General features: G+C 33.3%; 57 protein-coding genes, 1 tRNA gene, 1 pseudogene and 1 riboswitch (1 of these 60 running past the window's edge). Of the genes and pseudogenes, 41 read left to right on the forward strand and 18 right to left on the reverse strand.

The features are described from left to right. From uvrC to C7Y47_RS11170, 3 genes and pseudogenes are all read left to right on the forward strand, one after another. On the forward strand, nucleotides 1–1,299 hold the 3' portion of the coding sequence (uvrC, locus tag C7Y47_RS11160) for an excinuclease ABC subunit UvrC (protein ID WP_142508861.1). Its footprint begins 492 nt before the window's first position; the window shows 1,299 of its 1,791 coding nt (coding positions 493–1,791); its start codon lies off the left edge, out of view; its stop codon occupies nucleotides 1,297–1,299. A gap of 328 nt (nucleotides 1,300–1,627) precedes the next feature. Then, nucleotides 1,628–1,806, forward strand: a riboswitch (Lysine riboswitch). A 199-nt stretch (nucleotides 1,807–2,005) separates the two neighbouring features. Beyond that, nucleotides 2,006–3,240: pseudogene (locus C7Y47_RS11165) on the forward strand (aspartate kinase). 271 nt (nucleotides 3,241–3,511) lie between these two features. Next, on the forward strand, nucleotides 3,512–4,777 hold the full coding sequence (locus tag C7Y47_RS11170; protein ID WP_142508862.1) for a methyl-accepting chemotaxis protein: 1,266 nt from the start codon (nucleotides 3,512–3,514) through the stop codon (nucleotides 4,775–4,777). A gap of 197 nt (nucleotides 4,778–4,974) precedes the next feature. On the opposite strand, the gene C7Y47_RS11175 is transcribed toward C7Y47_RS11170, so the two are convergent. After that, a complete protein-coding gene (locus tag C7Y47_RS11175; protein ID WP_132357132.1) occupies nucleotides 4,975–5,409 on the reverse strand; it encodes a YslB family protein in 435 nt (144 codons plus the stop codon). A 272-nt stretch (nucleotides 5,410–5,681) separates the two neighbouring features. Here C7Y47_RS11175 and C7Y47_RS11180 point away from each other — a divergent pair, with 272 nt between their 5' ends. The 13 genes from C7Y47_RS11180 (at nucleotide 5,682) to C7Y47_RS11240 (ending at nucleotide 17,065) form a co-directional block, all read left to right on the forward strand. Continuing rightward, on the forward strand, nucleotides 5,682–6,290 hold the full coding sequence (locus tag C7Y47_RS11180) for a succinate dehydrogenase cytochrome b558 subunit (protein ID WP_132357131.1): 609 nt from the start codon (nucleotides 5,682–5,684) through the stop codon (nucleotides 6,288–6,290). Nucleotides 6,291–6,357: 67 nt separating this feature from the next. Continuing rightward, complete coding sequence (gene sdhA / locus C7Y47_RS11185; protein WP_142508863.1) at nucleotides 6,358–8,112, forward strand: succinate dehydrogenase flavoprotein subunit; 1,755 nt, start codon at nucleotides 6,358–6,360, stop codon at nucleotides 8,110–8,112. Nucleotides 8,113–8,117: 5 nt separating this feature from the next. Continuing rightward, nucleotides 8,118–8,897 (forward strand): succinate dehydrogenase iron-sulfur subunit, encoded by a 780-nt coding sequence (gene sdhB, locus C7Y47_RS11190; protein ID WP_142508864.1) that lies wholly within the window; start codon nucleotides 8,118–8,120, stop codon nucleotides 8,895–8,897. Nucleotides 8,898–9,260: 363 nt separating this feature from the next. Beyond that, complete coding sequence (locus C7Y47_RS11195; protein ID WP_142508865.1) at nucleotides 9,261–9,719, forward strand: acyl-CoA thioesterase; 459 nt, start codon at nucleotides 9,261–9,263, stop codon at nucleotides 9,717–9,719. Nucleotides 9,720–10,110: 391 nt separating this feature from the next. Beyond that, nucleotides 10,111–10,332, forward strand: coding sequence for a helix-turn-helix domain-containing protein (locus tag C7Y47_RS11200; protein ID WP_004226437.1), 222 nt, complete (start codon nucleotides 10,111–10,113; stop codon nucleotides 10,330–10,332). A gap of 75 nt (nucleotides 10,333–10,407) precedes the next feature. Then, nucleotides 10,408–10,860, forward strand: a complete 453-nt coding sequence (locus tag C7Y47_RS11205; RefSeq protein ID WP_142508866.1) for a MarR family winged helix-turn-helix transcriptional regulator — start codon at nucleotides 10,408–10,410, stop codon at nucleotides 10,858–10,860. A 10-nt stretch (nucleotides 10,861–10,870) separates the two neighbouring features. Next, a complete protein-coding gene (gene racE / locus C7Y47_RS11210) occupies nucleotides 10,871–11,668 on the forward strand; it encodes a glutamate racemase (protein WP_142508867.1) in 798 nt (265 codons plus the stop codon). Nucleotides 11,669–11,800: 132 nt separating this feature from the next. Next, nucleotides 11,801–12,550: a ribonuclease PH gene (gene rph / locus C7Y47_RS11215; protein ID WP_132357125.1), complete on the forward strand. Its 750-nt coding sequence runs from the start codon at nucleotides 11,801–11,803 to the stop codon at nucleotides 12,548–12,550. Between the two features lies 1 nt (nucleotide 12,551). Continuing rightward, nucleotides 12,552–13,145, forward strand: coding sequence for an XTP/dITP diphosphatase (locus tag C7Y47_RS11220; protein WP_142508868.1), 594 nt, complete (start codon nucleotides 12,552–12,554; stop codon nucleotides 13,143–13,145). A gap of 12 nt (nucleotides 13,146–13,157) precedes the next feature. Continuing rightward, nucleotides 13,158–13,661 (forward strand): metallophosphoesterase, encoded by a 504-nt coding sequence (locus tag C7Y47_RS11225; protein WP_142508869.1) that lies wholly within the window; start codon nucleotides 13,158–13,160, stop codon nucleotides 13,659–13,661. Between the two features lie 541 nt (nucleotides 13,662–14,202). After that, the gene (locus tag C7Y47_RS11230) at nucleotides 14,203–15,663 is read left to right on the forward strand and encodes a protein adenylyltransferase SelO (RefSeq protein WP_142508870.1); all 1,461 of its coding nucleotides are present in this window, start codon (nucleotides 14,203–14,205) and stop codon (nucleotides 15,661–15,663) included. A gap of 468 nt (nucleotides 15,664–16,131) precedes the next feature. Next, on the forward strand, nucleotides 16,132–16,305 hold the full coding sequence (locus C7Y47_RS11235) for a DUF2639 domain-containing protein (RefSeq protein ID WP_185903461.1): 174 nt from the start codon (nucleotides 16,132–16,134) through the stop codon (nucleotides 16,303–16,305). Between the two features lie 61 nt (nucleotides 16,306–16,366). Continuing rightward, a complete protein-coding gene (locus C7Y47_RS11240; protein WP_142508871.1) occupies nucleotides 16,367–17,065 on the forward strand; it encodes a YqjF family protein in 699 nt (232 codons plus the stop codon). Nucleotides 17,066–17,067: 2 nt separating this feature from the next. On the opposite strand, the gene C7Y47_RS25605 is transcribed toward C7Y47_RS11240, so the two are convergent. Next, a complete protein-coding gene (locus tag C7Y47_RS25605; RefSeq protein ID WP_255505132.1) occupies nucleotides 17,068–17,190 on the reverse strand; it encodes a hypothetical protein in 123 nt (40 codons plus the stop codon). 26 nt (nucleotides 17,191–17,216) lie between these two features. Then, nucleotides 17,217–17,537: a hypothetical protein gene (locus tag C7Y47_RS25610; RefSeq protein WP_255505133.1), complete on the reverse strand. Its 321-nt coding sequence runs from the start codon at nucleotides 17,535–17,537 to the stop codon at nucleotides 17,217–17,219. Between the two features lie 894 nt (nucleotides 17,538–18,431). Between C7Y47_RS25610 and C7Y47_RS11255 the strand changes: the two genes are divergently transcribed. From C7Y47_RS11255 to C7Y47_RS25615, 5 genes are all read left to right on the forward strand, one after another. Then, nucleotides 18,432–18,505, forward strand: a tRNA-Arg gene (locus C7Y47_RS11255). 164 nt (nucleotides 18,506–18,669) lie between these two features. Further along, the gene (locus C7Y47_RS11260; RefSeq protein ID WP_142508872.1) at nucleotides 18,670–19,659 is read left to right on the forward strand and encodes a tyrosine-type recombinase/integrase; all 990 of its coding nucleotides are present in this window, start codon (nucleotides 18,670–18,672) and stop codon (nucleotides 19,657–19,659) included. 103 nt (nucleotides 19,660–19,762) lie between these two features. Then, entirely contained in the window at nucleotides 19,763–21,031 is a 1,269-nt protein-coding gene (locus tag C7Y47_RS11265) for a hypothetical protein (RefSeq protein WP_142508873.1), read from the forward strand. Nucleotides 21,032–21,298: 267 nt separating this feature from the next. Continuing rightward, the gene (locus C7Y47_RS11270) at nucleotides 21,299–21,817 is read left to right on the forward strand and encodes a hypothetical protein (protein ID WP_142508874.1); all 519 of its coding nucleotides are present in this window, start codon (nucleotides 21,299–21,301) and stop codon (nucleotides 21,815–21,817) included. 295 nt (nucleotides 21,818–22,112) lie between these two features. Further along, nucleotides 22,113–22,253 carry a hypothetical protein gene (locus C7Y47_RS25615; RefSeq protein WP_255505138.1) on the forward strand — a complete coding sequence of 47 codons (141 nt, stop codon included), beginning with the start codon at nucleotides 22,113–22,115 and terminating at the stop codon, nucleotides 22,251–22,253. Between the two features lie 188 nt (nucleotides 22,254–22,441). On the opposite strand, the gene C7Y47_RS11280 is transcribed toward C7Y47_RS25615, so the two are convergent. Beyond that, nucleotides 22,442–23,284: a hypothetical protein gene (locus tag C7Y47_RS11280; RefSeq protein WP_142508875.1), complete on the reverse strand. Its 843-nt coding sequence runs from the start codon at nucleotides 23,282–23,284 to the stop codon at nucleotides 22,442–22,444. 303 nt (nucleotides 23,285–23,587) lie between these two features. Here C7Y47_RS11280 and C7Y47_RS11285 point away from each other — a divergent pair, with 303 nt between their 5' ends. From C7Y47_RS11285 to C7Y47_RS11310, 6 genes are all read left to right on the forward strand, one after another. After that, a complete protein-coding gene (locus tag C7Y47_RS11285) occupies nucleotides 23,588–24,553 on the forward strand; it encodes a hypothetical protein (RefSeq protein ID WP_142508876.1) in 966 nt (321 codons plus the stop codon). Further along, on the forward strand, nucleotides 24,543–25,445 hold the full coding sequence (locus C7Y47_RS11290) for an SMODS domain-containing nucleotidyltransferase (RefSeq protein ID WP_142508877.1): 903 nt from the start codon (nucleotides 24,543–24,545) through the stop codon (nucleotides 25,443–25,445). The genes C7Y47_RS11285 and C7Y47_RS11290 overlap by 11 nt, the downstream gene beginning before the upstream one ends. Further along, complete coding sequence (locus tag C7Y47_RS11295) at nucleotides 25,432–27,057, forward strand: ThiF family adenylyltransferase (RefSeq protein ID WP_142508878.1); 1,626 nt, start codon at nucleotides 25,432–25,434, stop codon at nucleotides 27,055–27,057. The genes C7Y47_RS11290 and C7Y47_RS11295 overlap by 14 nt, the downstream gene beginning before the upstream one ends. Beyond that, the gene (locus C7Y47_RS11300; RefSeq protein ID WP_142508879.1) at nucleotides 27,044–27,544 is read left to right on the forward strand and encodes a Mov34/MPN/PAD-1 family protein; all 501 of its coding nucleotides are present in this window, start codon (nucleotides 27,044–27,046) and stop codon (nucleotides 27,542–27,544) included. The genes C7Y47_RS11295 and C7Y47_RS11300 overlap by 14 nt, the downstream gene beginning before the upstream one ends. 229 nt (nucleotides 27,545–27,773) lie before the next feature. Continuing rightward, entirely contained in the window at nucleotides 27,774–27,956 is a 183-nt protein-coding gene (locus C7Y47_RS11305; protein ID WP_142508880.1) for a hypothetical protein, read from the forward strand. 217 nt (nucleotides 27,957–28,173) lie between these two features. Continuing rightward, nucleotides 28,174–28,632: a helix-turn-helix domain-containing protein gene (locus C7Y47_RS11310; RefSeq protein ID WP_185903462.1), complete on the forward strand. Its 459-nt coding sequence runs from the start codon at nucleotides 28,174–28,176 to the stop codon at nucleotides 28,630–28,632. A gap of 1,148 nt (nucleotides 28,633–29,780) precedes the next feature. Here the strand turns inward: C7Y47_RS11310 and C7Y47_RS11315 are convergent. Continuing rightward, nucleotides 29,781–30,263, reverse strand: coding sequence for a DUF4365 domain-containing protein (locus C7Y47_RS11315; protein WP_142508882.1), 483 nt, complete (start codon nucleotides 30,261–30,263; stop codon nucleotides 29,781–29,783). Between the two features lie 125 nt (nucleotides 30,264–30,388). Between C7Y47_RS11315 and C7Y47_RS11320 the strand changes: the two genes are divergently transcribed. The 4 genes from C7Y47_RS11320 (at nucleotide 30,389) to C7Y47_RS11335 (ending at nucleotide 33,662) form a co-directional block, all read left to right on the forward strand. Continuing rightward, the gene (locus tag C7Y47_RS11320) at nucleotides 30,389–31,000 is read left to right on the forward strand and encodes a hypothetical protein (protein WP_142508883.1); all 612 of its coding nucleotides are present in this window, start codon (nucleotides 30,389–30,391) and stop codon (nucleotides 30,998–31,000) included. A 127-nt stretch (nucleotides 31,001–31,127) separates the two neighbouring features. Further along, entirely contained in the window at nucleotides 31,128–31,964 is an 837-nt protein-coding gene (locus C7Y47_RS11325) for a hypothetical protein (protein WP_366151265.1), read from the forward strand. A 57-nt stretch (nucleotides 31,965–32,021) separates the two neighbouring features. After that, nucleotides 32,022–32,516, forward strand: coding sequence for a hypothetical protein (locus tag C7Y47_RS11330; protein ID WP_142508884.1), 495 nt, complete (start codon nucleotides 32,022–32,024; stop codon nucleotides 32,514–32,516). 918 nt (nucleotides 32,517–33,434) lie between these two features. Next, nucleotides 33,435–33,662: a hypothetical protein gene (locus tag C7Y47_RS11335; protein ID WP_142508885.1), complete on the forward strand. Its 228-nt coding sequence runs from the start codon at nucleotides 33,435–33,437 to the stop codon at nucleotides 33,660–33,662. Nucleotides 33,663–33,723: 61 nt separating this feature from the next. Here the strand turns inward: C7Y47_RS11335 and C7Y47_RS11340 are convergent, their stop codons facing one another. After that, nucleotides 33,724–34,005: a hypothetical protein gene (locus tag C7Y47_RS11340; protein ID WP_142508886.1), complete on the reverse strand. Its 282-nt coding sequence runs from the start codon at nucleotides 34,003–34,005 to the stop codon at nucleotides 33,724–33,726. A gap of 324 nt (nucleotides 34,006–34,329) precedes the next feature. Between C7Y47_RS11340 and C7Y47_RS11345 the strand changes: the two genes are divergently transcribed. From C7Y47_RS11345 to C7Y47_RS25620, 4 genes are all read left to right on the forward strand, one after another. Further along, nucleotides 34,330–34,824 carry a Holliday junction resolvase RecU gene (locus C7Y47_RS11345; protein WP_185903463.1) on the forward strand — a complete coding sequence of 165 codons (495 nt, stop codon included), beginning with the start codon at nucleotides 34,330–34,332 and terminating at the stop codon, nucleotides 34,822–34,824. A gap of 147 nt (nucleotides 34,825–34,971) precedes the next feature. Continuing rightward, complete coding sequence (locus C7Y47_RS11350) at nucleotides 34,972–35,226, forward strand: DUF2442 domain-containing protein (protein ID WP_142508888.1); 255 nt, start codon at nucleotides 34,972–34,974, stop codon at nucleotides 35,224–35,226. Nucleotides 35,227–35,483: 257 nt separating this feature from the next. Next, nucleotides 35,484–35,657 (forward strand): hypothetical protein, encoded by a 174-nt coding sequence (locus tag C7Y47_RS24915; RefSeq protein WP_185903464.1) that lies wholly within the window; start codon nucleotides 35,484–35,486, stop codon nucleotides 35,655–35,657. A gap of 449 nt (nucleotides 35,658–36,106) precedes the next feature. Then, nucleotides 36,107–36,463, forward strand: a complete 357-nt coding sequence (locus tag C7Y47_RS25620; RefSeq protein WP_255505134.1) for a hypothetical protein — start codon at nucleotides 36,107–36,109, stop codon at nucleotides 36,461–36,463. A 105-nt stretch (nucleotides 36,464–36,568) separates the two neighbouring features. Here C7Y47_RS25620 and C7Y47_RS11360 read toward each other — a convergent pair whose 3' ends face one another. Then, entirely contained in the window at nucleotides 36,569–36,895 is a 327-nt protein-coding gene (locus C7Y47_RS11360; RefSeq protein WP_142508889.1) for a hypothetical protein, read from the reverse strand. Between the two features lie 317 nt (nucleotides 36,896–37,212). Between C7Y47_RS11360 and C7Y47_RS11365 the strand changes: the two genes are divergently transcribed. Then, nucleotides 37,213–38,304: an S-layer homology domain-containing protein gene (locus tag C7Y47_RS11365; RefSeq protein WP_142508890.1), complete on the forward strand. Its 1,092-nt coding sequence runs from the start codon at nucleotides 37,213–37,215 to the stop codon at nucleotides 38,302–38,304. Nucleotides 38,305–38,502: 198 nt separating this feature from the next. On the opposite strand, the gene C7Y47_RS11370 is transcribed toward C7Y47_RS11365, so the two are convergent. From C7Y47_RS11370 to C7Y47_RS11385, 5 genes are all read right to left on the reverse strand, one after another. Then, entirely contained in the window at nucleotides 38,503–38,727 is a 225-nt protein-coding gene (locus C7Y47_RS11370) for a DUF2188 domain-containing protein (protein WP_142508891.1), read from the reverse strand. 139 nt (nucleotides 38,728–38,866) lie between these two features. Further along, on the reverse strand, nucleotides 38,867–38,995 hold the full coding sequence (locus C7Y47_RS25625) for a hypothetical protein (RefSeq protein WP_255505135.1): 129 nt from the start codon (nucleotides 38,993–38,995) through the stop codon (nucleotides 38,867–38,869). 639 nt (nucleotides 38,996–39,634) lie between these two features. Then, nucleotides 39,635–39,913 carry a hypothetical protein gene (locus C7Y47_RS11375; RefSeq protein WP_142508892.1) on the reverse strand — a complete coding sequence of 93 codons (279 nt, stop codon included), beginning with the start codon at nucleotides 39,911–39,913 and terminating at the stop codon, nucleotides 39,635–39,637. Beyond that, on the reverse strand, nucleotides 39,906–40,301 hold the full coding sequence (locus C7Y47_RS11380; protein ID WP_142508893.1) for a hypothetical protein: 396 nt from the start codon (nucleotides 40,299–40,301) through the stop codon (nucleotides 39,906–39,908). The genes C7Y47_RS11375 and C7Y47_RS11380 overlap by 8 nt, the downstream gene beginning before the upstream one ends. Nucleotides 40,302–40,336: 35 nt before the next feature. After that, nucleotides 40,337–40,885, reverse strand: a complete 549-nt coding sequence (locus tag C7Y47_RS11385; RefSeq protein WP_142508894.1) for a hypothetical protein — start codon at nucleotides 40,883–40,885, stop codon at nucleotides 40,337–40,339. Nucleotides 40,886–41,126: 241 nt separating this feature from the next. Here C7Y47_RS11385 and C7Y47_RS11390 point away from each other — a divergent pair, with 241 nt between their 5' ends. The 4 genes from C7Y47_RS11390 to C7Y47_RS11405 all read left to right on the forward strand — a co-directional run bounded on the left by C7Y47_RS11390 (nucleotide 41,127) and on the right by C7Y47_RS11405 (nucleotide 45,786). After that, nucleotides 41,127–42,851, forward strand: a complete 1,725-nt coding sequence (locus C7Y47_RS11390; RefSeq protein WP_142508895.1) for a hypothetical protein — start codon at nucleotides 41,127–41,129, stop codon at nucleotides 42,849–42,851. A 1,665-nt stretch (nucleotides 42,852–44,516) separates the two neighbouring features. Next, a complete protein-coding gene (locus tag C7Y47_RS11395) occupies nucleotides 44,517–45,050 on the forward strand; it encodes a hypothetical protein (RefSeq protein WP_142508896.1) in 534 nt (177 codons plus the stop codon). Further along, a complete protein-coding gene (locus tag C7Y47_RS11400) occupies nucleotides 45,047–45,277 on the forward strand; it encodes a hypothetical protein (protein ID WP_142508897.1) in 231 nt (76 codons plus the stop codon). The genes C7Y47_RS11395 and C7Y47_RS11400 overlap by 4 nt, the downstream gene beginning before the upstream one ends. A gap of 125 nt (nucleotides 45,278–45,402) precedes the next feature. Next, nucleotides 45,403–45,786, forward strand: coding sequence for a four helix bundle protein (locus tag C7Y47_RS11405; protein ID WP_185903465.1), 384 nt, complete (start codon nucleotides 45,403–45,405; stop codon nucleotides 45,784–45,786). 231 nt (nucleotides 45,787–46,017) lie between these two features. Here C7Y47_RS11405 and C7Y47_RS11410 read toward each other — a convergent pair whose 3' ends face one another. Together C7Y47_RS11410 and C7Y47_RS11415 are read right to left on the reverse strand one after the other, a co-directional pair. Then, nucleotides 46,018–46,920, reverse strand: a complete 903-nt coding sequence (locus C7Y47_RS11410; RefSeq protein WP_221887669.1) for a hypothetical protein — start codon at nucleotides 46,918–46,920, stop codon at nucleotides 46,018–46,020. A gap of 182 nt (nucleotides 46,921–47,102) precedes the next feature. After that, nucleotides 47,103–47,870: an SIR2 family NAD-dependent protein deacylase gene (locus tag C7Y47_RS11415; protein WP_142508900.1), complete on the reverse strand. Its 768-nt coding sequence runs from the start codon at nucleotides 47,868–47,870 to the stop codon at nucleotides 47,103–47,105. 230 nt (nucleotides 47,871–48,100) lie between these two features. On the opposite strand from C7Y47_RS11415, the gene C7Y47_RS11420 reads away from it, so the two are divergent. Further along, nucleotides 48,101–49,933 carry a DUF262 domain-containing protein gene (locus tag C7Y47_RS11420; protein WP_142508901.1) on the forward strand — a complete coding sequence of 611 codons (1,833 nt, stop codon included), beginning with the start codon at nucleotides 48,101–48,103 and terminating at the stop codon, nucleotides 49,931–49,933. A 686-nt stretch (nucleotides 49,934–50,619) separates the two neighbouring features. Here C7Y47_RS11420 and C7Y47_RS11425 read toward each other — a convergent pair. The 4 genes from C7Y47_RS11425 to C7Y47_RS11440 all read right to left on the reverse strand — a co-directional run. Beyond that, nucleotides 50,620–51,150 carry an Arm DNA-binding domain-containing protein gene (locus tag C7Y47_RS11425; protein WP_142508902.1) on the reverse strand — a complete coding sequence of 177 codons (531 nt, stop codon included), beginning with the start codon at nucleotides 51,148–51,150 and terminating at the stop codon, nucleotides 50,620–50,622. A 76-nt stretch (nucleotides 51,151–51,226) separates the two neighbouring features. Continuing rightward, nucleotides 51,227–51,562: a DUF771 domain-containing protein gene (locus C7Y47_RS11430; protein ID WP_436970106.1), complete on the reverse strand. Its 336-nt coding sequence runs from the start codon at nucleotides 51,560–51,562 to the stop codon at nucleotides 51,227–51,229. 229 nt (nucleotides 51,563–51,791) lie between these two features. After that, entirely contained in the window at nucleotides 51,792–51,974 is a 183-nt protein-coding gene (locus C7Y47_RS11435; RefSeq protein WP_142508903.1) for a hypothetical protein, read from the reverse strand. Nucleotides 51,975–52,245: 271 nt separating this feature from the next. Next, the coding region (locus tag C7Y47_RS11440; protein ID WP_185903466.1) for an ATP-binding protein at nucleotides 52,246–52,449 on the reverse strand (204 nt) is incomplete at its 5' end.

Here is a 52,449-nt window from a genome sequence, read left to right on the forward strand (position 1 = left end):
GGGCAATGCCTAGCCCCTTGTGTGAAGGATATAGATGCAGAAATTTACCACAATATGATTGAGGATATGACAAAGTTTTTAAATGGTGGGGTTGAGGAAGTCAAAAAAGAGCTAGAGGTAAAAATGCTAGCGGCCGCAGAAAATTTAGAGTTTGAGCGTGCAAAGGAATTTCGTGATCAAATTGCACATATTGATACAGTCATGCAAAAGCAAAAAATCGTATCGAGTGATACAACTAATCGCGATGTATTTGGCTATGCCGTCGAGAAGGGCTGGATGTGTGTTCAAGTTTTCTTTGTTCGTCAAGGAAAGCTCATTGAGCGAGATGTCTCAATTTTCCCGATTTATCAAGAGGCAGAAGAGGAATTTTTGACGTTCGTTGGACGATTTTACGACAAGCTAGAGCACATTAAGCCTAAGGAGATTTTTATCCCACAAACCATTGATGCAGAAATTTTAACGGAATTACTAGAAGTTAAGGTACTAACACCAAAACGCGGGCAAAAAAAAGAGCTAGTTGAATTAGCGACAAAAAATGCTGAAATAGCGGTAGCGGCGAAGTTCCAGCTTATTGAACGTCAAGAAGAACGCACAATAGGAGCATGTGAGGCGCTCGGTGAAGCTATGGGCATTTCTGCACCTTTACGGATTGAGGCTTTCGATAATAGTCATATGCATGGGACAGATGCTGTATCTGCAATGGTTGTCTTTATCGATGGAAAACCTGCAAAGAAGGAGTATCGAAAATACAAAACACGTACAGCTGCCAAGCATGATGATTACGGGGCGATGCAAGAAGTAATTCGCCGTCGATACACACGCGTATTAAAAGACGGTCTACCTTTACCAGATTTAGTACTAATAGATGGCGGCAAGGGGCAAATGGAAGTCGCGCGAGAAGTATTAGAGGATGAACTCGGCCTTGTCATTCCAATTGCCGGATTAGCAAAAGATGAAAAGCATAATACATCACAGCTTCTATTTGGTGATCCAGCTGAAGTAATTGCGTTAAAGCGAACAAGCGATGGATTCTACTTACTACAACGAATACAGGACGAAGTACACCGCTTTGCTATTACCTTCTTACGACAGCAGCATGAGAAACATGCTATACAATCTGTCCTCGATAATATAGAGGGCATTGGTCCGAAGCGAAAACAACAATTACTCAAGTATTTTAGCTCTGTCAAAAAAATTCGCGAGGCAAGTGTGCAAGCATTACAGGAAGCAGGGATGCCTGCTAATCTTGCTAGCAATATTTATGATTATTTTCATCCAGTAGAAGACTCCCACCTCTAAAGGTGGTGGGATGAATGCAGATAGAATTCCTTTTCAATGGGTGTATAAACAACTACAGTCTAAAAGCCCCACGTACTGTGGCAACGACTGAGTGACTAACATCTTGCTGCTTCGCTTTCGCGCAAAAAATAGCTATTGGCCAAAAGCCTCCGAACTTAATTACGCCAAGACAAAATTGATATTCAATAAGATCCATTGTCAAAGGATTAGGCGTATGCTAAGGTTGTATATAACATAGCTTTTTAATATAGCAATGTTTTTTAGAAGTTTCTATTTATTAAATTGAGAATTTCTTCACTAAGGTTCAAATTAAATACGATCACTATTTAGTGATGATAGAGGTGCAAGGTTCAAGAGTAGTACATACGAGGACGAACAAGTCCGGTGAAAATGTATGAAAGGGGAACTTGCCGAAGTGGAGCATCGTTGTTTCCGATGCTGTGCTGGTTTTACATTTAAGAGATGTAAGACTGTCGATTCTAAACGTTTCGGAGAGCTATCACACATGCGCAAGTTACTTTATTGTACATGTTATAGGCAGCTTTCACGTTATGTGAGAGCTGCCTTTTTAGATTTTCTCGAAACAACATTTTTTCAAGGCTGTTAGGCGCTATTTGCTTTTGTAGGGATATTTTTGTGAAAAGCTGCAAAAGTATAGCTACTTTATAACCAGCGAAATGATTGAATACGAAGGAGAATGATAAAGATGGCGAGAGTTGTGATGAAATTTGGTGGTGCTGCATTCGCATCAACAGAGCACATTCAAAATGTTGCGAAAAAGGCGATTGTAGAAAAGGAAAGAGGTTTTGATGTTGTCGTTGTCACTACAGCTATGGGGGGTATAGCTAAAGAATTAGCAAAGATGGCTCGTGATTTATCAGACAATGCATCTAAGCGTGAACTAGACGCACTATTTTCAACAAGCTCACAACTTACAAGTACATTAGTGGCAATTGCTATACAGGAGAAAGGATATGATGCCGTGTCATTAACGGGCAGGCAGGCATAGAAACCGATGCTATGTATAGTAATGCCCGTATTGATGAGATAGATGCTAGACGAATAGAAGAGCATTTTGTACAGGGAAAAATCGTTATCGTTGCTGGGGAACAAGGTATCGATAATTCACGAAATATTACGACGTTAGGTAAAGGTGGTGCGGAAACGTCGGCTATAGCAATTGCAGCAAAATTGAATGCGGAGCGAGTAGATATTTACACGAATGTGGATGGCGTCTATACAGCTAATCCAAGTCATGTTACTGGGGCACAAAAACTAAAAGAAATTTCCTATGATGAAATGCTAGAGCTATCAAACTTAGGGTCACAAGTTTTACACCCGCGAGCTGTAGAGTTAGCAAAGAAGTTTCAAATCCCAGTTATCATTCGCTCGAGCGAAATAGATACAGTAGGTACTTTATTGAAGGAGGAAGTTGAAATGGAAAAAAATTTAATTGTACGTGGTGTTGCCTACGAGTCAGACGTTATTCGCTTAACAGTTGGTTATGATGCTTATTCTAATGCTTCTTTAGCAAATATGTTCACAATCCTTGCAGAAAATCGCATAAACGTCGATATAATCGTACAAGCACTAATTGATGGTTTAAAGCCGACGGTATCATTTACTATTTTAAAAGAGGAGTTCGCTGAAGCATTACGTGTTCTAGAAGATAGTAAATTATCACTAGGGTTTAGTTTTGCTGATTTTGAAATTGGCTTAGCAAAGGTTTCTATTATTGGCTCGGGGATGGCATCTAATCCAGGGGTGGCTGCAAGGATGTTTGATCGTCTACGTCGTGAAAATATCCCTGTAAAAATGGTAAGTACTTCTGAAATAAAAGTGTCAGTTGTTGTACCTCAGGACGAAATGATTCGTGCAGCAAATGCATTACATGATGAATTTAATTTATTTCAGGAAGTGTCTTTTGTACCGAAAGCGTAGCGACAGGTATAGAAGTCTCTCAGGTGAGATGAATGCGGTTTTAAGTCACTTTTTAGCGGGGCGTGGATAGAGCAGCCAAAACGACGGGTAGAAATACGAAAGTAACAGAATGCAAGGGATAATTGAACAAGCGCTTTACATATAATATTGAAGAGGATGTGCCAGTAAAAGGCACATCTTTTTTTGTTCACATCAATTTAATATTTTATCCAATTCTATTGTTATATAATAAAATGTGACATGTTTTACCAAGGGGAAGGTGGAAGTTTGTATGGGGTTATTCGGTTTATTTCAAAAGCCAATGGATGAAAGTGTTGAGATGCACAACGATTTAGAAATACAAAAATTAAAAAAGCGAATTCTGGAATTGGAACTTGAGCAGGAAAGCATTGATGTGAAAAATGCGATTTTAGATTTTGTACTAGCGCATATGGAGTTAATTAATTTTCAAACGGCTTTAAAGGTTCAAAATGTCTCTACGAGTGTAGGGGATATTTCAGCAATGAGTGAAGAAATGTCGTCAAATACAGAGGAGATGCTTGCGGTTGAGCAAAATGTTAATGCAAACATTCAAGAAATAAAACAGCATTCATTACTACTTGTAGAAGAAATGGAATCATCCATTTCAAAAGGTGAAATGGTTCAGGGGTTGTTGGCCAAAGGAGCTCATTCAACAGAGCAGCTGAAGAATGAAATGACCAAAATGGATGATATTGGTAAGGGTGTAACCGGGATTGCCGATCAAACACAACTTCTATCCTTAAATGCCTCTATTGAAGCCGCGCGTGCTGGTGAGCATGGAAATGGCTTTAATGTTGTCGCGATGGAGGTAGGGAAGTTAGCCAACAGTTCGAAAGGTTCATTGCAAGAAATGACAAAGATTCGATCAGTCATTGATAAGAAATTACATAATACAATAACAAATATTAATCAAGTCGAACATTATTTAACTGACTTTTTAAGTATCATGAAGGACAATATTGCTAATCTGACTATAACAAGTAGAAATATTGAAGAAGCAGCACATGGTATTCATCAAATAACAGCTGCATCAGAAGAAAATGTAATAGCTGTAGGTCGTTTAGCGGAAACAACGACGGAATTATCACTTACTAGCGATTTCTCAGATCTAATACAAAATCAAGTATCTGAAATGTTAAAAGCTATTGCACCGACAATCAGAAAGCCATCAGAGCAAACGGTAGTTAGCCAATTGGCAGCAAGGTTAATGGATCATGCTAGCTTTTTACGAAATGCTATTCAAAAGGCTGGTCAAAAAGAAACGATAAAAACGCATCATCAATGTATGTTTGGAAAATGGTATTACGGACATTTCGAGGAATACCAGAACTTACTAGAATATCGTCATATTGAACAACCACATGAATTAGTACATATGGCCGCCCAAAAATTAGTGAATGAACTGTCAATTAATAACATAGAAGAAATGATTCAACACTCACTTAATATTTTGGAGGCATTTATTTCGTTCATAGATGTACTTTTAAAAAAAAGACATGCTCAATTATCAATATAAAAAGGATTCGTGAGCATAACGAGAGGTTGATTTCCGTTCCGACAGTGCACCTTCCTGGGGGTGTCCGATGAGCTGCTTTGCTTGTCGCATCTATGACGCTAATCCAAGGAGTTGCACAGTCTCCGCGGTGAATAACTTCTATATTATATATAAAAAGGATTGCCATCCATAAATTAGGGGTGGCAATCCTTTTCGTTTTATTCTGTAGGAACGGTGTTCATGATTCTTTCTTTAACGTCCCATTTTACTGTGAACGTAACATTTTGTTGCTTTTCACGTTTTTCATCATAGCATTCTGTTAAATAACCTTTTGCTTGCTGGATTTGCTCAGCTATAAATCCTGCTTCAAGTCTAAAGCTACGAAGACCGATTTGTAACAGTTCTGGATCATTTGTCAACTGGAATATGCGTCCATCCTTCGACTCTTTGATAAGCTCTAAATTACCCCAACAGGCATCTGCGAAAAATGCGATAAGTTCATCTTGACTTGTACATGGGAACTTCCGAGCTAGATCTTTTCCCGCCCAGTAAAGTACATCACCTTCGTGTTTACCAAGAATGGAAGATAAAATATAATCGCGAATTATCTCATAGCCAAAAGCTGAGATTGTAGGAGATGAAGTGTTTAACATTGAAAGCCTTCTTTCTTAGAATTTTCTTAAAATTTGACACTGATAAAGTAAAGATAGATTTTTCGAGAAAAAACGATGCGTCATGTACTAGATTGCTTCTTTAATAAGGACTATGAAAAACTTTAAGTTGCCTTGACGCTCGTAGCTCTTGAGAGTACAATAAACATGTCATAATATTGTACCATGATGAAATACACAGTCAATGAAGTATCAGTTACAAAATGATGACTTCTTTAGTTGTGCTATTTTAAGTACTAAGGGGGGTAACAGTCTTGTCGAAAGATCGAGAGTTTTTATGGCGTCGCTTACATTCTCTACTTGGTATCATTCCAGTAGGTCTGTTTTTAACGATGCACCTGTTCATTAACTTTACAGCAACAGGCGGAGCAGAAAGTTACAACGCAGCTACCGCTAATATGGAAAAGATTCCATTCCTTATCCTAGTTGAATGGATTGTCATCTATATTCCATTAATGTTCCACGCATTTTATGGTGTCTACATTGCATTCACTGCTACACCAAATACAGGGCGTTTCAGCACATACCGTAACTGGATGTTCTCATTACAACGTTTCACGGGTGTATTCTTAGTGATCTTCATTGCATGGCATATTTTCCAAACTCGTATTCAAAAAGCACTTGGTACAGAAGTTGATTACGACATGATGGCAAATATCGTTTCTAATCCATTCATGCTTGGATTCTACATTGTTGGTATTATATCAGCAACTTTCCACTTATCTAACGGTTTATGGGCATTCCTAGTAAGCTGGGGTATTACACAATCTCCTCAGTCTCAAAAGATTGCTACTTATGTAACAAACATTATTTTCGTAATTCTAAGTGTAGTTGGTGTGGCTGCTATTTTAGCTTTTGCTTAATGTAATAGAAGCTACTATAGAGCATATGGCAATCATTGCAATTTTTTAAGAGGAGTGAGAAATAATCATGGCGAAAAGCAAAATAATTGTTGTCGGCGGCGGTCTTGCTGGTCTGATGGCAACGATTAAAGCAGCTGAAGTTGGTACTGAAGTTGATTTATTCTCATTAGTTCCTGTAAAACGCTCACACTCTGTATGTGCGCAGGGCGGAATTAATGGTGCGGTAAATACAAAAGGTGAAGGGGATTCTCCTTGGATTCACTTCGATGATACAGTATACGGTGGGGACTTCTTAGCGAACCAACCACCAGTTAAGGGTATGTGTGATGCAGCCCCTGGTATTATTCATTTAATGGACCGTATGGGTGTAATGTTCAACCGTACACCAGAAGGTCTTCTTGATTTCCGTCGTTTCGGTGGTACTTTAATGCACCGTACAGCCTTCTCGGGTGCAACAACGGGTCAACAATTACTATACGCACTAGACGAGCAAGTTCGTTCTCACGAAGTAGCTGGTTTAGTGAACAAATATGAGCACTGGGAATTCCTTGGTGCAGTAGTCGATCCTGACGGCGTTTGTCGTGGTATCGTAGCGCAAGATATGCGTACAGAAGAAATTAAATCATTCCGTGCAGATGCTGTTATTATGGCGACTGGTGGCCCTGGTATTATCTTCGGTAAAACAACAAACTCTGTAATTAATACAGGTTCTGCTGCTTCTATCGTTTACCAACAAGGTGCTTCTTACGCGAATGGTGAGTTCATTCAAATTCACCCAACAGCTATTCCTGGAGATGACAAAAACCGTCTAATGTCAGAATCAGCTCGTGGTGAAGGTGGCCGTATTTGGACTTATAAAGACGGTAAACCATGGTACTTCTTAGAAGAGAAATACCCAGCATATGGTAACTTAGTACCACGTGATATTGCTACACGTGAAATTTTCGACGTTTGTGTGAACCAAAAACTAGGTATTAACGGTGAAAACATGGTATACCTAGATCTTTCTCATAAAGATCCACATGAATTAGATGTAAAACTTGGTGGTATTATTGAAATCTACGAAAAATTCGTAGGTGATGATCCACGTAAATTACCAATGAAAATTTTCCCAGCAGTTCACTACTCAATGGGTGGATTATGGGTTGACTACAACCAAATGACTGAAATTCCTGGTTTATTTGCAGCCGGTGAATGTGATTATTCTCAACATGGTGCAAACCGTCTTGGTGCGAACTCATTATTATCTGCTATTTATGGTGGTATGGTTGCTGGTCCAAACGCAGTAGACTATGTTAAACATCTTAAAAAGCATGCGGAAGATCTTCCACAAGAAATCTATGATGCACGCGTTCAAGAAGAACAAGCTAAGTGGGATGCTGTCATGAAAATGGACGGCACAGAAAACGCTTACTTACTTCATAAAGAGCTTGGTGAAATGATGACAGCTACTATGACAGTAGTACGTTACAACGACCAACTTCAAGATACATTGAATAAACTTGATGAATTCCAAAAACGTTGGGAAAACATTAACATCAACGATACACAAAAATGGAGTAACCAAGGTGCTCACTTTACGCGTCAGTTGAAAAATATGATTTACCTTGCGAAAGTAATGACAAAAGGTGCATTATTACGTAACGAATCTCGTGGTGCACACTATAAGCCAGATTTCCCGAACCGTGATGATGAGCAGTTCTTAAAAACTACTATGGCGAAATTTGACCCGACTACTGGTGATCCAATTATCACGTACCAAGAAGTCGACGTTTCATTAATTCCACCACGTAAACGTGATTACTCTGCGAAAGGAGACTAAGAATTATGAATATCGCAGCTAATACTGGAAGAATGGTCAAAATTGAAATTTTACGTCAAGATACAAAAGGCGGCAATGGCTACTGGCAAAAATTCCAAGTGCCTTACCGTCATGGTATGAACGTAATTTCTATTTTAATGGAAATTCAAAAAAATCCTGTTACTGAAAATGGTGAAAACACTACTCCAGTAGCATGGGATATGAACTGTCTTGAAGAAGTTTGTGGTGCATGTTCAATGGTTATCAATGGCCGCCCACGTCAATCATGTTCAACTCTTGTTGACCAATTGACTGAGCCAATTAAAATTGAGCCTATGAAAACTTTCCCAGTTATTCGTGACTTACAAGTTGACCGTGAACGTATGTTCAATGCACTTAAAAAAGTTAAAGCATGGGTTCCAATCGATGGTACTTATGATTTAGGTGAAGGTCCACGTATGCCAGAAGGTAAACGTCAATGGGCTTATGAATTATCTAAATGTATGACTTGTGGTGTATGTATGGAAGCATGTCCAAACGTGTCTGAAAAAGCTTCATTCATCGGACCAGCACCATTATCACAAGTACGTCTATTCAACACTCACCCAACTGGTGCAATGATTAAAGACGAACGTTTAAATGCAATCATGGGTGATGGAGGCCTTGCAAACTGCGGTAACTCACAAAACTGTGTAGCTGCTTGTCCAAAAGGTATTCCTTTAACAACATCTATCGCATCATTAAACCGTGCAACTACAGTGCAAATGTTCCGTAACTTCTTCGGTTCTGACCACTACGTTGACTAATAGTACAAGCTTTACTCCCAAACTCCCTTACACTGAATGTGTGAGGGAGTTTTTTTCTATGAAAAATAATTTTGTAGAATAAAACTTAATCCAACTCGCCATTAAAGTTTCGTACAATAGGGAGTTCGGATAGGGGCATTTTCAAGAAAGAGTAATAAACTAAATATGATGTCTTCATTACAGCATAAAAAGATCGAATTACGCAAGAAGGGTGTACAGAAAGTGAGTTTTAACGAGTGAAAATGTGAATTTTCTATGATAATATAGTGTTTTCCTTTATAATGAATCTATATTCATTTATGACTTGCTAATTCCATTTGTTGTTTTGGGAAGAAGCGAATGAAAACTAGGGGGATGGCTAAGATGAAAGCAAATTATATCGGAGATTATCAGGAATGGGCAAAGGATTTTGCATTTTTTATTGAGGTTCGTGTACGTTTTTCAGAAACTGATATGTACGGTCATATGAACAATACAGTTAGCTTTACATATTTTGAACAAGCACGAATTGATTATTTTCGTCATTTAGGTGTTCTAATGCCATCAGCAATTGATGAACATGTAGAGGGTATTCCGATTGTAGCCGACTTACAGTGTGATTACGTGAAGCAAGTTTTCTTTGATGATGTGCTAAGAATCTATACGAAAGTAGCGACAGTAGGGAACTCATCATTGGATATTCATTACTTAGCGAAAAACCAGCATGATGAAGTTTGCTTTACGGGTCGTGGTACGGTAGTGCAAATGAACCCTCGAACTGGCAAGAGTGTACCATTATCTGAAGAAGAAAAAACTCACTTAGCAAGTTTGGTGTTCCTATAGTATTGGTAACGGATTGCGAAAAGATCCTATCGAGGAAAGAAGTAAACAATGATCTTGACGATTGAAATTGCATTTTTACGGCTCATCCCATCACAAAAGGTTGTGGATGACATTTGTTTAATGTATGCAATATATAAGTTGATTGAAGTGGAAACTGGGCAATTCCTTGGGGATCAGCGCTCATCGGACGCCCCCGGGAAAGCGCCCAAGCAAAACGGAAATCAACCACTCGATATGGTGATGATCCACTTTTACATAAAATTCATTAATTAGTGGAAGTAATTTCCGAATTTTTTTAGGAAACACGAGATATTCATGAAAATAGCCGTCACCGCTCCTCATTCCTTAACATAAGTTACAATACGTGCGGGGGAGGAGGGTGTAACTGAAAATGAATGGCTCTCATCATCGTTCTCTTTTAACGAACCGAGAACGTGAAATATTTGCGCTTTTATTAGCTGAAAAAACAACGAGGGATATTGCAGAGCAACTTGGTATTAGTGAAAAAACAGTGCGAAATCACATTTCCAATACAATTCAAAAGTTAGGTGTAACGAATCGATCTCAGGCGTTAATTGAGCTGTTACGCTTAGAAGAATTTAAATTAGACTAATTGGACACTTGCTATTTCAGAAAAAAAACGACAAAATAGAACTATTCAACGTATTTTTAGGAGTGAAGTAGTTATATGTCGGATGAAGTAACAAAGCACTCACCTGAAACCGTTGCTACGGTTGAAAAGGAATTACGCTATATAGCGGCGATTGTGAAGCAAAAGGGAAGAGAGATTGTTTCACAATATGCGATTACGCCGCCACAATTTGTTGCATTACAGTGGTTAGAAGAGCTTGGAGATATTACAATTGGCGACCTGTCAAATCGATTATACTTAGCTTTTAGTACAACAACAGATCTAGTGGACCGAATGGAGAAAAATGAATTAGTCAAGCGAATGCGTGACGAAAACGACCGTCGTGTCGTTGTTGTTCATCTTCTCGAGAAGGGCGAACGCATTATTCAAGAAGTTATCGAAAAAAGACAGCAATATTTGCAAGAGATGCTTGTTGGTTTTAACGAACAAGAAGTCGCGCAATTATCAAGCTATTTAGAAAAACTACATGTACACATGAAACAGGATTGAGGCGGAAAGTATGAATGCCCCGATAGGCGTTATTGATTCAGGAGTAGGCGGTTTAACCGTAGCAAAAGAAATAATGAAGCTATTACCAAACGAAACAATCTATTATATTGGTGATACAGCAAGATGTCCGTATGGTCCAAGAAGTCGTCAGGAAGTACGAAACTTCACTTGGCAAATGGCAAAAGCACTAGAGAAAATGAATATCAAAATGCTCGTCATTGCTTGTAATACAGCGACTGCAGTAGCACTCGAAAGTTTACAAAGAAATATGCCTTTTCCGGTACTAGGCGTTATTAATGCTGGCGCACGTGCAGCTGTAAAGAAAACGAAGCGACATGAAGTCGTTGTGCTTGCAACAGAAGGAACAATTAAAAGCGGGGCGTATGAGGAAGCCTTATTATCATTGAATACGTCGACTCATATTATTCCGCTTGCTTGTCCAACATTCGTACCACTTGTAGAAAGTGGCGAATATAAAGGTGAATTTGCAAATAAATTAATTGCGGAAGGCTTAAAGCCGTTGAAAAATGAACAATTTGATACGGTCATACTAGGATGCACGCACTATCCTATTCTGCAAAAACAAATTGAAGCTGTTGTAGGAGAAGAAGTTTTTGTGCTTTCTTCTGCAGAGGAAACAGCAAAGGATGTTCAAGAAATGCTTGAATATAATGGCACATTGGCTGACCCAGACGCTGTGCCTGCCCATAAATTTTATGCAACTGGTTCAGTGCCTATTTTCCGTTCAATTGCCGAAAGTTGGCTTGAGCAAGGTACTCTCCAAATAAAACGTTTGACATTAAAATAAAAAATCAGCTTAGCTATGGGCTAGGCTGATTTTTGCCGTTTTTAGCATTGTACATAAGGGACCGAGCACTTTTTTGAAGGTGAAAATTATGTTAAGATGAGTGCGCGAAAGATTTTAGGAGGAACGAAAATTATGACAAGATTTGATGGAAGAAATGTAGATGCGCTGCGTCCTGTGAAAATAGATAGTGAGTATTTATTGCACCCAGAAGGCTCAGTGTTAATTCAAGTAGGCAATACAAAAGTAATTTGCACAGCAACGATTGAGGATAAGGTGCCTGGATTTTTACGTGGACAAGGAAAAGGGTGGATCACTGCAGAATACTCGATGCTCCCTCGTGCAACAGCACAGCGTACAGCACGTGAGTCATCTCGCGGCAAAGTCAACGGCCGTACAATGGAGATTCAACGATTAATCGGTCGTGCATTACGTGCTGTCGTTGATTTAGAAGCACTTGGTGAGCGTACTGTGTGGATTGACTGTGACGTGATTCAAGCAGACGGAGGAACACGTACAGCATCAATAACAGGAGCATTTGTAGCGATGACACAAGCAGTTGCAAAGCTCGCAGAAGAAAAACAATTAGCAAAATTTCCAATCACAGACTATTTAGCTGCAACAAGTGTTGGTATTGTAGAGGATCACGGAGCAATTTTAGATTTAAACTACGTTGAAGATGTCGCTGCTGCTGTAGATATGAATATCGTCATGACAGGAGCAGGACGCTTTGTTGAGCTACAAGGGACAGGTGAAGAAGCAACCTTTTCTCGTGAAGAGTTAAATGAACTGCTGGCGTTAGGTGAAGCAGGCATTCAACAATTGATTGCACTTCAAAAAGAGACACTAGGTGAATTGGCTAACAAAGTGGGAGGAAATGAATAACATGAAACAAGTAGTCATTGCAACTAAAAATAAAGGAAAAGCAAAAGATTTCGAAGCGCTATTTGGTCCACTTGGTTATGAAGTAGTAACGATGTTTGATGTTGCCCCACAGATGGAAATAGAAGAAACAGGCACTACCTTTGAGGAAAATGCAATTTTAAAGGCAGAAGCATTGGCAAAAGAGTTAAACACAATTGTTATTGCTGATGATAGTGGCTTATCTGTTGATGCATTAAATGGTGAACCAGGTGTTTATTCCGCACGTTATGCTGGTGATCATGATGATGAAGCAAACATGGTTAAACTACTAGAAAACTTAAAAAATGTCGAGGATGAAAAGCGTACAGCACGCTTCTGCTGTTGCATTGCTATTGCAGGTCCTGGTTTTGAAACGACAACAGTTTTTGGGACTTGTGAAGGTGTCATTGCACACGAAAAACGTGGTACAAACGGATTTGGTTATGATCCAGTCTTCTTTGTCCCAAGCTTAAATCGTATGATGGCAGAGCTAGCAGCAGATGAAAAAGGAGCAATTTCACACCGTGGGAATGCAATTCGTAAGTTGAAGGAACAATTACCTAATCTTATAAAATAAGAGGTGATATCCATGCAAATACTGGTCATGAGTGATACACATGGCGATAGTAATGTAATTGAAAAAGTTCGTAGCTTTTACCCAAATGCTGCTGCTTTCATTCATTGTGGAGATAGTGAGCTTCCTTTCTCGCATAAAGCATTGGCTGGCATGAAGAAAGTACGCGGAAATTGTGATATCGATAAAGCCTTCCCTGATGAGGCAGACTTCGATTTAGAGGGTGTCACAGTCTTTGTAACACACGGCCATTTATTCAATGTTAAAAATTCAATTTTATCATTATCATATCGTGCCAAAGAGGTAGGCGCGCAAATTGCGTGCTTTGGTCACTCTCATATCCTTGGGGCAGAAATGATTGATGATGTGTTATTTTTAAATCCAGGGAGTTTATTAAAACCACGTGGTCGTAAAGAAAAAAGCTTTGCTCTTGTAGAGGTGGAAGATATGTATTTTGAAGTAAAGTTCTTCACGGATAATAATAACTTTATTTCTACCCACAAGTTTATGCGAAAATGATGTAACAAAAACGCTTAAGTTTTTAGAAAACTAAGCGTTTTTTGTTTTATCCCACAATCAATCATGCCTTGGCATAATTGCGTCCGGAATCGGCTTTGTACTTAGGCCAATAAATGTTTTTGCGCGAAAGCGTCAGTGCTAACGTAGCGTCAGCAACGTGTTTTTTGCCTGTGCGAAAGCGAAGCTGCAGCGGCAACGGCAACAGCACAGATGTTGGTCACTCACTCGTACAGATAACTTGCCTCAGGACGTGGCGTCTTAGACTGGGTTCCTCTATTTTAGCGATGTTTGGACAAACGCTGAAAAGTAGCTTAAATCTGCATTCATCTAGAGGTGGGAGAATTCTATAATTGCCGTTTCACTTACATTACAAAAAACATCTGTACCTGTCGCTACGCTTTCTGTACAGAATGTAGCTGACGCTTTACTTTCGCTACAGAAAACAATTGCTGAAAGAAGTTAATTGCAAATGGTAAAAATGGCTATGAATTGTTTATGATGAAGTAGAAAAAATAAAGATAAACGTAACGAAGGAGAAAACATGGAAAATACACTAAGATGGAATTTTGATAACAGTTATGCCCGTTTACCAAATATTTTTTATACATCAATTAATTTAAATCCAGTTCGTTCACCAAAGTTAGTAATGGTAAATGAATCAGTTGCCAATTCACTTGGGTTAAACGTCGATGCGTTACAAAGCGAGGAAGCGGTAGCGATTTTTGCAGGTAACGACAATCCGACTGGTGGCATGCCCATTGCACAAGCATACGCAGGTCATCAATTTGGTCACTTTAATATGCTCGGAGACGGAAGGGCACTGTTATTAGGTGAACAACTAACACCAACTCATGAACGCTTGGATATCGCACTAAAAGGCTCAGGAAGAACTCCTTATTCCAGGGGCGGAGATGGCAGGGCAGCACTTGGTCCAATGCTTCGTGAATATATTATTAGTGAAGCCATGTATGCACTTGGCATTCCAACCTCTCGAAGTTTAGCTGTTGTGACGACAGGCGAAATGATCCTTCGTGAAACAGAGCTTCCAGGGGCAGTTCTAACCCGTATTGCAAGCAGTCATTTGCGAGTAGGGACCTTCCAATATGCAGCGAACTTTGGAACGGAGGATGAGCTAAAAGCTTTGGCTGATTATGCTTTGGACCGTCATTTTCCTAATGCTGAAGTAACTCAAAATCGTTATCTGACCCTTCTACAGGAAGTTATAAAGAAACAAGCATCTCTCATCGCAAAATGGCAGTTAGTTGGTTTTATTCATGGCGTCATGAATACAGATAATATGACCATTAGTGGTGAGACGATTGATTATGGTCCTTGCGCATTCATGGATACTTATGATCCAGCGACAGTATTTAGCTCTATTGATCGACAAGGTCGCTATGCTTATGGAAACCAGCCTAATATCGGAGGGTGGAATTTAACACGACTGGCTGAATCATTAATACCGTTAATTCATGAAAATCAGGAAGCTGCCATTCATTTAGCTCAAGAGACTTTAAAGCATTATCCTCAGCTGTATTATGCAAACTGGCTAACAGGTATGCGGGCAAAGCTTGGGATATTTAACGAAGAAGATCAGGACGCTGCACTTATTGAAGAGCTTCTGAAGTTAATGCATCAACATCAAGCAGACTATACGAATACATTTATCGCATTAACATTCGATAAATTTGATGACTCACCGTTATTTAAAAAAAATGAATTTAAAGAATGGCATAAGAATTGGCTCGCAAGGCTAGAAAAACAGCAAGAAACAAAAGACATGTCTAAACAATTAATGCGCGATCATAATCCAGCAGTTATTCCGCGAAATCATCGTGTAGAAGAGGCATTAGAGGCTGCTGTTGAGCAGGGAGACTATAGCGTAATGGAGCGATTAATGGATGCTCTTGCTCAACCATTTGCACATTGTGTGGAGCAGCAGGAATATGCGACATTACCAACGCCATCTAACCAACCATATCGAACGTTTTGTGGCACATAAGTTGAAAATTATTGAATTAATGCGAAAATATAACCCTTCGGCAAAACGAAGGGTTGATTTCCGTTCTGATTGAACGCTTTCCTAGGGGCGCCCGATGAGCCGCTTGGGCAACAGATGTTTTTTGTGCGAAAGCGTAATATAACGTAGCGGCAGCAACAGGATGTTGGTCGAAGGCGTTATCACAGGACGTGATCGTTTTAGCCTTCGTTCCCGTATATACTCGCTGATGGTCTTATCTGTGACGCTAATCCCCAAGGAGCCGGGTAGTCTCCATTCCAATCAACCAATCACAAAGTATGGTATCTTATGTATGAAAGCGAGTGGCCTGGAACGTGATCCTCATTTAAAGAACAACAACATTTACCAACAGTTTGAAAACGAAGGATAAATTCTTCGTTTTTTATTTTGAAAAAATGTCACTACACAAATTCCTGAGCATACGCTATGTTATGAATAGTAGTGAAGGGAATGTGTATAGTGCATAAGTATTCAAAAGGTTGGTTTGTGAAACAACTTCGAGATCATGGTATTTTGGTGCATCCACAATATAAAAGTCATTTAGGCAGTTATAAAGAATCCGAACTACGCAGTTTATACTACAGATATGTTGCAATAGAAACATTAGATTCAGAACAAAAATAATCATTTTCGTTTGAATAACTCCTTTGTAGGAAAGAATTTAACTACAGAAAGGAGTTATTTTATGTGGAGTAAACCGTGGATTTTAATGCAAATATGGCAAGATGTGTTGTTTCTACATTGGCCAGTATCACCTAAGGATTTAGAGCAGTGTATTCCGCAAGAGTTGCAACTGGATCTCTATGAAAATAACGCTTGGCTTAGTGTTGTCCTTTTTCAAGTAAAAGGACAACGACTAAGATTTCTACCACCATTCCCAGGAGTAGGTTCCCATTTGCAGCTTAATGTCCGGACTTATGTTACATATAAAGGCATGAAAGGAGTCTATTTCTTTAATTCAGATGTTACGAATCGTTTTATTGTTCAAATAGCTACAAAGGGCAGTTTATCATATCGTCATTCAAAAATAGCTTTACAACAAAAAGAGAATAATTTTTCTTTTACAAGTTTATATCATGGTGCACAGGATGAAAGGTTGAAAATTTCGTATCAACCGATTGCCGGTGAAATAAGTAGTTCTACCTTTGAAGAATGGTTAGTGGAACGTTATCATTCTTGGTCAAAATGTAAGAGTTCTCTAGTTCGCATAGATATAAATCATATGCCATGGCAGTTGCAACGAGTTCATTTTAACATTGAAAGCAACACATTAGCTCCATTTGTAAAGGAATCTATACAAGGCATTCAACCGATTGCTCATTATTCGAAAAGTAAACAGGCTAAAATTTTTCCACCCATTTTGGAAAACAAAAAGATTTATTAATGTTAATAAAAGAGATAATAAAATTGCATTACAATGGCGCTTGCAATCATAACCGACATAGCAAGTGCCTCAGCTTCAATGTCATCAAAAACTTGAATATCCACTTGATAGTTTTTCTGAATCATAGTTACGGCTTCTTTTTTTGTTAAAGCTAATGTGTGTAGAACATTTTTTGTACTTCCTCAATACTCAAGTATGGATTAATTCGATTCAAAAATATTGCAATGTCGTCTGCATTACGATACCATTCCTTTTCCTTTGCATCCGCTGTTGCAGTATCTCCTTTGGCAGCTGCAGTTACTAACTGCGCAGCAATTAGAAGATGTTCTTTAATCAGTTCAGCATAACGATCGGCAATTTGGTCGCCGTAAAATGGACGTAGACAATTGCCTAAGTCCGTCGCATTTTGTAACAGCCGTTCTTGCACAAAGGGCAAATCAGATAAGCCAAACACAATACTTATAATCGTCATCCTCGTCCAATTGACATGCTCCATCCATAAAATCCGATTCAGCCTTACTGATACAGCGACGATAAAAGTTCAACGGCTGTAAAATGGCGAATAGGTGCAGTATACTGTGTGTAAGAGGCATTATAGAGCTTGCTTAAGGGACTTACATATTTTCCGTTTGAATATGGGTACAATGTATTTCCACTCCTTCTAATTTTCTTCCTAATATAAAATACTCCAAGGTATTTCTGTATATGAAAAGAACAATTTTGTGAAAGGAGTAAATATGGCTTTTCTTCATACATCATTTTTTTAGTCAGCCCTCCATCCACTGTTAGATAAATGTCTGTAACGAAATTATTTCTTGGGCTGATTAATTATGCCTTAGCAAAATTCCATGACATCTGCTGAAAAGAAGTTGAATTTGTTTGAATCATATCATTCCATTCATCCAATGATATGTCTTAAAAAGATTTATGTTGAAATTTCCCTGCATTATTAATTAAAATATGGATAGTAGCAAAAATGATCAACCACTTTTTGTATTAAAGAAACGATGCCCTGTTTTTTCGTAACAACTGTTTGAATAAGAAGAACAGAATAATCTAGCAAAAGTAAATCTTTTCCTACGAAGCACTAATTCTTTATTTACATCAGCAATAACAATATAGGCACTATTTCGTACATACGTAAGTACAATGCCTTTACCTATTCCTTGCGCACCGCGAGTTTTATGGCTTTTCATTATTTTAGCAAAAGTAGAGATGAGGAGGGCATAATGGGGTTTAGGAAATCATATAATATTAATATTGAGGCAAACCTTGCCTTCATAGTTAAATTAATGTTGACATTATGATAAAAAGAACATATAATAAATATTGTCCTTGATATGGACTACATATAAAATAACATTATGTCTCAGTAGCTCAGCAGGATAGAGCAACGGCCTTCTAAGCCGTCGGTCGGGGGTTCGAATCCCTCCTGGGACGTCTAAAAAGCAGGTCTCAGGCCTTTAGGGATAAGGGTTTGAGAGAAATTAGGGATACGGTCAGGGCTTCGGTCTGGATGACTTTATCCCTTTTTTGTGCCCTTGTGATTTTATTACGAGACCAGAATCATCTTCCAATCAATTTTTGAATGGAGGATTTTTTTTATGACTAAAAAGTCGGGACTATTTGAAGTGGATGTTGATTTAAACCTTTTAAAGTTTGAGAATGAGGCAACTGTTAAGCATGTGAAAAATAATTCAAAAATGATAAAAGATGCGATTCAAATTGTGAAAAGACAAATGATTTCCAGTGGTCTTCGACCTCGAACAATAAAAGACTATGAAACAATTGTGAATCACTTAAAAGATGCACAGACTATTACGTTTTTAAATGAAATAACATTAGATACAATTTACACTTGGCTTGAAAACATGCAAGTATCAAAACAAACAAAATTAACGAGATTAAAAGCGCTTAAGTCATTCCTAAGTAAATGTTATATAAATGATTGGTATGAGTCAAAATTTTGGCAAGATGTGAACATCAAAGTAGATAAAAAAGTTAAAGCTGGAGCAAATGAAAAAGATGTACAATTATTGATTTCCCTTTTAGATTTAAATACTTTTATAGGTCTAAGAGATGCTGTTGCAATATTGACAATGTATAAAACTGGAATTAGAATAAATACTTTAGGGAAACTTGAAGAAAAACATATCGATTTTGATGAAAAAACGTTGGTTTTAGAAGGGGAAATTTTAAAAAATCATAAGTTATTGAAACTACCGATTGATAATCAACTAATTCAGTTGTATCAAGTGTTAATTCAACAAAATAATAAGGTTCGACGACATTATAATCAAAACAATGGGAATATTTTTATTTCTTATATAGGAACTCCTTTAGATACAAAGTCCACTAATAATGCAATTTCCAAACAATTAACAAAGTATAGCAAACAATTTGGTTTGAAAAACATTAATCCACATGCACTTAGAAGAGCATTTGCTAAAAACTTACTTACTAAAGGAGCAAATATTGCATTAATATCTAAAGCATTAGGACATTCTAACTTGGAGGTCACAACTCAGTATTTAGACTTAGATGTTGACGAAGTATCAAATAGCTTAAGAGAATATTTGATTGAAAGAAATTAATTATTTGTTATAGCCATTCACTAAAGTAAGGATTCGAAAGTTATAAAATTCCTTCTTTCTTGATGGACATGAAAAGCAAACGGATGTTTTTAGGAGGGATAGAATGAAATTCATAGAGTCTATACTATCTAATAAGTTAGAATATTATTCGAAATTTTATTCAGATATAAAATTTATTGTGTTTACATTTAGTATAGTGACTATATTAAGTTTTTTGTTAGTTTATAATTTTTTATATGGATATTATTTCGGTGGAGATATCAGCAGCTCTATTTCTAATTTTAATATAATATCCAATTTTATCCCTTTTGATTTTCGGACAATATCTATGACTTCATTTTATTTTATTTGTATTTTTTATGTTATATTTGGATTTATTTCTTTATGGAAACATGACAAAAAAGATAAAAAGAAAATGTTAGCTTTACTTATAAGTGTTGCAATACTTATAACAATAATGTTAGCTGTTTTTTTTTCGAGTGAATTAACGTTGACAAGTATATTTAGTTTCTTTCTTATTTGGTTGTTTTTTGGTCTTATGGTATGGGTCTTTTTTATATTTATTAAAATTATTTCTAACCCTATTATCGTAATTAAAAGTAGTTTTCTAACATTTTTTATATGGCTTATTATCTCGATTCTTTTGTCAGATGTAATATTAGAAAAAATATTATTAAAGCAAATACTCTTTCTAATATTACTATTATTGTGGCCTCTGATTACTACTTTATTAATTTTCATTAAAGATAAGAATTTGATAATTTTTTTTAGTAGTTTACCATTTTCATTTATAGTAGCTTTGCTAAGTATCTATTTATTAACCTTTATAAATATTAAACTAAATGTTTATTGGCTAATTGTGTTTATTTTGATAATCAATATACCGACATACTATGTGGTTAAATTTATTAAAACGAAATCTAAAAATAGAGCATTATATAAGAGAGCGAGTAATGAAACGGATAAAAGCAAAGATATAGGACAAGATGATTTTTTAGATTTAGAAAAAGTATTTAAAAACGAAAAAGGGATTTTATATAATATACTTTTAATTTTGTATAAAGTGATAGTTGAAAAGAAGGAAAAGGGTATAAAGATGTTTGTGGGGATGATACTTTTACTGATATTTGTTATAACACCGCAAGTTTCCATTTTCTGTGGTAAAGGTATAAGGACTATAAATATGACAGAAGGTGCTTCGTTAGAAATATTATATGTTAATCAAGATAGTGTAGAGGATGGCATTATTGCAAATTACTATATTGAGAGCAATTCAGTATTATATATATCTAACGAACAATGGCAACTGGAAGTAATAAAGCCTGTAAATTACCATATAAGACCTATTTCAACAGAAACAAACCCTAAATAATGAAATTACCGAATATGTTAATCAGAGAATAAATGAACGTTTCTTAACTGATAAATTGATAATGAGTAAGGAAAACATCGCAAACTATATTGTTATTGAAAATTACTAATTAAAACTGTTTTGCAAAGATATCTTAAATTTGTTAATATAGAAACAATATTGAGAGGCAGGAAATCCGTTATCGGGTTTCTTGCCTTTCGTCGTTTTTACGAAATTTAAAGACTTTAGTCGATTCGAAAAAACAAATTGCCTATAGGAGATGGTTTGGTGTCAGGATACCCATTTAGGGATTTATTAATTCAAAAACATTTAAAAAAGAAGATAAAATTAGATTTTCAGTTTAGGAATGTAATAATTGAAAAATACTATAAAGAAGGTACAAAAGATAAAGCGATTTTTATTTTTACTGCAAATGAAGTATTTCTAAGTGAATATCAAAGTTGGAGATATTTAGATAATTTTAGGGGAGAGTTTAGTATGCCGTTCCCACAAGAGATAAGAGGTCTAAATAAATTCTTTGAAGAAAAAATATTGCATTATGAAGTAGATGTTTTAGGAGAAGGAAGAACGCTTATAATAGAAAATAATTACGAATTTACATTAGTCGCAAAATACTTAAAATATAAAGGAAAAGTAACATCGGAAGATTTAAATACATTACAAATAACAAGTTTAAGAGATATCAAATCAAAATATAAAGGTTTATTGTATTTGGCTTGTTATGATAACGAACAAAAAGAAATTTTAATTGTTCTTAAAACAACTTTAGAGTTTGAGAGAGGATAAATATTAACACACCACCTTACTTTGTAAAATTAAAGATGAGTCGTGGTATTACCATTGGGATAAGGCGATGAAACAATGTGGAATAAAATTAAATCCACATAAAACACGACATTGGTTTGTTACTTCAAGATTGCGTGAAATCTATAATACTTCAAAAGCAGAAGCAGAACTCAAATAAAAAAAGAATGAGCTAATTAAATATATCAATTGGAAAGATGAAGAAACCATTAAGGTTTATGAGCATTACTTTGACGAAGAAAGCCATCGTAAAGCCCACGATAGCATGTTGGAGAATATGGCTGATAGAGAAAAGATGTACTTGGAACAAAACCCTCCTCTCGATATTGATACAGATTTCCGTAAATTGAAGCCAAATAGAAGTTTTGCAAATGCACAAAGAAAATACATGAAATTATCGAAAAAAGAATTAGTGTAGAGACTAATTCTTGCGGAACAATATATTGCGGAAAACAATTCAAAATGGGTAGCAAATTACTTTGAAATGTATAAATAGTTGGTGCTTAACGATTAAACAATCTGAGTAATAGTAGTTTTAAAAATAAAGGCACGAAGTGTTATCAAATCAAGAGTTCGTGCCTTTGTGTTCTTTGAATTAAAAATAAATTAATCTAATATTTTTAAATGTGCATCTAATTCTACATATACTCCTTCATGAAGATAACTATTATTTACTTGAGCGATGTCTTCTAATGAACCAATTTCAATTGGCTTTAATAAAGTTTGTTTAATTTTCTCATTATCTGTATTTATTATTATTCTTGCTTCGCTCTGATTTTCAAATCGTTTATGCTTAATTGTTAGTTGAAACGGTGGTTTATTCGCGAAATCCCACCACCCACTTTCTCCGTATTGATTGAAATCATAATATAAAACTCTCTCGATGATAATCTCTTCTCTTTTTACTCCCATTGCTATAAGTGCATTAATAATTCGTTGTTCAAATTTTTTATAATCATTAATAAAAACAACAGCAGGTTTATTTTCATCCTTTTCTTTTGCTATTTCCTGAGGTTCCATATTATCAACAAAATCCCTAAAATATGATGCTGGAACCGTTGTTGTTAATTTATGTTTACCTTCTTCCTTTGGACATTCAAACATACTTTGCTTCAAAATATAAAAGCAAAAACATGGAAGCTTCATATCCTTCTCTTTCTTTAAATAAACTCGATTTCCAATAGCTATACGAACTAAGTCAGGATATTTTTTGTATTTTTGATTTAATTCAATTAAACGTTCGACGTCAAATACATTGCAAGTTGCTAATGTACCTTCTAATTTATCACCGCGACCATCGCCTTTTTCGAACGCATATTTAACCCAAGATTCTGGTGTACCGAATTTGATTTCCCCTTTTTTCAAGAAATTTTCTGCATACTTTTTGGTAGTACAGCGAAATACTAATGAAAAATCTTCAGGGTTTGCCCATCCACTATTTTCTCTCATTCTTTAAATCCCCCTTAGAAATAGTTATTATATATTTTTACATAAAATTGAAATATTTCATATATATTTATGGGTACAAAAAAGAATAGATATAAGCAGGTATCCCACTTATATCTATTCTTTCTTTTTTATACATATATAATGTTTGACATTTTAATAAAACCTTTAATTATAATGTCCTTTACTTATTTTCTTGACTTTTAATAAAAATATTATAAGTGGTGTTTTTTTTATTAGATGGTATAATTTTATGTAAAATTACAACAATTAACAGTATATTATTAGTTTTAGTTTGAATTGGGAGTGGTAACAATTAAAAAATTTAATGAGTATGCTACATCATTTGCACCAATTATTTTAATTTTATTATTGATAATCAATTTAATTTATTTGGTTAACATTGGGTCTAACTTTCACAAAGAATCAAAGGCTACCGAGAAAGAACTTACATCATTATCTACGCAGTTAAAAGAATTTGAAGAAGTTTTAAAAGATGAAAAAAAAACTGTTTTATTAAAGCAAGATGAAGAAATGGTTGAGTTTTTAAAGTCAGAATACGAAAACTTTCAAAGTTTTGCAAACAGTGATAGAGAGAGTTTTTTTAATCTAATTAATCTGTTTTTCGTGGCTTTGGGAGTTTTAGTAACAGGAGGTACTATAGTTTTATATTGGTTATTTGGGCAGTCTCGTGAAGAAGTTAAGAAAAATGCTGAAAAGGTTATTGAAGTGTCGGCAGAACAGGTAGTAAATGAAGCAAAGCAAAAATTTGATGAAATTTTAAGTCCTACAGTTACAGAATATGATGAGAAATACAAAGAGTTAGAACGTCTGTTGAATAGTGGATATAAACTTAAAAATAGTAATTTTATTTTAGTTTGCTCTGAAGAAGAAACAACTAATGTTGAGTCTAACTTAGTTAGAAGGGTAAGAGCGATTAGTAATACGCAATTACATAAGTTTAACGAGTTTGAGGATACAAAAGTAAAACTAAGTAACAATGAAATTGATATGCTTATTTACGTCTATAAAAAAATATATGAAACTGAAAATGAAACGTTTAAAAAATATATTCAGTTTTTAATTGATATTGACTCTAAAATTCCAATAATTATTTATATCGATAATGGAAGAGTTGATGGAGAAGATGGTGAACTACTTAATCTTTACCCATATTCATCTTTAGCAAATATACCTACCACTTTAACGACAAATATAATTGCAATGGTCAATTTACTATCATATGAAGGAGGAAATGAAAATGACTGCTAATGAGTATTTAGAACAATTATTAGAAGAGTACAAAATATTGGATGAAGAAAAAGAAAATATTAAGGCTAAAAGGGATGAAATAGAAGAGAAACTAAGAAGCCATTTCTCAGATAAAATTTCCACTGTGAAATATTCAGGTTCTATTTCAAAAAAGACGGCTATTAGTGCAAGTAAAGATATAGATATAGCGTTACATTTTAAAAAAGGGTCTTTCACTACGTTAAAAGAAATGTATGATGAAGTTTATGATTTATTAAACGAACATTATATAGGAGTACAGAAACAAAATGTATCAATAGGATTACCTTTAGATAATGTGGACGTAGTTCCAGGTAGACGCATTGAAGAAGGTAGTAACAACGATGTAAATCTTTACAGAAAAGATACAGAGAGCTCTATTAAAACAAATCTTGAAACACACAAAGACCATATAAAAAATAGTAACTGTCGTAAAATAATACGATTGTTAAAGATATGGAAATATAAGCATTCAATAAAATTCAAATCATTTGCTTTAGAACTTTTAGTAATAAAAGCTTTAGATGGATTTGAGGGAACATCTCTTAGTGCAAAAACTAAAAAAGTTTTAGAATATATTGAGGAGAACGTTGAAACTGTTAGATTAATTGACCCTGCGAATAGTAACAATATTGTTTCGGATGTAATTGATTCTTTTAGAAAAAGTATGATTAAAAGTACAGCATCTAATAGTTTAGACCATTTAAAGAAGATTGCTGAAGGAACTGAAACAGAATTATCTGCATGGAAAAAAGTATTCAATGATTATTCGAGTACAACTGATTCTACTAATAGCTATAGCCTAAATACAGTTTCAGCGAGAGCTACATCAGACTGGGGTGAACAACCTGAACGAAGACATGGTGAAGATTGAACATTGGTATGAAAAGTATCCAGATTTATTAAAAAGAGAAAGAGAGCTTTTAAGTAATTATGGATTTACATTTAAAATTAATAACAATGTTGTCGAATTTATTGGAAATTCTCGAATAATGAAGGATTACCCGATTAGGCTGATTTATCCTAATGGCTATCCTTCATTTCCACCTACTGTTAAATGTGATGTTGGAGACGATTTAATATTAGTTAGACACCACAATAAAATTACCAAAAGCCTATGCTTATTTGGATTTTCAAGCGAAAGATGGAAAGCCAATTTATCAGCTTTAGATATTTTAAATGAAATAGAGGAATTAATTTATAGATTTAGCCCCTTAAATTATAATGCAGAGCAAAATAAAGATGATATTGTTCCAGAACCATTGGTAAATCAGTTCGACTACAAATTAGGGGGGATTTTAATTCCTCCACCTTTTGGAAACTGGGCTTTAGATGAATTTAAGGATGTTTCAAATTGTGAAATCTTATATGACCCTAAGACTCGCAGAGGGATTATTTCTAAATTAAAATTAACAAGTGATATAACAAAACTTGATGATAGTTATAAGAATTTTTTTGATGGCTATCCAATAATGAAATCAACTGTAATTAAATTAAAAAAAGCACCACCTCTTATAAATGAAAATATCATTCAATGGCTAAAAGAAGAGAATATATCAATAAAAGAAAGTAAAAATCAGATATTATTCTTTATTTTCGAAGATGAATGGGGGAAAAAAGGAAATAAGAGAATAGGTTGGGTTGCATTAAAAATATTAGACGGTAGAGCAACATGGATAAAATGCTACTCGATTAATTTAGATGATATAAATGTAAGAAATCCTTTTGGTCAACAATTAAATAAAAAAGTTGTTACTCTTATTGGCTGTGGTTCATTAGGTTCTATAGTGGCGACTACTTTAGCACAAGAGGGTATAACTACTTTAAATCTGATTGATTACGATATTTTAGAGCCAGCCAATTCAATTAGGCATCAAGTAGGTCAAGGATGGTTTGGTTTTTCGAAGGTGGTTGCTTTAAAACATAGAATTTTGAATCTTATTCCTATGGCTAAAGTAAATGATTATGGTTTTTCAGTAGGTGCTGGCACATCTGAAGAAAATGTAAGGAAGCTTTTACAACTTATTGGTGATTCTGATTTAATTATTGATACATCGGCATCGCATAAAGTAACACATTATATTAATAGATTATGTGTAGAGGAAAAAAAGCCTCTAATAATAGGTTCCGTAACTAATGGAGCATGGAGTTGTGAAGTAGTACGTGTAATCCCTATGTTATCTGGGTGTTGGGGATGTTGGAATAAAACATATGGAGGAAAAATGCCTCCGAGTGCCCCTCCATCAGAGTTTCAGTTTGCTCCAGGATGTGACCAACCTACTTTTGTAGGAGGAATATCAAGTATAAACATTGCGGGTGGGTTAGTAGCGAAGGCAAGTATAGATACTTTATTAAACATTAATTCATCAGAGGACCATTATATAGAATGGAGCGAAAGAGATAAGATAGGCAATAGGGAATATAAAATTAAATATTTACCTAATCCTCTATTAAAGGATTGTGAAGTTTGTAATGGAAATTATTAAGGTGCTTTTCACTGAAAATGCTTTGAAGAGTATGAAAGAAATCATTCTGAAATTTGGTAAGCGAGCTGAGATTGGTGGATGTTTAGTCGGTTGTCAGATTAATGATGTATTATTAGTTACACATGCTTCAGAACCGGGGCCAAAAGCAAAAATGAGTAGATATGCTATTAATATAGATAATAAATATACAACTCGATTTTCTAATAGAATCAACCAATTATCCAACAACAAATTATATTATTTAGGAGACTGGCATACACATTTATCAACAGATTTAAGACCCAGTGTAACAGATTTAAGAGCTTTAAAGGTATTGAATAATTATGTACCTAAACAATTCAAGAATACTGTTATATCAGTAATAATGAATCATTTTGACAGTAATCAATTAAAGGCCTATAAATTTAGTATTCAAGATGATACAACACTAAATGAATTACAAATTGAAATTATTACTGACCCAGAATGGCTAAGTAAATTTATTTGATTTTCTATTGTAAAGGGCGGTGTTTCTTTTGCAAAGGAAATGTATTAAGCATTTAAATTATTTTAGATTGGTAAATTCAAAAATTGAACATGGTAGATGTACATGAGACGTTGGATATAGCAATGACTATATGCAGCGTCTTTTTATTTTTGTCTATAGTCAAAATGGAATTGTATTTCCATTTATTATAAGAGGGAAAAATGTTGGATGAACAAGAGGAGGATAAAGAATGACTGTATATCAGATGTTAAAAACCATCCACGTTGTTACGTATGAAGCACAGGTTAACTTTTTTGAGCAGGAAATTTATAAAGAGTCTGAGCTTGCTGATGCTTTTTTAGATGTGCAGCTTCTACTTAAAGCAGGGGTATGTAAGCTTGTTGTGATGGATGAAGAAATGAATAGGGAATGAACAGAAAAAATAGTTTATCATATGCATCCATGGTTTAAGTGAAAGGTTTTTATGTGTCATCTTACTTTTCCTTACTGATATTATCGAATAAATTTGCAAACCAAATCTATAATATAGCAAGTTTCTAATGACAAAGGCTTCTATTTTTTAGAAATCATTATTATTGGAAATTCTAATGCGATTGTGGATTAGATAAATGAAACAGGGGGAACTGTATATGAATGAAAATACTGCGACTATAAAAGGAAACCGAGAGATTTCAAGGACATTTTCTCAGCGTCTCAAGCACTATCGGCAAGTCCGAAATCTCACTTATAAGCAATTAGGCGAACTGGCAAAAATGGATGCAGGCTATATCAATAAACTTGAAAAGGGTATTAGACGTGCCCCTTCGTATCCAATTATCAAGAACCTCGCTCAAGCACTTGGCGTGCAGATAACAGATTTAGTTGATATCGACCTATTTGAGGGAGACCTACCAGCAAAGAGTATTCAAGAGATGTTGGTATATAACGAATATCTAATTAGAGGAAAAATGCCAACAATGGAGGCAAGAGAGAGTTTGTTAGCACTTATACAAACATTACTGGATAGTGAATGGAAAGGGCATAGCAAACATGTAGATACAATTAAAATAATCGGTAAAGTAGATGTTTTTCTTAAGGCACTAAATTAATACATTAACAAAAGTTAGATAAGAGAACTATGATTTTTTATTAGTTCTCTTTATTTATATTTAAAGGGTGGTTCCAAAATTTCCGTACTGACGATACATATAATATAGCATAAAGTTAAGTAGAACAAGACAATGGGGTTAACCAGTTCCTTATTTTAGTATTGACTTGGTTCACCTTCAAGTCAAATACCCCCGCAATGAACTTTCGTATGCCTTTGAGCAACCAGAAGATTAGTCTGAAGGGCGAAAAATAATTCTGGTATACAGAACAGCACATCAAGAATGAAATCTAAAAAAATATATTTTTCATCATGCTTTTTCCTTTTACTCGTTCGAATTTTCCTTCTTTGCCATCATTTTTTCATGAAATAGTTACTGACTTTTATTATATTTATTTCTTGAATATATGTATGATTAAGGGTGTATTTGGTGTCATGAATGATGTATGTGATTTTAATGATTGATGTGTAACAATATCTGAAAATCTACGAAATAGTTTCATAAAAGTTCATACTTTATCATATTTATTCCGTATTTTTTCGGGGGAAATACAGAAAAAGTATGAATAAGTTTGTACTTTTTTCACTTCATGAAGAAAATGGCATAGATTACACTATGGTTGTATTTTGCTATGTGCAGGGAAAGAGAATCATTTCTGTCATATCAATAAGAAATTTTTAAATTGTTGTTCAGAAATGTAGAGACAGGGGATTATGACCTTATGTTGATACCTAAGAAAGAAGCGTAGCCGATAATATATAAGATGTATGAAGAATATACGCCAGCGGAAATTAAAATAGAATTAGTGGATGAAGGTTTCCCTTCCATTTAATAATGAAAGGGGAAAATACTTTTGTTGTGCTTGTTCAATATGGGATTAAAGGAGTTCGTGACAATTCTGCCATAAGAATCAAAGGAAGAATTATTTCGTTTACTTTCAACAAGATTTGAAAGAATTTATTGCAATGTCTCTGCCTTGCTTTCAGTTTAATTAAAAGTTTGATAAAATTAAACAGCCGAGCTTTTGGGTTTGTGCATAGAAAAGATATTTTTTATGAGAACACACCCTTTTGCATATGAAACAACCACCTTCTTTATTAAAACAAAGAAGGTGGTTGTTTTTATAATTTAAATTTAATATCCAAAGACTAACATTTGATATACTTTTCTTTTAAAAAGTCTTTAATTGTTTCCTCGAATTTAAAGATTTCGAGAATGGAGTAGTTCTTTTTAGATATATTAATTCCCCACTCTGGTTTACTTGTTTGTCCTGGTTTATCATAATTTCTATCAACAAATACTTCATTGGGTACTTCCCATGCCTGTGTAGGGATAATAAAAACGTCTGGCATTTCCCCAACACTAAAAATCAATAGAGCCAGGTATAGGTTTTTATTAGTAATATCGAATTTACTTTTTTGCATAAACACATAGCCTGGGCCTCTAAGAGATTTGACCTGTATTTCACAGAAACGACCATTTTTATCTTTTATAATAAAATCAATACCCCTGTCATCCACCTCTGTTGTGTAAACTTCTAATCCATAGGAAGCGAATTCCATTTTTGCGAAATACTCTGCGTACTTTCCTACTTGTAAAGAATTGAGTTTTGTCCAATCAGTATTTGGCATCACTATTCCTCCATATAATTTATGAATTTTATGCAGACTTTCCTAATATTAAATATTAACATAGAATAAAATACAGAAGTTTGAAATTTCGATTAATATTCTTTTGTATAAAGAGGAAGGTATTTATGGATAAATATTATTTCAATCTCATGCAATTTTTCGAGGGGTATGTAAGGAATTATCGCAGAATGAACTTATCCCATTTACATAATGTTTCTATGTTTACAAAAAGGGAAATTGACTTTTTTGCTCAATTAGGAGAAATGCTTGGCTTCGATGCATTCATTGAAGATTCAAAGTTTGATAAATCAAAAGGGCGTTCCCGACCAATGGATTTATCTTGGTGGAAGTGGGATGCCCGATTTGATGATGAACATTTTTTATATCTTGCCTTACATTTGGAGAGGGAGAGTATCCCGAAAAAAGATGTTGAAACAATAGAAAAGCTATTTTCGCAAACAGAAGAAGGATATGTTCCACATAATGTTATAGGGATACAATACATTAAATCTGCTGAAAGGGTAGATTATCTAAATGAATTGATTCTGCGAAAGAATAAAATTCAAAAGTCGAATGTTTTAATGGTTTACCGTTATCACGATGATGAATTTGATTTACAAAGAGTTCGTGCGTATAGTTTCGCCCCCGAAGGATTAAATGAAGAGAGGAAAGCCATTTTCAAATATGACCAGTCAGGCTATTGTTATATGTGCTTTGATGAAGATTTTGCCCCGTAACAAAATAACAAAAAGAATCACGGATTCGATTAAGTTTTAAAGAAAAAATGAAAGTTTAGATAGTGCGGAGCAACAGTTCTTAAGAACAGTAACAAATAGGGTTTTGGAAGAAATAACGAGGGATGTGATGAAAATGTTTTCTCTTGAAGAATATATTTCAAAAAGAAAAAGGGAAGATAAAATAAATGAATATGATATTGATTCAAGAAATGAAAATTTGCGTATTTGTGTAAATTATGTTTTTGAATATTTTAATCAATATTTGAATATTGAGGAGATGGAACAAAAAACATTCTTAAATGAAGAACGGTTATTAAAATTTAGAAATCAATTGGAAAAGTATGAAGATGCTGTTCAAGAATGGCTTGTCGATATTTATGATGTTCATGAAAAGCAAATCCATCGTTCTATTATAAGTTATTTAAAAAATGAGGAACTTTTCCTTTTATATAACACTGAACATGAATTTAGGACTTGTTCATATGATTGTTATGCCAATCTTATAAAAAAGAACCCATTTTTAAAAGGTCAGACAGAGATGTTATTCAATTTTATAAAAGATTACCATCGAATTGAAAGTGAAAAAGAGGTAAATAATCCTTCGATATTTTTGACTGAGGATATAAATGAATGGTTGGAAAGAACTTGGAGTAAGCACAAAGTGAATATTTGGGCGTTTGCTTCTAATTATTTATCACGTTTTTCTGATGATGATTCTTTATGGCCAGTAAAACATAAAATTAAAACCAGTGAAAATTGGCAACCTTATTTTTATGATTATAAACAAAAAACAAATCTCTTTAATTTAAATACTCTGTACACCAAAATTTCAACGAAGTCTTTTATAAAAGGGAAGAAGCAGTTTCTTGAAGTAATTTTGATGTACATTTGGTTACATGATATATATGGAGACAATGAGAATTATTGGAGAGAATACTGTATCAAGGTGATTAATAATTTATAAAATTAATTTTCACCAGAGTCATAAATCTCCTATGGTTGATAGTCTGGTGGGAAATTTATGTTTTTTAAAAGAAGGGGCGATGGAAAATTGAACATGGTTATAGTATTTGAAGAACAGGTTGTTAAGAAAACAGAACAAAAATTGAAGCAGACTTTAGCAAAGTTAAAAGAAGATGTACATCTTCAACAGCGTTTTAGGGAAGTGACTGATTTATCATCAACATTGGAAAGATATAAAGTTATCATAGAAGATTTTCATATTAATAAAGAGGATAGAGATAAGCGGATAGCGGAAAGAAATGAACTTTTAGAGAAACATGATATAATATATTCTGAATTGATATTAGAAGGATTTGAAGATTCATGGATAACAACTATTGTTAAACATGAAATGGAGAATTTGAAAAAGGTTACTAAAGATGCAAGGGAAGAGGCATGCAAGGAACATTTTGGAAAAGCTGATATTGAAGATATTGATATAATGGACGACCGTTTTGACCTTGTATTACAACAAATGCAGCGAGCAAAAAATAAGTATATTAAGGGCAATTGAAAAATTTCAAGAAGCCTCTTTTTATGCTATTGAATTAATGGTGAATTATACGAGCGGATATTGGACACTCTATCCAGTTTCGCTCGTATATTTGTCGAAAAATAGAATTAGATATATTAGAAATGAGGAATTTCAGCCTAAGGTGAGTAAAATGAGAAATGCTAAAGCATTAATTTAACAACAATTTAGCATTTTTAAATTCAAATGATTTTGTTGGAAAATATTTATACGACAGTTCTTGTGGATATTTAGTCTTTGTACTGTTCAGTTCAAAAATCTGTAAGAAAATCCGCTTTAGCTTCATTTAATAGTCTAACGGCAAAGGATGTTCTATAATCTCCGTACTGAACGACACATTTCAAAGGGTGTTCTAAAATCTTCGTACTGAACGACACATTTCAAAGGGTGTTCTAAAATCTCCGTACTGAACAACACATTTCAAAGGGTGTTCCAAAATCTCCGTACTGAATGACACATTTCAAAGGGTGTTCCAGATTCTTCGTACTGAACATACACATAAAATCGTATGTAGTTAAACAGGAACAAAGCATGGGGTTACCAGTACCTTGTTTCAATAGGGGCATGAGGGTTTATTTGGTTTCATATATTGCTTGGTTACAATTAATGATGTGGATTCCAATAGTGTTTGTTACTTAACTTTATCTGAACATGTGTAAAAGAATTTCATAAATGTTCATACTTTCTCATATTTATTTCGAAATAGTTTGTAGTAAATACAGAAAAAATATGAAAAAGTTCATACTTATTTCGCTAAATGATGAAAATGGTATAGGTTATACTATGACCGTATTTTGCATTATAATCGATAACACATGTTAAGGTATCTATTATTATCAAGTTACATATATGAAGTTTGAGAATTGCTGTTTAAAGCATGGGGGAAGGGGTTAGGACATTATGTTGATTCCTAAAAGAGCAGGGCAGCCAGTGAATTATGAGATATATCAAGAGTATACACCAGCGGAAAATAAATTGGAGTTAGTGGATGGTGTTTTCCTACCATTTGATGATGAAAGGGCGAAAATGCTTTCTTTGTGTTTGTACAATCTGGGATTACAGGACTTCGTTAAAATATTGCCACAAGAATCGAAGGACGAATTGTTTCAGTTGCTTCAACAAGATTAGTATCGGAAACAGGCTCGACATGATAGATGAGGTTGTATTAGTCAAAATGAAGGCATTGGTATTAATCCAGTGCCTTCATCTTGTTTTTATATAGTTTAATAAATTCTTTACTGAATTCCCTCGTGTTCAATTGTGTTCTACCTACAGGTTCATAATCAATTTTAAAAGAAAATTCAGCATTCAATTTTTTTAGTTCCTCGTACATACTTTTCACAGGAGTTTCAATTTCATCGATTATTTTATAAATTTTCAGTCTTGGCAATGGATTCTTATCAGAAAATAGATAAATGCGATATAATCCATTGTTTGATTTAATATCTATTACTTCAAGTAAATTGTTCATTTCATAACCTCCAAACGAAACACTTTAGTATACATATTGTAGCATGTAGTGTTAGAGATTCTCCTATAATTAAGTGGGTTCAATTGCGTTTGTACCATAACTATATCTGAACATTTGCGAAAGAAGTACGAAATAATTTCATAACTGTTCTTAATTTATCGTACTTATACCATAACATTTCAGAGGAATTATGCAAAAAGTATGAAAAAGTTCATACTTTTTTAGTCCGAAATTTAATCGGCAATAGTAAAACTGAACAATCTTTATAAAATCTATGTTTATCCTCTATCATAATAAAAAATGAAAAAAGAGAGGAAGAAAAGCATGACCGTCACCATAAGTGAGAGTAAAAGAAAAGGAGGAAAGCGTTTAAACCCTGGGAAACAGTTCGAGAAGGACTTCTATGCCTCTGTTTCAGAGAAGGGGTACCTATTTGTCTATAGATTAAAAGATGACAATTTAGGCTTTGCAAACGTGAAAAATCCCTGTGATTTTATCTTATATAAAAAGCCAAACATCTACCTTTTAGAATTGAAGAGTCACAAAGGAAAATCCATTCCATTTGGAGCCATCCAATCCTATCAAATCGAATCATTGTACCGATTCAGCAACATAGATGGTGTAAAGGCTGGATTTGTATTCAACTTTAGAGATATGAATGAGACATATTTTGTAGAGGCTGTATCTGTGTATCATTTTTATCATGAAAGGAAACGGAAGAGTTTTTCATTGAACTGGGTAAAAGAAAATGGAAATGCTATTTCGCAGGAGCTTAAAAGGACAAGGTTTAAATACGATTTGGGCGAGCTACTTAAATAGTATAGGAGGAAGAGAGGGGGAAGAATCAATTGAAAATGGAATAAATCTTCGATTGAACACCTTTTCCTATTACCTTATAAATTTTGCAATTGCGTACGCTATACGGTTTGTTATGATTAAGTCAAGAATTTGCAGAGGGGGCAGGAAATGAGGATTACATCAGTCATCCCCACAAGAAATTTCAAATTACTATTGGTTTTCGACATGCAAGAATATCGCATAGTGGATATTCGAAAATTTTTAAAAGATGATAGTGGTTTATTGGCTGAGGTCAGAGACGATTTGGAGTTGTTTTTACAAGTTACCCTGGATGATATTGCTGGGACAGTGTGTTGGCCTAATGGAGTAGATTTTGAACCCGCTTTACTGTATCAAGAATGTATGGATGTCGATTTTCCCTAAGACAAAAAATATCCCCTTATATCGATTCAGGTGATATACTTAATACATCGATATTTAGGAGGTGTTCCGTTTGAAACGGGAATGTATAGCATGTTGTATTGATTTCAGGTTGGCAAATTTAAAAATTGAACATAGTAAATGTACGTAAGACGTTGAAGTATAGCGGTGACTATATTCAACGTCTTTTTATTTTTGCCTATAGTCAAAATGACAGATAGCTATCAGTATGTATGTAGATTTATCAGGAGGCTTAGGAGATGGAGAACAGTATTGATTTTACTTTTAATAAAGCTATGGTTGTTGATGAAAGGGATTCTGAATGGATACAACAAACACAATCTGTTGTGCAGCTTAGAGATTTCGGATTTGATGGAGAAGAGGCATTTTTAGCTAAAAGAGAAGAACTTTTCGATATTTTATTGGAAAGATGAGGGGGATTATTCAATGGATTTTTAAATTGAAGGGAGGTGAGATAATGTTAGCTTTAGCTGTTGTAAGTATTTGTACCATGATTTTAATTTTTATTATGGCCTTACTATCTATTTTTATAATTTATAAGAGTGGAACAAGTAAACGGAGGAATTTGAACGATGGTAATTTAAATATTCAATAACTAAGTGAAAAGAGTGATATTGTGGTACAAATTAACAGAAATAAGAAACATAAAACTAATAGAGTTAAATGTAGTGTACCGAATATGGGTTTTAGCGTCTCAAAGGATAATGAACGAATAATAGCAATGATAGAGGAACGAGAAAAAAGGCGAGTTCGATTTTGTCATTCATTATTTTTCTTGTACTGCAGTATCCTATTTTTTGTATTAATAATGGCGATTTTAGATTGAAAAAAGGCAATGAATTAATTCAATTGAAAATTACTTATGAATAAGAACTCAGAAGAAATTGAAATTTTCTTAGGAACTGGTGAAACATATAAAGACATGGAGTTAGATGAATTTCAAAAAGAAATAAAATTATTTTGGGAAAGAGCAGATATCTGTGGAAGGTGTGATAATACGATGAAAAAGGATGAAGGAAAGTTACAGGAAGAAATGAAAAAAAGAATAATGGAGGTAGACCCATTCGATGGCGATTTTCCGGACGGAATCTACGCTATACCACGCCCTCCTGGTGAACCAAAAGTAAAAGTACGTGCATTAGCGAATTATTGTAAAGAAAAGGGGGTAGAGCCTAAGGACTTAAGTCCAGAAGAGATGGAAAGATTTCTTGTTTACTAAAACGTGAATTAAGAGGGGATATTCGAAAATGTTAATATAGCATAGGATATCCCCGATATAGCAATTAAACAAGGATTCTTATCGTTTTTTATACAAGATGGCTATTTATTCTTCGTTAAATAAAGGTGTTAGTGTAAATTTTATCTCTCCGGATGCTACTCTATCAAGATGCCACCACCATTCTTCAAGTGGTTCTTTAGACAATTTAAAATCATAAATTTCTTCAATATGATTTGCTATTTTTTTTGCATTTTTAATTAAATTCAAATCGTAACTGTATAATTTGATTTTTTCATCGTTCGTAAATGTGTACAATTCCCTTTCGATTTGACTTCTCATATGTAAAAGATACGTACCTTCAAATGGGCTTACCTCAATGATGTCATCAATATCTCGTCCATACATCTCGATTTCTTTGTTAATATCAAACATCACAACACACATCCTTTATCAGTAATAATGTTTATAAATAGGGAAGTATTTAAAGTATTTAAGGTTTTGGAATGCATTACCTTTCTAAATCCCTTGTATTTAACTTTATTCTCACTTTTGACGATGAGTTTAAATACTCCTGCTGTTACTACTTGATGAAATCTAAGTATATTATTCGGAAAAATGTTAATTGAATAAATATCGACAATAGTTTAGTATAATATATGGTAATTTTGGTTGTATTTTAATTTATAGGTTTAGTCTTATATACTTACCAATATGTTATCATATTTTCTGTTTTATAGGAGGAAAGTTTTGTGAAAAAGTTAGTAACGTACATAACGGTGGTTTTAGTTTTATTCAGCAGTTTAACGTTTATGCAAAAAGCAAATGCTCAAACTACTACATTTTATGATGTTCCAAAAACACATGGAGCTTATAAAGAGATTACCTATTTAGCAGAACGTGGTGTAATCAAGGGATACCCTGATGGAACATTTAAACCAAGTGCAAACATCACTCGACTACAAGCAGTTCGTATGTTATTGCGTAGTAAAGGTATTACAGATTTTTCAAACGTTTCAAATCCTGGATTTGCAGATGTGAAACCTGGACAAGATGGCTATGAAGAAATTGCTAAAGCAGTTGAGTTAGGCATTATTAGTGGTAAAACAAATGCTCAAGGGCAAAAAGTGTTTGAACCTTCAGGGAACTTAACACGTGGTCAAATGGCAAAAATTCTTTCAATCGCTTATGAGTTTGAAGGATATGCTGATAAAGGCTTCTCAGATGTACCAGTTTCACATTGGGCATATGAATATGTTCAATTGTTAGCTAATAACAAAATTACATTTGGTTATAGCAATGGTAAATTTGGTGTAAATGACTTTATTACACGTAGTCAATTCTCTCTTATGATGGCTCGTACACTGGATGAAACATTCCGTGTAGAACCTGAAGCTCCAAAACCAACAAAACCACCTACAGGTACAACATACCCTGATGGATGGACTGCACCAGTATTAAGCTCTAAATGGAGTTCTGATTCAGCGAAAAACTTTGAAACTCTACAAAATGAGTTAGGTTTTACTAACGGTGGTCACTTCTATGGTATTGAAGGTGCTTCACGTGCTATCGTTGTAAATGGTGGAGACAGTCAAAATGAGGTAACATTCTCATTCTATATGTGGGATGGAGATGCTAATGGTCAAATGCCACAAGCATATCGTGTTCCTATTGTAGCAAAAGAGTTATTTAAACTTTACTTTGAAGGCGATGCTGATAAAGTGTGGAATTACTTTAATAAAAATGACATTCCAGAAACATTCACTGCAAATGGTCGCACTGTTAAAGCCACATATATTGAGATAGAGGGCAACTTATATCTTCAAGTTGGTAAAAAGAAATAATTAAAAAAGCTAAGAGGCAAAAGAACAAGGGATAGAAGTGCAAAGAAGGTTAAAGGGGCTTAAAGGAATTATAAAATAATGGATTTTCTGATTAATTCTTTATAATATACAAAATTATAGTATTTAGATAAGAGACAGGATATATTAGCTTATTCCTGTCTCTATAGGTAATCATATTAATATAGTCGTAAAGTAATACTATCCTCTTGGTGGATAAGGGTCGTTTCCGTAACTATTTTTTTCACGGATTCGTCCTTGTTTATTGTGTATAAGCAATTCAGAATTTTGGTTTATGGCGATATCTCGACCATATTGAATAGCTTCATGTTGTGTATTGAATATTTTAGTAGCTTTCGAATTGCCTGCTCCTTTAACCTGAAAACCGCCATTTGGATGCGGTGTAATATGTTGATTTTTCCCCATTACATTATCTCCTTGTCATTTAAAATTGTGGGAGGGGAACGTATTATCCTCTGTCTATTTACTACATTTTGTATTATTATTTACTTAGATATTTTTAACGCATGCTCTTAGTTGTTCTGCAAAACAAATAAGGGCTTTTTTATTTTAATTTTCTTTTTAGTTCACGTTCGAGTTTCTGAACTTCTCTTTTTACCTGCTTGTCCATCTCTCTATTTATTTTTCTTATGGCACTATTTAACTGTGATTTATTTACCTTTATCTTAACCATGTACTTCACCTCCTGTTTATTTGGATTGAAATTATAATTCCCCCACAATTTAGTATTATAGCAGTTAAGATTCTTTGTATCAATATATAGTGTTAAATAAAATTTATACAACTATATGTTGTGTTTTGTGTTTAGTCTTTAATGGCCATAATTTTTCATTTATATTTCAAATTATCGTGTAAAAAATGGGGGTAGAACGAAAATGTAAATAAAATTTAAGTATTTTAATGATAAGAATGGAAAATTATTATTCATCCTGGCATGTTTATATAGCTGAAGACAGGAGTCCGATTAAGCCACAAGAAGAAAGGTTATTTATTCCAATAGAGTTTGTTTTATAAATGTATTGTGATAATGCATGAAAACTCCCATAGTTATTAACTAATCATAATATATTAGTAATTGCCCATAATCATTTCATAAACGTTATGAAAGTGTTCATACTTTCCAAGGTTATCAAAGGAGCACTAAAAACCAATGGTTCTTACCTATTTCATAACCATTACGTCAAAGTTATGAAAATGTTCATACCTTTTCCGGTTTTGTGTATGGCAGAAAGTAGTACAAAATCAAATAGAGCTGATGAATTGAACAAAAATATTAGAGAAAGCAAATAGAGAGTCTAAAATTGACTCTCTATTAAAATAAATTATTGATTAAATCGATATCTTCTACAGAAAGATTATCTTTACTTTCATTAGAATTGATTGTGACAGGCTGTAAAAACTCTTGGTTTTGAAGTAGTTTATACATTATTTGTTCTACCTGTGACTTTAAATCTAAAGGTGAATGTTCACTATTCATATCAGCTTCTATTAACTTGCAGAGATAACTACTGATATTTTCTTTTGATTTAATAAACTCATAGATATGAACAGAATTTTGCTTAAAACTAATGGAAACCTTGTATTTAGACAAGTTTCTTCACTTCCAGTATTCTAAAGAAACTTAGCACATTAGCATACTGACTGTCTTGTTCGATTACTGCATTTGGGAATTGTCTTAGGATTTCCTCTTTCAGTAAAAGAGAGCCCCCACCACAAAAAGTAATAGAAATATTGTTAAAGGTAATACTACGTGATTTGGCAAAGTTAAATATCTCTGTAACATGTGTTTCGATAAGTTTATGAATAATTTCTTTGCTTTCCTCTTGTTTCCTCCCATTTGTGTATAGGTAGCCTTCTTTCAAAATATGTTCAACGTCTGCATCAGAGACAGTGATACCATAGTGTGAAGCCATCTTTTCAGCTACTTTGGAGCGTAGTATATTAATTCCACTATTACCTATAACCATAGAATCCAACATAGGCACAAGCCCTTCAAACATGCAATAATTAGAATTCAATCCCCTATATCGATGATAAGGCTCCGTTTTAATTTAAATTCATTTATACGTTGATAAATGGGACCCGTTCCTTCTGGTAATAAAATAATCTTATCAATTCGGAAAATAAATGCCTTGCGATTCACACGGAGTGAAATGGTTTTTTGTTGATTCTGTATAAATTGCTCGTATTTCGCTTTCAGAACCGAATTTTTATAGATATTAAGTGGGACATTTACTGCGAGGCGAATATTTGGAATGCCAATGTTCTTACTGTCTATTTGGGTAAGGTACTTTGTTATCGCAAGATATATACATAGTAAGTGTTCTATAGAGTGTTTGGATATATCATAGTTAGATTGTGCCTCCGAGTTCATATCCCCAATCAAAAAGGTTTTCCCATCTAACTCAACAATTTGATTGGTTGGTGTTAACTCTACCCCCAGGTCTTGAACCTCTTGTACTAAAGTTCTAAATTTATATTTGTGTAAATTGCCATTAATCGAAAAAACACTTTTTGTCGTGTGTTTGCCACTGTCAACAGCAATTGCAAAATGATTATTCATAATATTTGAAACCTCCTTAAAATGTTATTTTTATATGATAAGCAGATGAGGGAGAATAATTCCTACATATCGTACTAACTATGTCGAACATGGTGCGAAGTAGTGAGATAAAGGCCGAATCTCATTCAATATAGGGTAAAGCATATTGTGAGGTGTCAGACGTTATAGAACCGATAATCTATGTAGTATTTTTGCTCCTGTTGGTATGTTAGAGATAGCATAAAAAAGGAGAGAAATAGTATTGAATAAAGTATTAAATAGTTATGATTTTGATGAATTACGTCAACAAATTGAGAATAAAGAAAAATGGAATAAAGAAGCTTTCACGGTGTTTCCTTATGAAGCTGGGAGTGGAAAATCGAGAGAAAGTCAACATTTTTTAGGGGAAATGACGAAGAATTATTCGCATAAAGCTATCTATATACAGCGCTTTGTAAAAGATAATCAATTAGAAGAAGCTGTGAATCGTATCAACGAATTCGCTGGCAGGGATGTAGCTGTTGGTATTACAGGTGAAGATAATAAAAAGAAAAATGGATTAGACAAGGCGAAAGGAGCACAAATTATTGTGTGTAGTCACTCAATGTATAAGCAGTTCTGTCGAGGGTTACACACAGAATTACTAAAAGAGCGTGAGGTTTTAGTAGTAGATGAATATATTGATTTAGTGGAGAGAATCTATATAACCCTTGAAGATATGGCTTCTTTATGGAGTGATTTTGATTTATATGAACAAGGGAGAGAAATGGTAGCATTAGCTGAAATATTAAAGGAGAGATACTATCATTATTCTACATTGTTGAATGCAGTTAATAAACAAGAAATATTTTATTTAGATTTTCAAGATACTATCTATGCAAAATATAAGAGAGTTGTAGAATCATTAATTACCTCTGTTCATGATAAGGTACAGAAACAATTACTAATAAAAATCCAAAATTTATTGAAAAATGGCGGACTTTTTTATGAAAACTGCTTTCATACTTTCGAAGATATCTCGTTCTATCTTTTAGAAAATAATATAATTTTAGATGCGAATGGAAACTTTGATGCTACTTATCAACTCCACCAAGATATTTTCCATGTTAAAAATCAACCTCCTGTATTTAACTATTCTCAAACCATATTGAAGCATTTCAATATAAATACGAGTAAAGGACAGTTAGAAAAATATCTTAATTTTTATGAAAAAATGTTAGAGGTAATTGAATTCAACATTGGGAGCAAGATTTTATTTGTTACGGAAAAAGATAGTGTAAGAACGGTACAAGAGGCGTTGTTAATTAAGTATGCTCATATAGGCGATACAATAGAAGAGATAGAGTCACATTTCGATATAAAGTTTGAAATAGAGTATTTTGGTAATATTATCGGAAGGAATGATTTTCGGGATTTTGATAAGGTGGTTATTTTGAAAACACCAAACTATTCCTATTTAGACTATGCGTTGAAATTCTTTTATCTCAGAACGAAAAGTAGAAAGCCTATGGAAAATATTTGTATTTTTGAGAATCAGGATGTTGAGGCGATAAGGAAGACAGCCGTGGCAGGGGAAATATATCAAGCCATTAAACGAATTAATCGAGATATGAAGAAAAACGCTCAAATCTATCTTTTTTGCGATAGTAATGAGGAAGTAGATATCGTGAGGCAACAATTAAAAAATGTGCAATATGTAAAGCAGGAAATACTCTTCGTAGAGAAGGGGGAAAATGGAAAGAAAGAAGGGCAGTCTAAATTGGTAGAGAAAATCAATAGGGTGCAGGATGCCTTGCTTGAGTATGTTCACTCTAATATAGATAGTATTCGGAAGAAGGACATTCGAAGTCAAGCGAGTATTGCAGATAAATCTGAGTTCTCTAAAATTCTAAAATATCTTGAGCCGTTCCTGACCACCTACCATATTGAAAGTAAGGGGCAAAAATTTATTTTAAAACATGATACAGAATCTAAAGATGTCAGTTGAGGCATCTTTTTTGTTTTTAATGTTGTTTTACACACTCGTTTGAAAAAAAGAATGATGAAATATTATATTTGATGTTTAAAAAAGTTGTATTTCTCTCTTATATAAGGGAAAGAGACTCAATACAACTTTTATTTTTTAATGTAACAAAAAAATTTAGGAAAATTTCAATCACCAGAGTACCTGTTAATTATTGATAACCCTTGTTTTATAGGGGGATTTGGCTACTACATATATAATGTCATATTGTAGATTTTTGTTCATGCCATGTGAATAATAACCGTTGTAATCAAAAACATAATTTGGAGAAGTTTTGTTTTCCCAGCATATTTATTTCCTTTTAACAGTGCGTAGACAAATTTGGTAAGGAACATAATATATCTGGAGAGATGGGGATATTGGAGAACTGCAATACTTTTGTGGAATTATAAACAGCTTGCTGTTTTGTTAGGAGTGGTTTTTCAATTATCTTGGGATATGTATATAATTTGACATTTATCTGTGACTGGGTGAAGTGCAATAATCTATAGTAACAAATACTAAGTGTATTGTGTTATCAATTGTTCACAGGTGGATAACCATAACTATTGCCAAAAATATAAATTCTAAATATCTAAGATAAATAATAAAAAACCACTTCTAATAAAAAACATATGGGGATTACTGTATCCTCCAGTATTCCGTTTGAACGGATACACATAATTTCAAGATGCATTGGTAAGGTTTTAAACAGCTTGCTGTTTAGTTAAAAGTGGTTTTTGTTTTTTTAATTAAGTGTTTTGACTTTTAGATTTAATTTGAAATTCGGGTTTGTTTTTCACACTATATAGGTTTATGTTTTCAAAAAGTTGTTATACTCATCAAACCATTGATACTATTGGGTTCAGAAGACTTTACATTGAAAAATAATTTCCCTAAAAATCATGTTTTTTATAGACTGTATGGATTCAAAACATTCCCTTTTTCGAACGAGTGTGCAAAACAATATTAGCTGCGTGTAAGTGAGCAGTTATGAAGATAAACAATGAAATAACAATTTTATTAGAGACGGGCTAAAGTGATAAATATAGCTTTGTATAATTATCCAAAACTCGTTGACGAATTATTTAGGTTGTGTTAAATTTATTTCACGGAAAAACTACTTAGATATAATCGTTGACTTTAGTCAACCTTCTTTTATTTACTTTACTTAAACTTTACTTATAATAAGTGAACCAGTCTAACTGGATTACTTGAATGTACTTTACTTAGAAATTTAATATCTATAACCATGATTCAATGGGACAAGTGTGTCCTACTGAATTAGTTGAAAGGGGATAGGTCTATCCTTTGGTTATAGAAATTTTCTATGTAAATGTTTAATCACATTCAAGTAATCCAGTTTTTTTGTTGTTCTTTGAAAATTTTATAGTGATTTACTTTATCAGTGAAATAGGAGCCATTACAATGTCAGCACCTTTACACCAAAATTTACATAATCGGAGGAAAGATATGAATAGTTTCAAAGAAGAATTTCGAGGTTTGTTATTAAAAAGGGAATGTGTCAAACTACCTTGAACAGTTTTCACATTTCGTAAACTTTGTTCCTTTTATAAAATAAATATACAAGTGAACAAGCCACTTTTTTGAGTAGATTGAAATTAGAAATGAATTAGAGGAAATAACGATATGAAAAAACTTCTGGTATTAAAACTTAATGACGTGCAACAAGGGTATAGTGGCGATTTCTATTCCGAACAGTTCGATTGCATTTTAGAAGAAGGCGAAGATAAACATATTTCACAAACAGATTATTTTTGGACTAATAGTCATTTCATTGTAGATACCGAAAGAGATATAGATGTTAATTTGCCTAATATCCAAAAGGCAATACAGGCTGGGGCAACAATAGAAACAATGTACTATGTTGACCATTTGTTTCAATCGATTGACTGGTACTGGTATAACTTTGACGAATGGATAGGAGCTGAGGGGTTTGAAGAATGTGTAGAATATGGAGAGGAACATGGAATTATCTTTAAATTAAAAAGTGATGCTATAAAATATCAGGCATTTCTGGACTTTTATAAATTTAGTAACTTTATTAAAAAAGAAGAGGCTCTTCGCATTTTGGAAAACGTAGATTTGGAGTATGAAGCAGAACGTATTCTTAAGATACGAAAAAACATTCAAAACAAGGGGTTGTTTGTTATTTATATTTGAATGACGGAAGGATTTACTATAGTGAAGATAGAGAGCTGGGTGATTATGAAATAGAAATAATGACAATTGACAAATATCACAACTGTTTTGGTAAAAGAGAAGACTATTATAAGCCTTTATTAGAAAAATACTATAAAAAGAGAACGGATAGATTAGAAGAAGTATATGGTGAACTAAAAGAGCACAAAGATATGCTCGAAGAAAAGCTCGAAGAAATACTGAATTAAGCCATTAGGAAACAGCCAAACTATCCAATACTGTATTTGAAAGATTGAAGAAGTTGAACAAGAGTTATAGGAATATACTAAGTTATATATAGGAAAAATTTATGAAATACTGGAGGAGAAATATATTGGAAATTCAATTTAAAGACCCAAAAAAGTTAAAACTTTATGAAAAATGTATGGAATTAAACGACCTCATTTTCACATTTGTAAGAAGTAATAGTTTTAAGGAAATAGGGTCACTGAAATCACAGATTATTCGTTCAGGTACAAGTATTGGAGCTAATTTAACTGAAGGTAACGTTCAAATTTATCCTTTAAAAGAGTTATCTTTTTATAATAATGCTTTAGGAAGTGCACACGAAACTTTATATTGGTTAGAAGTTTTTTGTAAAAATAGATATTTAACCGTCCGACAATGTGAGGATGCTAATATAGTATTAAAGGAAATCATATTGATGTTAATGGGGATGATGAAGAATGCGAATTCCAAAATTGAAAAGGGAAGTTAAAAAATAGATATAGTATTTGAATTACTTCGTATCCTTGCAGGATTGAATTATAGAAGAGGATTTATTAAAATGGCTAATGTAAGCATCGTGTACTATTTTTAGACTCTGTTTAAAATGATTATTGCTAAATAAAATAATAATTATAGGCTTTGACTATCAATAAAAAACGACATTTTTTTGTTGATTATAGTCAAAGCCTATTTATTTTAGTCTTTTTGTAACAATATATGATTAATTATTAAAGGTAATTTTTATGCCATTTTGGGCACTTTTAGCTTTAATGTAGAAATAATTCAGACCATCATCGTAATATTCTTCGTAACTTACAATATGAGCATCGTCGCATTGCGTTATTAGTTCAGAATTAATTTCAATATCTTGATTAAGCAAATTAATACTCTCAATAAATTTTTTAGAGTCAAATCCAAATTCTTTTTTATTTCTAACTATTTCTTCAACAAAATCTTCATGATTCATTATTTCTTCGTAAAATATTAAATCTTTTGTTGTAAAAAATGCAGTATCTATTAGTATATGTTTTTTTGTCATATGCAATTTAAGTAGTTCAATTTTTTTAATAGTGTCTTCTGAAAAATCAATTTTAAAATCTCTAAATATTACATGGTAATATTGTTGAATTTCCTTCAATGTTTCAATTATTTTAAAAACTACTACTAATTCTTCCCTAACTACAATATTTTCTAAAGGATTCATTTGAATAATTTTAATTTCTTGTCTTTCTTCATTAAGATAGGTAAATAAGGGTTCATTTCCTTTTAGAAGGGTCAATAGAAAACTCATGGTTTCTTCTAAGTGTTTTAAGCTTTTGTATTTTTTTAAAGTGAAATTAAATTTTTGTTGTGTATAATTTAACTCTAATTGTATTCCTGGATGAGAGAGTTTTAATAAAGTAGTCCCAAATCCATTGAAAATTTCTATAGAAACGTCTGAAAGAACTTCACCTGTACCTTTAAAATATAAATCCGATTTAAATTTTTTTAGTGGTAAAGGGACAACTTTCATGGTTAAAATACTCCCACTTGTGGGAATAGATATTCCTTCGAAATGTGAGTGCATGTTAATAATTTTATCTCCAGAAATTTCAAATGCATTAAAATTGGAATCCTTTAACATATCGAAGAAGTTAATTCCTTGAAACTTTATATCTAAGTTTAATTTTTTATTATTATCAAAAGTACCAAGTGAACTTAATATTGAACCATTTGATGTAGTTTTAATAGTTGCATCTAATGCATATCTTTTCTCTAAGATTCTTAACCCTATTTCTTTATCTATTTTATTGATGATAATGTCTTCTAAAAGTTTTTTTTTATTTCCTCATGAAGTTTTTCAATAAAAACTTCACCAGTCATATCAATATAATTAACTTTTTTTTGATTTAAACGATTTAGTATGTGAGGAGGAAGACCAGGTGCAACTAAAAAGGGTTCTTTTTGAAAACTACCTATATCTTTTATCACATTATCAAATAAGAAATCAATGTTTTGGTCCGAAAGACTATAACCCAAAAAGATGATTGTTTTTTCTGCTAATAAAGTTTTTATTTTATTCCATAAAGGTTTATCAGTGTTTCTAAAGAAATTAGTGTAATCTGAGTTTGTAAGGACAATTGATTCGGGTACATTTATATCTCCATGAATTTTATATAGTCGTGTTCTTTTGTTAGCTAAAGGCAATTGTGTGTCAGATACAATAGTAGAAAGTTCTCGACCATAAGATTCTTCAAATAATTTATCATAGTTTGTTGTTACAATTAAATCTATTTGAGGTATTTCCGATACGAGCTTATGTGCCCAAAGTGATTTAGGTTCAACATCTATAGCATCTTGTAATATCTGATGTAATTCATTTCGTGAACCGTTACGCATATCAACAAATGTACCAGCAACATCTGAAAGTGATTGATTATTAAAATAGCCTTTTTCCTTTTCAGAACAACTATTAATAATTAATTCCCTCAGAGTATGTGCACTTGGCATACCTGCATATAGGGAGAATCCAGCACCAACCCATAAAACAACATCATTATCTCTAACTTTTTCTACTACTCTTTCGAAACTCATATGTACCCCCTATAAAGATATTTTAAAGCAGTATAATACATTTAATATTATACTGTTAATATGTTCTAATTAATAGAAATTGAATAATTATTATAATATCCTAATCGATTTTAATTCAAAAATGAAATTTATTGAGTTAGGTGGTGTAGGTATAGAGAAGGAATATTTGGCTATAGTTAAGTCCTTTCTATAAATAATAGAAGTAAACTTGTTAAAGGAGCTAACGAAATATGACACAAATTACAGGAAACGCAATAATTGTACGTACTCTTTTTAATAATCGTTATACAGTACAGTATTATCAGCGTGAATATAATTGGGAACGAAAGCAAGTTGAAGAGTTGATTGAAGATTTAACCAGTGAATTCTTGGAGTATTATCAGTCAGGCGATACCCAACGGGATGTTATGCAATATGGGAGCTATTTTTTAGGTCCCATCATTCTGACTAACGATAATGCCATAATAGATGGGCAACAGCGTCTTTCTTCCATAACGTTGTTACTTATTTATTTGAATAATTTGCAGAAATACTCAACTTACCCCAAAGTAAATATTGATAACTTAATTTATTCTGAGATGTATGGGCAAAAAACATTCTGTATTAATGTTGAAGAAAGGGAAGCTTGTTTAGCAGGACTTTTCGATAATGGAACTTATGATATTACTAATGAAACATCAGAAAGTGTAATTAATTTATTTAGCCGTTATAAAGACATTGAAGAACTTTTTCCAGATGAAATAAAAAGAGGAGCTCTCCCTGTGTTTATCGAATGGATAATTGATAATCTTGTTTTCATTGAAATAAAAACTACTTCTGAACAAGATGCTCATAGAATATTTGTAACGATGAATGATAGGGGATTGAGGCTTACTACTACAGAAATGCTTAAAGGTTATCTTCTTTCAGAGATTAGCGACAATAATATAAGAAACAGGGCAAATGATTTATGGAAAGACAGAGTGTTAAGATTAAAAGAAATTGAAAAAGATGGAGATACCGACTTTATTAAAAATTGGTTACGAGCACAATATGCTCAAACAATAAGAGAAGGTAAAAAGGATTCTGCAAACAAGGATTTCGAAATTATCGGAACAACCTTCCATAAATGGGTTAGGGAAAAGAAATCACTAATAAACTTAGATAAAAGTGTGGATTTCGAAAAGTTTATCTTAAATGAATTTAATACTTTTTCAGACATCTTCATTCGATTAAAAGAATATTCCAACACGTTTAATAAAGAATATGAATATGTTTATCATAATGCGGATAGAGGTTTTACCTTACAGTATCAAATCATCCTGGCATCTATTGATAAGGGTGATACAATCGATATTATCAACAAAAAAATACGTTTAGTTTCTTGCTTTATTGACCAGTTTATTGCAATACGTGTATTTAACTTTAGAACAGTGGATTACTCTTCTATAAGATATACTATATTTAATTTAACCAAGAAAATTAGAAGAAGAAGTATTGACGAACTTGTCCTCATTTTTAAAGACTATTTAGCTGGGATGGACCAGACATTAGAAGGGATAGACAGCTTCTATTTAAATCAATTTACACGAAGATATATGCTACATATTTTATCAAGGATGACTTACTATGTGGAAGAAAGTTGTGGGATAAATAGCAGTTTTGTAACCTATGTCAATCGTCAACAAAAAAATCCATATGATATTGAGCATATATGGGCAGATGATTATACTCAAGCCAATCATCAAAATGAATTTTCAACGGAGGAAGAATTTAAAACGTTTAGAAATCGATTTGGAGGATTGTTAATTTTGCCAAAGGATAAAAATAGAAGCTATCAGAATATGGAGTACAGTAAAAAAGTTTTGAAGTATGATAGTGAAAACCTATTGGTAAGAACTTTAAATGCTAACTGTTACAGTAATAATCCTTCATTTTTAAGATTCATGCAGAATAACAATTTGCCATTCAAACCATATGCATATTTTAACAAAGCAGATTTAATGGAAAGACAGGCGTTGTATAAAGAAATTTGCAAAAATATTTGGAGTATTAAATTGTTTGATGAAATTGCTAACTCTTAAAAAATTTTTGTATAACAAAAAGGTGTGTAGATTTCAATCATTTTCTTAAATGATTAAAACCCTTAATTCTTAAGACTTTGTTTAAGTGCTTAAATGATTGAAAAATGCGAATTAATTTGTGAATAAAAGTTTGGAACCTGAATTATTTTATAAAATTAGGATACAAACCGAGAGCGGAATTAGGAAAGTAATGTCAGGAAGAATGCTTGAACTACTTTTTGGGAAGCGTAAAAGTGCGATTAAAAAATGTCTTTAAAATAAGAAAAAATAATGATAATATGACAATGAAGATGATTACGGTCTAAGTTCGTCAAAAGAACGAATCCCTAACAATTTGAAAAATTGCCTTCACACCCTATAAAGCCTGAATTAAAAGCAGGATAGAGCAACGGCCTTCTAAGCCGTCGGTCGGGGGTTCGAATCCCTCCTGGGACGTATCAAGGTTCAGATAGAACAAGTTTGAACCAACTGAAAAGCGCTTCAAACCTTTTATTATCAAGGGTTTGAAGCGCTTTTGCTTTTTTGAGAATACGAAAGAAAAGGATAGAAAATGAAAAGTTTCTACACATTTTCTACACAAGAAAATGTTCATAAAGATGCTAGTTGTCTGTTCTAAATTGAATCCCTTTATTTTATACTGATTTCACCACACTCAATGTATTTTGTTGCATTTAACCTTTATAGGGTTATCCACATGAAATTAGTAAAGTTTTCACTAAACCACTTTTTAATGTCATTCTTCTTCTGGAATGATTCTTTTGTAAATTAGAATAATTTATATAAAATACGGGAAGAAATATATGTAAAGTGTTGGAGTTGATAGTGTATAGAAATTTACTGCTACAGCTGTTGTAAAAAGCATATTGCATACCTAGATTATTTAAGAATACTTGGTAATCACGTTTGGTAATAAGTTTAATAGGTGTCTCCTTGAAGTAATCAAGTAACTTTGTATAAACAGCTCTATAGGAGTTTAGTGTTATTTGAGAAATATCACTTTTATAAATAGTAAACCAATCTTTGAAATACTCAGTAAAAGCAATATTTTTAGCAAAAGGTAAATTACCTTTTGCTAAATCTGCCTCAATATGTGCTGCCGCAATAGAAGCTTCTTTTTTCGTTCTAAATCCACCTTTTCTTATAGGTTTATATTTTCCCTCGAATGTTCTGCTGACAGTGTACTGCCAAGTAGATCCACGTTTAGTGATACTAGCCATAACCTGCTCCTTTCTATTTAGATAAGGTTATAAGCATTGACAGTATTGTAACTTTTTATAAGAAGTAAAGAAATTTTCAAGTGAACTTTCTAGCTCCCAAAAATATCGTTGAAGTGTTCATCGAGAAACTTTGCCATTTGTAATGCATGCATGCTCCAAGGTTCACCTTTTTTTGAGGATAATAAACAAAACCTCCACAGCTAATATCTAGAATAGATTTGAAGCGCGGGTTATATAATACATTTTGTTTAATCCAGTCTTTTTTACGCCCCATGCGGTTCTCTAAATCCATCATGGACCAATATACACCTAGTAGGTTTGCTTTTTTTAATTCCTCAAGTTCCAATTTTTCAATTATAACTTGTGATTCAGGTATAATGATTAATAGTTGGACACTTAGTTTTTGTTGCAAATATTATTCTCCTTTCTTTTTGGAGTAGGGGAACCATAATGCTACATATAGTCTTATATCAGTTATATTCTATAGATTATATTTGACGATATTCCCACTCAGTAAGGTAACTTTTTGAATATCCAAGCGACTTGGATCCATTACACAGGGTTAAATGGTTTTATGAGTGATTAAAATATATTGGATAAATTATATTTAGATTCATTTTCTTGCAATTCTTTCATGACCTTTATTCTTTATTTGAATTAAGCCTAATATGAAAATAATTTGTTTTATCACACTTTATTTTTTTCGTTAAATTAGTATTTTTCTCTAGTTCATTTTTCGAATTGAGTTCCAACTCCCATTGTTTTAATATTTCTAAAGCATTCTTACGTTGCTTTTTTAATTGAAAATGATCGTTGTTATACAAAATAACCCTCCTAATAATTTCTTCTTAAGAGAGTTTCTAAATTATATTTAATATTTACATTTGGCCAATTTATTGGCCAAAAATTAATTAATAGCCTTCATTTAATATAGAGGTTGATCAATTCATTAAATAGATAAAATAAGTTGATAAAAATTTCTTTATATCTTTCCAAAGTTGCTTATATGCTAGTAAGATATTTAGTTTTAATTATCCCGAAATATAAATGTCAACACCAATATGTACATTTTCGCTCGTTTAAGGATGTACAAAATTACTCGTTTTCCGAGGTTAAATGATGCTTTAATCGGTATGAATCGCCGACAATTGAGACCACGCTTGCGTGATGTAAAATACGATCTAAAATCGCATTCGCTAATTTCGGTTCAGGAAAAATTTCATCCCATGATTTGAAGTTCACATTCGTTGTGAAAATCGTGCTACGTTTTTCATAACGTGCATCAATGAGCTGGAAAAA

The organism is Lysinibacillus sphaericus (genome assembly GCF_006864135.1).
Classification (GTDB): domain Bacteria; phylum Bacillota; class Bacilli; order Bacillales_A; family Planococcaceae; genus Lysinibacillus.

Bases quoted from the DNA above. Each gene is read 5' to 3' on its own strand.
- C7Y47_RS11260 (WP_142508872.1), top strand. From the start codon at position 18,670: ATGACTAAAAAGTCGGGACTATTTGAAGTGGATGTTGATTTAAACCTT.
- C7Y47_RS25620 (WP_255505134.1), top strand. From the start codon at position 36,107: ATGAATAAGAACTCAGAAGAAATTGAAATTTTCTTAGGAACTGGTGAA.
- C7Y47_RS11235 (WP_185903461.1), top strand. From the start codon at position 16,132: ATGTGTATAGTGCATAAGTATTCAAAAGGTTGGTTTGTGAAACAACTT.
- C7Y47_RS11425 (WP_142508902.1), bottom strand. From the start codon at position 51,150: ATGGCTAGTATCACTAAACGTGGATCTACTTGGCAGTACACTGTCAGC.
- sdhA (WP_142508863.1), top strand. From the start codon at position 6,358: ATGGCGAAAAGCAAAATAATTGTTGTCGGCGGCGGTCTTGCTGGTCTG.
- C7Y47_RS11420 (WP_142508901.1), top strand. From the start codon at position 48,101: ATGACACAAATTACAGGAAACGCAATAATTGTACGTACTCTTTTTAAT.
- C7Y47_RS11265 (WP_142508873.1), top strand. From the start codon at position 19,763: ATGAAATTCATAGAGTCTATACTATCTAATAAGTTAGAATATTATTCG.
- C7Y47_RS11320 (WP_142508883.1), top strand. From the start codon at position 30,389: ATGGATAAATATTATTTCAATCTCATGCAATTTTTCGAGGGGTATGTA.
- C7Y47_RS11315 (WP_142508882.1), bottom strand. From the start codon at position 30,263: ATGCCAAATACTGATTGGACAAAACTCAATTCTTTACAAGTAGGAAAG.
- C7Y47_RS11340 (WP_142508886.1), bottom strand. From the start codon at position 34,005: ATGAACAATTTACTTGAAGTAATAGATATTAAATCAAACAATGGATTA.
- C7Y47_RS11325 (WP_366151265.1), top strand. From the start codon at position 31,128: ATGAAAATGTTTTCTCTTGAAGAATATATTTCAAAAAGAAAAAGGGAA.
- racE (WP_142508867.1), top strand. From the start codon at position 10,871: ATGAATGCCCCGATAGGCGTTATTGATTCAGGAGTAGGCGGTTTAACC.
- C7Y47_RS11300 (WP_142508879.1), top strand. From the start codon at position 27,044: ATGGAAATTATTAAGGTGCTTTTCACTGAAAATGCTTTGAAGAGTATG.
- C7Y47_RS11170 (WP_142508862.1), top strand. From the start codon at position 3,512: ATGGGGTTATTCGGTTTATTTCAAAAGCCAATGGATGAAAGTGTTGAG.
- C7Y47_RS11290 (WP_142508877.1), top strand. From the start codon at position 24,543: ATGACTGCTAATGAGTATTTAGAACAATTATTAGAAGAGTACAAAATA.
- C7Y47_RS11195 (WP_142508865.1), top strand. From the start codon at position 9,261: ATGAAAGCAAATTATATCGGAGATTATCAGGAATGGGCAAAGGATTTT.
- C7Y47_RS11305 (WP_142508880.1), top strand. From the start codon at position 27,774: ATGACTGTATATCAGATGTTAAAAACCATCCACGTTGTTACGTATGAA.
- C7Y47_RS25615 (WP_255505138.1), top strand. From the start codon at position 22,113: ATGGCTGATAGAGAAAAGATGTACTTGGAACAAAACCCTCCTCTCGAT.
- C7Y47_RS25605 (WP_255505132.1), bottom strand. From the start codon at position 17,190: ATGATTCAGAAAAACTATCAAGTGGATATTCAAGTTTTTGATGACATT.
- C7Y47_RS11230 (WP_142508870.1), top strand. From the start codon at position 14,203: ATGGAAAATACACTAAGATGGAATTTTGATAACAGTTATGCCCGTTTA.
- C7Y47_RS11225 (WP_142508869.1), top strand. From the start codon at position 13,158: ATGCAAATACTGGTCATGAGTGATACACATGGCGATAGTAATGTAATT.
- C7Y47_RS11350 (WP_142508888.1), top strand. From the start codon at position 34,972: ATGAGGATTACATCAGTCATCCCCACAAGAAATTTCAAATTACTATTG.
- C7Y47_RS11205 (WP_142508866.1), top strand. From the start codon at position 10,408: ATGTCGGATGAAGTAACAAAGCACTCACCTGAAACCGTTGCTACGGTT.
- C7Y47_RS24915 (WP_185903464.1), top strand. From the start codon at position 35,484: ATGGAGAACAGTATTGATTTTACTTTTAATAAAGCTATGGTTGTTGAT.
- C7Y47_RS25610 (WP_255505133.1), bottom strand. From the start codon at position 17,537: ATGACGATTATAAGTATTGTGTTTGGCTTATCTGATTTGCCCTTTGTG.
- C7Y47_RS11280 (WP_142508875.1), bottom strand. From the start codon at position 23,284: ATGAGAGAAAATAGTGGATGGGCAAACCCTGAAGATTTTTCATTAGTA.
- C7Y47_RS25625 (WP_255505135.1), bottom strand. From the start codon at position 38,995: ATGGTTAAGATAAAGGTAAATAAATCACAGTTAAATAGTGCCATAAGA.
- C7Y47_RS11415 (WP_142508900.1), bottom strand. From the start codon at position 47,870: ATGAGTTTCGAAAGAGTAGTAGAAAAAGTTAGAGATAATGATGTTGTT.
- C7Y47_RS11240 (WP_142508871.1), top strand. From the start codon at position 16,367: ATGTGGAGTAAACCGTGGATTTTAATGCAAATATGGCAAGATGTGTTG.
- C7Y47_RS11200 (WP_004226437.1), top strand. From the start codon at position 10,111: ATGAATGGCTCTCATCATCGTTCTCTTTTAACGAACCGAGAACGTGAA.
- C7Y47_RS11370 (WP_142508891.1), bottom strand. From the start codon at position 38,727: ATGGGGAAAAATCAACATATTACACCGCATCCAAATGGCGGTTTTCAG.
- C7Y47_RS11410 (WP_221887669.1), bottom strand. From the start codon at position 46,920: ATGTTAAAGGATTCCAATTTTAATGCATTTGAAATTTCTGGAGATAAA.
- C7Y47_RS11395 (WP_142508896.1), top strand. From the start codon at position 44,517: ATGAAAAAACTTCTGGTATTAAAACTTAATGACGTGCAACAAGGGTAT.
- C7Y47_RS11380 (WP_142508893.1), bottom strand. From the start codon at position 40,301: ATGTTGGATTCTATGGTTATAGGTAATAGTGGAATTAATATACTACGC.
- C7Y47_RS11335 (WP_142508885.1), top strand. From the start codon at position 33,435: ATGTTGATTCCTAAAAGAGCAGGGCAGCCAGTGAATTATGAGATATAT.
- sdhB (WP_142508864.1), top strand. From the start codon at position 8,118: ATGAATATCGCAGCTAATACTGGAAGAATGGTCAAAATTGAAATTTTA.
- rph (WP_132357125.1), top strand. From the start codon at position 11,801: ATGACAAGATTTGATGGAAGAAATGTAGATGCGCTGCGTCCTGTGAAA.
- C7Y47_RS11295 (WP_142508878.1), top strand. From the start codon at position 25,432: ATGGTGAAGATTGAACATTGGTATGAAAAGTATCCAGATTTATTAAAA.
- C7Y47_RS11220 (WP_142508868.1), top strand. From the start codon at position 12,552: ATGAAACAAGTAGTCATTGCAACTAAAAATAAAGGAAAAGCAAAAGAT.
- C7Y47_RS11360 (WP_142508889.1), bottom strand. From the start codon at position 36,895: ATGTTTGATATTAACAAAGAAATCGAGATGTATGGACGAGATATTGAT.
- C7Y47_RS11385 (WP_142508894.1), bottom strand. From the start codon at position 40,885: ATGAATAATCATTTTGCAATTGCTGTTGACAGTGGCAAACACACGACA.
- C7Y47_RS11175 (WP_132357132.1), bottom strand. From the start codon at position 5,409: ATGTTAAACACTTCATCTCCTACAATCTCAGCTTTTGGCTATGAGATA.
- C7Y47_RS11330 (WP_142508884.1), top strand. From the start codon at position 32,022: ATGTTTTTTAAAAGAAGGGGCGATGGAAAATTGAACATGGTTATAGTA.
- C7Y47_RS11310 (WP_185903462.1), top strand. From the start codon at position 28,174: ATGAATGAAAATACTGCGACTATAAAAGGAAACCGAGAGATTTCAAGG.
- C7Y47_RS11345 (WP_185903463.1), top strand. From the start codon at position 34,330: ATGACCGTCACCATAAGTGAGAGTAAAAGAAAAGGAGGAAAGCGTTTA.